The organism is Brevibacterium senegalense, assembly GCF_000285835.1.
Lineage (GTDB): Bacteria > Actinomycetota > Actinomycetes > Actinomycetales > Brevibacteriaceae > Brevibacterium > Brevibacterium senegalense.
This window is the reverse complement of the sequence record NZ_HE978603.1, coordinates 250,915-308,585: the sequence shown is the minus strand read 5'-3', so window position 1 is coordinate 308,585 and position 57,671 is coordinate 250,915. Positions and strand designations below refer to the sequence as shown.

The 57,671-nt window shown below is 66.7% G+C and carries 45 protein-coding genes, 1 tRNA gene and 2 pseudogenes (1 of these 48 running past the window's edge); 31 read left to right on the top strand and 17 right to left on the bottom strand.

What is annotated here, in order from left to right; translation table 11 throughout:
• The 13 genes and pseudogenes from HGBR_RS09120 to HGBR_RS09060 all read left to right on the top strand — a co-directional run.
• Positions 1-628 carry the end of a site-specific integrase gene (locus tag HGBR_RS09120; protein ID WP_083882821.1) on the top strand. 1,220 nt of this gene lie to the left of the window's left edge, so only the last 628 of its 1,848 coding nucleotides appear in the window; its start codon lies beyond the left edge, outside the window; its stop codon occupies positions 626-628.
• Positions 625-1,056 carry a hypothetical protein gene (locus HGBR_RS09115; RefSeq protein ID WP_019159032.1) on the top strand — a complete coding sequence of 144 codons (432 nt, stop codon included), beginning with the start codon at positions 625-627 and terminating at the stop codon, positions 1,054-1,056. The genes HGBR_RS09120 and HGBR_RS09115 overlap by 4 nt, the downstream gene beginning before the upstream one ends.
• The gene (locus tag HGBR_RS09110) at positions 1,056-4,358 is read left to right on the top strand and encodes a helicase-related protein (protein WP_019159031.1); all 3,303 of its coding nucleotides are present in this window, start codon (positions 1,056-1,058) and stop codon (positions 4,356-4,358) included. Before HGBR_RS09115 ends, HGBR_RS09110 begins: the two co-directional genes overlap by 1 nt.
• Positions 4,355-7,129, top strand: a complete 2,775-nt coding sequence (locus HGBR_RS09105; protein ID WP_019159030.1) for a class I SAM-dependent DNA methyltransferase — start codon at positions 4,355-4,357, stop codon at positions 7,127-7,129. Before HGBR_RS09110 ends, HGBR_RS09105 begins: the two co-directional genes overlap by 4 nt.
• Positions 7,126-8,403 (top strand): AlbA family DNA-binding domain-containing protein, encoded by a 1,278-nt coding sequence (locus HGBR_RS17285; protein WP_083882820.1) that lies wholly within the window; start codon positions 7,126-7,128, stop codon positions 8,401-8,403. The genes HGBR_RS09105 and HGBR_RS17285 overlap by 4 nt, the downstream gene beginning before the upstream one ends.
• Positions 8,404-8,495: 92 nt before the next feature.
• A pseudogene (locus tag HGBR_RS19490) lies at positions 8,496-10,040 on the top strand (site-specific DNA-methyltransferase); the annotation flags it as partial.
• 2 nt (positions 10,041-10,042) lie between these two features.
• Positions 10,043-13,050: pseudogene (locus HGBR_RS21195) on the top strand (restriction endonuclease).
• 251 nt (positions 13,051-13,301) lie between these two features.
• A complete protein-coding gene (locus HGBR_RS17270; protein ID WP_019159027.1) occupies positions 13,302-14,675 on the top strand; it encodes a purine-cytosine permease family protein in 1,374 nt (457 codons plus the stop codon).
• Positions 14,676-14,776: 101 nt separating this feature from the next.
• The gene (locus HGBR_RS09080) at positions 14,777-16,324 is read left to right on the top strand and encodes a hydantoinase/oxoprolinase N-terminal domain-containing protein (protein ID WP_019159026.1); all 1,548 of its coding nucleotides are present in this window, start codon (positions 14,777-14,779) and stop codon (positions 16,322-16,324) included.
• Between the two features lies 1 nt (position 16,325).
• On the top strand, positions 16,326-17,441 hold the full coding sequence (locus HGBR_RS09075) for an S-methyl thiohydantoin desulfurase family protein (RefSeq protein ID WP_019159025.1): 1,116 nt from the start codon (positions 16,326-16,328) through the stop codon (positions 17,439-17,441).
• On the top strand, positions 17,438-18,535 hold the full coding sequence (locus HGBR_RS09070; protein WP_019159024.1) for an S-methyl thiohydantoin desulfurase family protein: 1,098 nt from the start codon (positions 17,438-17,440) through the stop codon (positions 18,533-18,535). The genes HGBR_RS09075 and HGBR_RS09070 overlap by 4 nt, the downstream gene beginning before the upstream one ends.
• A 93-nt stretch (positions 18,536-18,628) precedes the next feature.
• Positions 18,629-19,663, top strand: coding sequence for an S-methyl thiohydantoin desulfurase domain-containing protein (locus tag HGBR_RS09065; RefSeq protein WP_040364873.1), 1,035 nt, complete (start codon positions 18,629-18,631; stop codon positions 19,661-19,663).
• A complete protein-coding gene (locus HGBR_RS09060) occupies positions 19,660-21,198 on the top strand; it encodes a PucR family transcriptional regulator (protein WP_019159022.1) in 1,539 nt (512 codons plus the stop codon). Before HGBR_RS09065 ends, HGBR_RS09060 begins: the two co-directional genes overlap by 4 nt.
• Before the next feature lie 91 nt (positions 21,199-21,289).
• On the opposite strand, the gene HGBR_RS09055 is transcribed toward HGBR_RS09060, so the two are convergent.
• Positions 21,290-22,303 carry a glycine betaine ABC transporter substrate-binding protein gene (locus HGBR_RS09055; protein WP_019159021.1) on the bottom strand — a complete coding sequence of 338 codons (1,014 nt, stop codon included), beginning with the start codon at positions 22,301-22,303 and terminating at the stop codon, positions 21,290-21,292.
• Between the two features lie 125 nt (positions 22,304-22,428).
• Between HGBR_RS09055 and HGBR_RS09050 the strand changes: the two genes are divergently transcribed.
• A complete protein-coding gene (locus HGBR_RS09050) occupies positions 22,429-23,994 on the top strand; it encodes a GntR family transcriptional regulator (protein WP_019159020.1) in 1,566 nt (521 codons plus the stop codon).
• 8 nt (positions 23,995-24,002) lie between these two features.
• Here the strand turns inward: HGBR_RS09050 and HGBR_RS09045 are convergent, their stop codons facing one another.
• The 3 genes from HGBR_RS09045 to HGBR_RS09040 all read right to left on the bottom strand — a co-directional run bounded on the left by HGBR_RS09045 (position 24,003) and on the right by HGBR_RS09040 (position 28,673).
• Positions 24,003-24,782 carry an enoyl-CoA hydratase-related protein gene (locus tag HGBR_RS09045; RefSeq protein WP_019159019.1) on the bottom strand — a complete coding sequence of 260 codons (780 nt, stop codon included), beginning with the start codon at positions 24,780-24,782 and terminating at the stop codon, positions 24,003-24,005.
• Between the two features lie 34 nt (positions 24,783-24,816).
• The gene (locus HGBR_RS19895; protein ID WP_147522405.1) at positions 24,817-27,207 is read right to left on the bottom strand and encodes a hypothetical protein; all 2,391 of its coding nucleotides are present in this window, start codon (positions 27,205-27,207) and stop codon (positions 24,817-24,819) included.
• A 170-nt stretch (positions 27,208-27,377) separates the two neighbouring features.
• On the bottom strand, positions 27,378-28,673 hold the full coding sequence (locus HGBR_RS09040; protein WP_245533305.1) for an SLC13 family permease: 1,296 nt from the start codon (positions 28,671-28,673) through the stop codon (positions 27,378-27,380).
• Here HGBR_RS09040 and HGBR_RS20315 point away from each other — a divergent pair, their 5' ends adjacent.
• Positions 28,674-28,958, top strand: coding sequence for a hypothetical protein (locus tag HGBR_RS20315; protein ID WP_019159017.1), 285 nt, complete (start codon positions 28,674-28,676; stop codon positions 28,956-28,958).
• Position 28,959: 1 nt separating this feature from the next.
• Here the strand turns inward: HGBR_RS20315 and HGBR_RS09030 are convergent, their stop codons facing one another.
• Positions 28,960-29,508 carry a MarR family winged helix-turn-helix transcriptional regulator gene (locus HGBR_RS09030; protein ID WP_019159016.1) on the bottom strand — a complete coding sequence of 183 codons (549 nt, stop codon included), beginning with the start codon at positions 29,506-29,508 and terminating at the stop codon, positions 28,960-28,962.
• A gap of 116 nt (positions 29,509-29,624) precedes the next feature.
• Here HGBR_RS09030 and HGBR_RS17265 point away from each other — a divergent pair, with 116 nt between their 5' ends.
• From HGBR_RS17265 to HGBR_RS09010, 4 genes are read left to right on the top strand one after another with little or no spacing between them, the layout of a single operon-like run.
• A complete protein-coding gene (locus HGBR_RS17265) occupies positions 29,625-30,539 on the top strand; it encodes a phytoene/squalene synthase family protein (protein WP_019159015.1) in 915 nt (304 codons plus the stop codon).
• 28 nt (positions 30,540-30,567) lie between these two features.
• A complete protein-coding gene (locus HGBR_RS09020) occupies positions 30,568-31,623 on the top strand; it encodes a polyprenyl synthetase family protein (RefSeq protein ID WP_019159014.1) in 1,056 nt (351 codons plus the stop codon).
• Positions 31,620-33,041 carry a cryptochrome/photolyase family protein gene (locus HGBR_RS09015; protein WP_019159013.1) on the top strand — a complete coding sequence of 474 codons (1,422 nt, stop codon included), beginning with the start codon at positions 31,620-31,622 and terminating at the stop codon, positions 33,039-33,041. Before HGBR_RS09020 ends, HGBR_RS09015 begins: the two co-directional genes overlap by 4 nt.
• Positions 33,038-33,844, top strand: a complete 807-nt coding sequence (locus HGBR_RS09010; RefSeq protein WP_245533304.1) for a tryptophan-rich sensory protein — start codon at positions 33,038-33,040, stop codon at positions 33,842-33,844. The genes HGBR_RS09015 and HGBR_RS09010 overlap by 4 nt, the downstream gene beginning before the upstream one ends.
• Positions 33,845-33,938: 94 nt before the next feature.
• Here the strand turns inward: HGBR_RS09010 and HGBR_RS09005 are convergent, their stop codons facing one another.
• Positions 33,939-34,493 (bottom strand): CGNR zinc finger domain-containing protein, encoded by a 555-nt coding sequence (locus tag HGBR_RS09005; RefSeq protein WP_019159011.1) that lies wholly within the window; start codon positions 34,491-34,493, stop codon positions 33,939-33,941.
• A gap of 130 nt (positions 34,494-34,623) precedes the next feature.
• Here HGBR_RS09005 and HGBR_RS09000 point away from each other — a divergent pair, with 130 nt between their 5' ends.
• The gene (locus tag HGBR_RS09000; protein WP_147522404.1) at positions 34,624-35,685 is read left to right on the top strand and encodes an EamA family transporter; all 1,062 of its coding nucleotides are present in this window, start codon (positions 34,624-34,626) and stop codon (positions 35,683-35,685) included.
• A 34-nt stretch (positions 35,686-35,719) separates the two neighbouring features.
• Here the strand turns inward: HGBR_RS09000 and HGBR_RS08995 are convergent, their stop codons facing one another.
• Both HGBR_RS08995 and HGBR_RS08990 read right to left on the bottom strand, forming a co-directional pair.
• A complete protein-coding gene (locus tag HGBR_RS08995; protein WP_019159009.1) occupies positions 35,720-36,433 on the bottom strand; it encodes a response regulator in 714 nt (237 codons plus the stop codon).
• Complete coding sequence (locus tag HGBR_RS08990) at positions 36,414-38,066, bottom strand: ATP-binding protein (RefSeq protein ID WP_019159008.1); 1,653 nt, start codon at positions 38,064-38,066, stop codon at positions 36,414-36,416. Before HGBR_RS08990 ends, HGBR_RS08995 begins: the two co-directional genes overlap by 20 nt.
• Positions 38,067-38,298: 232 nt before the next feature.
• On the opposite strand from HGBR_RS08990, the gene HGBR_RS08985 reads away from it, so the two are divergent.
• Positions 38,299-39,669: a 2-hydroxycarboxylate transporter family protein gene (locus HGBR_RS08985; RefSeq protein ID WP_019159007.1), complete on the top strand. Its 1,371-nt coding sequence runs from the start codon at positions 38,299-38,301 to the stop codon at positions 39,667-39,669.
• A 105-nt stretch (positions 39,670-39,774) separates the two neighbouring features.
• Here HGBR_RS08985 and HGBR_RS17260 read toward each other — a convergent pair whose 3' ends face one another.
• Positions 39,775-40,488 (bottom strand): GntR family transcriptional regulator, encoded by a 714-nt coding sequence (locus tag HGBR_RS17260; RefSeq protein ID WP_019159006.1) that lies wholly within the window; start codon positions 40,486-40,488, stop codon positions 39,775-39,777.
• Between the two features lie 128 nt (positions 40,489-40,616).
• On the opposite strand from HGBR_RS17260, the gene HGBR_RS17255 reads away from it, so the two are divergent.
• From HGBR_RS17255 to HGBR_RS17250, 3 genes are all read left to right on the top strand, one after another.
• The gene (locus HGBR_RS17255) at positions 40,617-41,915 is read left to right on the top strand and encodes a CaiB/BaiF CoA transferase family protein (protein WP_019159005.1); all 1,299 of its coding nucleotides are present in this window, start codon (positions 40,617-40,619) and stop codon (positions 41,913-41,915) included.
• 2 nt (positions 41,916-41,917) lie between these two features.
• Complete coding sequence (locus HGBR_RS08970; protein ID WP_051013373.1) at positions 41,918-42,733, top strand: enoyl-CoA hydratase; 816 nt, start codon at positions 41,918-41,920, stop codon at positions 42,731-42,733.
• Between the two features lie 205 nt (positions 42,734-42,938).
• Entirely contained in the window at positions 42,939-43,988 is a 1,050-nt protein-coding gene (locus tag HGBR_RS17250) for a threonine aldolase family protein (RefSeq protein WP_019159003.1), read from the top strand.
• Positions 43,989-44,016: 28 nt separating this feature from the next.
• On the opposite strand, the gene HGBR_RS17245 is transcribed toward HGBR_RS17250, so the two are convergent.
• Positions 44,017-44,331: a class I SAM-dependent methyltransferase gene (locus tag HGBR_RS17245; protein WP_019159002.1), complete on the bottom strand. Its 315-nt coding sequence runs from the start codon at positions 44,329-44,331 to the stop codon at positions 44,017-44,019.
• Between HGBR_RS17245 and HGBR_RS20375 the strand changes: the two genes are divergently transcribed.
• Complete coding sequence (locus HGBR_RS20375) at positions 44,312-44,665, top strand: hypothetical protein (RefSeq protein WP_019159001.1); 354 nt, start codon at positions 44,312-44,314, stop codon at positions 44,663-44,665. The two genes, HGBR_RS17245 and HGBR_RS20375, sit on opposite strands and share 20 nt — an antisense overlap.
• Before the next feature lie 159 nt (positions 44,666-44,824).
• On the opposite strand, the gene HGBR_RS08950 is transcribed toward HGBR_RS20375, so the two are convergent.
• From HGBR_RS08950 to HGBR_RS08930, 4 genes are all read right to left on the bottom strand, one after another.
• Complete coding sequence (locus HGBR_RS08950; RefSeq protein ID WP_019159000.1) at positions 44,825-45,583, bottom strand: LamB/YcsF family protein; 759 nt, start codon at positions 45,581-45,583, stop codon at positions 44,825-44,827.
• Positions 45,584-45,606: 23 nt separating this feature from the next.
• Positions 45,607-46,425, bottom strand: coding sequence for a TIGR03084 family metal-binding protein (locus HGBR_RS08945; RefSeq protein ID WP_019158999.1), 819 nt, complete (start codon positions 46,423-46,425; stop codon positions 45,607-45,609).
• A gap of 123 nt (positions 46,426-46,548) precedes the next feature.
• Positions 46,549-47,082 (bottom strand): flavin reductase family protein, encoded by a 534-nt coding sequence (locus HGBR_RS08940; RefSeq protein WP_019158998.1) that lies wholly within the window; start codon positions 47,080-47,082, stop codon positions 46,549-46,551.
• 369 nt (positions 47,083-47,451) lie between these two features.
• Positions 47,452-48,201: a DedA family protein gene (locus HGBR_RS08930; protein WP_019158996.1), complete on the bottom strand. Its 750-nt coding sequence runs from the start codon at positions 48,199-48,201 to the stop codon at positions 47,452-47,454.
• A 162-nt stretch (positions 48,202-48,363) separates the two neighbouring features.
• Between HGBR_RS08930 and HGBR_RS17240 the strand changes: the two genes are divergently transcribed.
• Together HGBR_RS17240 and HGBR_RS17235 are read left to right on the top strand one after the other, a co-directional pair.
• A complete protein-coding gene (locus HGBR_RS17240; protein WP_019158995.1) occupies positions 48,364-49,011 on the top strand; it encodes a TetR/AcrR family transcriptional regulator in 648 nt (215 codons plus the stop codon).
• 148 nt (positions 49,012-49,159) lie between these two features.
• On the top strand, positions 49,160-50,206 hold the full coding sequence (locus HGBR_RS17235) for a hypothetical protein (RefSeq protein ID WP_019158994.1): 1,047 nt from the start codon (positions 49,160-49,162) through the stop codon (positions 50,204-50,206).
• Between the two features lie 130 nt (positions 50,207-50,336).
• Here the strand turns inward: HGBR_RS17235 and HGBR_RS17230 are convergent, their stop codons facing one another.
• Complete coding sequence (locus HGBR_RS17230) at positions 50,337-51,614, bottom strand: dicarboxylate/amino acid:cation symporter (RefSeq protein ID WP_019158993.1); 1,278 nt, start codon at positions 51,612-51,614, stop codon at positions 50,337-50,339.
• A 34-nt stretch (positions 51,615-51,648) separates the two neighbouring features.
• Positions 51,649-52,257, bottom strand: coding sequence for an RraA family protein (locus tag HGBR_RS08910; RefSeq protein WP_019158992.1), 609 nt, complete (start codon positions 52,255-52,257; stop codon positions 51,649-51,651).
• Between the two features lie 140 nt (positions 52,258-52,397).
• Here HGBR_RS08910 and HGBR_RS08905 point away from each other — a divergent pair, with 140 nt between their 5' ends.
• From HGBR_RS08905 to HGBR_RS08890, 4 genes are all read left to right on the top strand, one after another.
• Positions 52,398-53,573 carry a pyridoxal phosphate-dependent aminotransferase gene (locus tag HGBR_RS08905; protein WP_019158991.1) on the top strand — a complete coding sequence of 392 codons (1,176 nt, stop codon included), beginning with the start codon at positions 52,398-52,400 and terminating at the stop codon, positions 53,571-53,573.
• An 82-nt stretch (positions 53,574-53,655) separates the two neighbouring features.
• Positions 53,656-53,728, top strand: a tRNA-Gly gene (locus tag HGBR_RS08900).
• Between the two features lie 142 nt (positions 53,729-53,870).
• Complete coding sequence (locus HGBR_RS08895; RefSeq protein ID WP_019158990.1) at positions 53,871-54,617, top strand: hypothetical protein; 747 nt, start codon at positions 53,871-53,873, stop codon at positions 54,615-54,617.
• 163 nt (positions 54,618-54,780) lie between these two features.
• Positions 54,781-56,139, top strand: a complete 1,359-nt coding sequence (locus tag HGBR_RS08890) for an MFS transporter (RefSeq protein WP_019158989.1) — start codon at positions 54,781-54,783, stop codon at positions 56,137-56,139.
• Between the two features lie 129 nt (positions 56,140-56,268).
• Here the strand turns inward: HGBR_RS08890 and HGBR_RS08885 are convergent, their stop codons facing one another.
• Positions 56,269-57,618, bottom strand: a complete 1,350-nt coding sequence (locus tag HGBR_RS08885; RefSeq protein ID WP_019158988.1) for an MFS transporter — start codon at positions 57,616-57,618, stop codon at positions 56,269-56,271.
• Between the last annotated feature and the right edge of the window lie 53 nt (positions 57,619-57,671).

Genomic DNA, 57,671 nt, shown 5'->3' with positions numbered 1-57,671 from the left:
CCGGACCCTGGCGTGGTTCATCTACCGCCGCCCCGGGGGCCGGGTCGCCCTCGGCGTCCAGTACGGGCACCTGCACGCGGCCACCACCGACGGGTACGGAGGCAGGGTCTCCACCGGGCTGCGAGACCTGTTCCCGATGGAAGAAGCCTTCGCCGTCAGCGACTCCCTGCACCGTGCCGTCGAACACCTCCAGGAACACCCGCACGTCAGCGGCCCCGCCGCTGCCCGCTACCGTGCCGCGGCCAGCGAGTACCGCGACCGATTCCAAGGCCTGACCCTGACCACCAAACAGGCCGCAGCCCTCATGGCGAACCCGGCCATGCGCGTCTACGACGCTCCCGAGCAGGCCCTGGCCTGCTGCTTCGACCCGCGAAAGGCACTGTGTCGCAAGGACACCGCCACTCGCGCGTCCGTCACCCCGGACCTGACCTCCTGCGACGACCGCTGCGCCAACATCGCCCGCACCGACGAGCACATCACCACTGTCCAGGCTGAACTGGTCACGCTGCAGGAGGAGCTCGCCGCGCCCACGACGCCCGAGCCGCTACGCCACCGCATCCGCGCCCAGATCGACCGGCGACAAGCCATCGTCTCGGCCCACGACCCGCCGGGTGGTGAGCAGCCATGACCGAGCACGGGCCAGAACGGCGCGTTATCCGCGAAGCGATTACCAGGCTGCTGGACGGTCGGCCGGTCCGCTCCGACGGCAAGCTGACCATCAAGTCCCTCGCTGAGGAGGCCGGAGTCAAACGGTGGATCCTCACGCACCGGCACCAGGACCTCCAGGTCGAGTTCCGCGACCGGGTCGCTGCTCACGGCACCGACCCCGAACCCGTCAGGGTGCTCAAGGAACGCGTCGAGACCCTGACGAGTGAGAACCGCCGCCTGCGTGAACAGCTTCGGACAACGAAGGGGACTATCGCGATGCTCGAGCAGCACATCGCGGTCGAGGCCCTCGAGGCCGCTCGCCCTTCGAAACCACCGATCGTGGCCGGCTCACCCCGGCTTCGTCCGGTACCTGACCAGACCGATCCGCCGACCGAGGGGAACCAGTAGTGCCCAACATCTTCGACAACCTGACCGACGCAACCCGCCTCGGCCCCGCGCTGCGGGACTCCATGGACGATTTCGACACCGTGGACGTGGCGACCGGGTACATCGACCTGCGCGGATGGTCGAACATGGCCGATGTCGTGGATACCAAGACTGTGAGCGAGGGCGGCCCCCCGGCCGCGCGGGTCCTGGTTGGCATGGTCGCCCCGGCCGACTCGCAGCAGCTTCTCGACATGCTCCAGGACGACGTTCAACCTCCTGAGTACGGGTCAGATGTTCATGACCGGGAGCGGGCGATCGCCCGCCGTGACCAGCTGGTCGCCCATCTACGCACGCAGCTGATGCGTGGCCTGGCGACGCGCGAGGGACAGCAGACGCTGCAGACCCTGAAGCGCCAGCTGGAGCAGGGCCTGGTGGCGATGAAGGTGTTCACCGAGAAGCCCCTGCATGGCAAGACGTACATCTTCCACGCACCCGACAAGAAGCACGGCTCGAGGTGGGGCTACGTGGGCTCCTCCAACCTCACCGGCGCTGGGCTCAACCGCAACCTCGAGCTGAACATCGATGTGCAGGACTCCGATGCCACCGACAAGCTCGCTGCCTGGTTCGAAGAGCGCTGGCAAGACTCGTTCTCTCTCGACATCACGGCCGAGATCATCGACCTGATCGCGAACTCGTGGGCGGACGAGGACCAGGCGACTCCGTTCGAGGTGTACCTCAAGGTCTGCCACTCGCTGTCCCAGGACGCCCGGGACGGGATGGGCTACGTGCTGCCGAAGTCGATGAGCGACCTGCTGCTGGACTACCAGGAGAGCGCCGTGCGGACCCTTTCGAGAAGGATCGTGCGCCGCGGCGGCACCATGCTCGGTGACGTCGTCGGTCTGGGCAAGACGCTGACAGCGGTGGCGACCGCACTGATGCTGCAGGCCGCCGAGGACTACTCCACCCTCGTGCTGTGCCCGAAGAACCTCCAGCCGATGTGGGAGAAGCACCTCGACGAGTACGACATCAACGGGCGAGTCGTGCCCTACTCCATGGCCGACAAGGTCCTGCCCGAGCTCAAGCGGTTCAACCTGGTCATCTGCGACGAATCGCACAACCTGCGGAGCAACTCCACCATCGCCTACGACGCGATCCACCAGTACATCCGCGCCAACAGCTCCAAGGTCCTCCTGCTGACCGCCACCCCATACAACCTGGCGTTCACCGACGTAGCCAACCAGATCGGCCTGTACATCGACGAGGACGACGACCTGGGCATCGTCCCGACCGAGGCGCTGCGCAAGGACCCGAACCTGCGGACCAAGGTCGACGGGAAGATCAACACCCTCACCGCGTTCCGCAAGTCCGAGGAGCCCGAAGACTGGAAACGCCTGATGAGCGACCACCTCGTGCGCCGCACGCGTTCCTTCATCAAGCGCACCGCCAAAAAGGAGACCGTCCCGGGCCCGGACGGAACCCCCGTCGAGCGGGAGTACCTGCAGTTCGCCAACGGGCAGAGGTTCCACTTCCCCACCCGCGTGTCCACCCCCGTCAGCCACCAGTTCGCCGAGGATGACCCCGCGGCGCTGATGGAGGACGAGACCACCCTGGACGCCGTCCGCGACCTGCTCCTCCCCCGGTACCGGCTCGCCGACTACGACAACCCCAAGGCTGCGCACACCGAGGAGGACACCAAGAACCTCGACGACATCCGCTCCGGCCGGGGCAACGTCAGCGGCTTTGTGCGGATCGGGCTGTTCAAGCGTCTGTCCTCCTCCGGGTACTCCTTCATCCTGTCTCTGCAGCGACAGCGGGCCCGCAACGAGCTGTTCATCCACGCGATCGACAACCAGCTGCGGATCCCGCTGGGGTCGTTCACCGACAAGCAGATCAACGTCACCGACGAGGACTTCGAGACCGACGGCAGCCTGCACGGCAGCATCGAGACCCGGTACAAGAGCCTCGTGGAGTCCCTGCCGGCCAAGACCAAGTGGGTCAACGCGACCGTTTTCAAGCCCACCCTGCGCCACGACCTGGTCAAGGACAACGAGACGATCACGTGGCTGCTGGAACGGTTCGGGGACTGGGATCCCACCCGGGACTCTAAGATCAACGTGCTGGTCGACCTGCTCACCAACGAGCACCCCGGGGAGAAGGTCCTGGTCTTCACCGAGTACAGCGACACCGCCGACTACATCGCCAAGGCACTGGCCGAAGCCGGCATCGAGAACGTGGGCCTAGCCACCGGCGACACGGACAACCCTGCCGAGCTCGCGCGCCGGTTCTCCCCGAACTCCAACCGGCTTCCCTCGGAAGACCCAAGCGTCCCGGTCCAGGTCGAGCAGCCCATCGACGTGCTCGTCGCTACCGACGTGCTCTCCGAGGGCCAGAACCTGCAGGACAGCCACATCATCGTGAACTACGACCTGCCCTGGGCCATCATCCGGATCATCCAGCGCGCCGGTCGTGTCGACCGCATCGGGCAGAAGTCCGACACCGTCAACCTCTACCTGATCACGCACGAGAACATCGAGGAGCAGATCCAGCTGAGGCAGCGCATCAAGTCACGGCTCGGTGCCTCTGCCGAGGCGTTCGGCTCGGACGAGAAGTTCTTCGGGGGCGACAAGGAGATCAAGATCCTCGATGACCTCTACAAGGGCAAGGTCAGCGAGGACGACAGCGACGATGAGGCCGAGGTCGACTCGGTCAGCGAAGCCTGGCTGGTCTGGTCCAACGCCCAGGACAAGCACCCACAGGTCACGGCCAAGGTGCTCAAACTGCAGGACATGGTCCACTCCACCCGCGACCAGTACATGGACGAGAGCCATGGTGGTGTCACCTGCTACATCTCCACGGGTTCTGGCGTCGACGCGTTCGCCACCGCGACGGTCACTGACCACGGTGTCCAAGAGCGGATCCTCACCCCGTTGGAGGCGTTGCGTATCTTCCGGGCCGAACCGACAACCCCTACCGCGCCGCTACGCCCGGACCACTTCGACCGGGAGACCGCCCTGGTCCAGGGGCCGTTGAAGACCGAGACGATCGCCGCGGGCAACCTCAAGGGTGTGCGCAAGTGGGCCTGGCTGCGCCTTGGAGGGACCGTCTTCGGGGACAAGGCCTCCGTCGCGCTGGACGCCCTGCACGCCCGGCCTCTGACCGAGCACGCAAACATGCGGCTGAGTCAGGCGAGGCGCAACAAGTACAGCCTGGACGACCTTGCCGACCTGATCAACCAGCTTCACGACGAGGACAGGCTCGTCATCGGGGCCACCGACACCGACACCATCAAGATCGTCTGCTCGCTAGGAGTGACCGACTCATGACCACCTCGCTGATCGAACGCGCCGAACAGCGTGACTACCAGAGGCTGTTCATCCAGGACCTGAACTGGTCCCGGCCCGACCAGCCACCGGTCACGGTCGAGCACGAGGGCCATGAGGTCACAGCCACCAACGTCTCCTCGCACAAGGGCCTGCGCGTCTGGGTCGTCAACGAGCAGCCCGACTCAAAACTCGAAGCCGCCCTCGACCAGCACCTGGCTAAGACCAGCACCGACCGCATCCTGATCTTCCACGACGACACCGAGCAGGTGTGGCGCTGGCCCGTGAGGCGAGCAGCCGGCAGCACCACCACAACAAGGCTGAGCCGGCACAGACACCGCAACGGGGACGCGGACCCCCGGTTCGCCGAGAAGCTCGACGTCATTCGTCTTCCCTACGACGTGATCCTGGACAGCAACGCCGTCCTGGCCAAGGTCCGTCAGGCTTTCGACGTCGAGGTAAAGAACGAGACCAAGCACGCCTCCAAACTCATGGCCCGTCTCTACGCAGCCATGGAGAAGGCCTACCCCAAGACCACACTCCGGACCGAGCGAGACCACGAGATCTCCGTCACCCTCGCCCGCATCCTCTTCCTCATGTTCGGCGACGACACCGACATGTGGGAACCCGACCTCTTCAGCACCTTCATCCGTGACCACACCCAGCCTGACGGCTCCGACATCGGAGCCCAGCTCAGCGCCCTGTTCACCTACCTCGACACCCCCGACGACCAACGTGACACCACGCCAGCTGGCCTCAGGGGATTCCGCTACGTCAACGGGCGCATCTTTACCGAGCGAGTCACCCTCCCCGTGCTCAACGCGGAGTTTCGTACCACCGTGCTGGAAGCATGCGACCGCGACTGGGCCAGTATCAGCCCTGCCATCTTCGGCTCTATGTTCCAGTCCGTCCGCGACGCAGAGACCCGCCGGCAGCTCGGGGAGCACTACACCTCCGAGGAGAACATCCTCAAGACCCTCAACCCACTCTTCCTGGACGACCTCCGCGCCGAGTTCGAGCACGTCCGAACGCTGGGCAAGTACGAGGCCGACCGGCTCCGCAAGCTCCGAGAGAAACTCGGCCGAATCAGGTACCTGGACCCCGCCTGCGGATGCGGAAACTTCATCATCGTCGCGTACCGCGAGCTACGCGACCTCGAGCTGGCGATCATGGAACGCCTCCAGGAGATCACCGGGGACAACCCGATGCTCCTGGCCAACGTGGGCCTGAAGGTCTCCTTGGACCGTTTCTACGGCATCGAGATCGACGAGTGGCCCGCCCGTATCGCCGAGACCGCGATGTTCCTTGTCGACAGGCAGTGCGACCTCAAACTCACCGCATCCCTCGGCCACGCCCCGGATCGGCTACCCATCCAGGAGCAGGCCACGATCGCCGTCGGTAACGCCTTGCGGAAGGACTGGGCCAACGTATGCCCCCCTGAGGGAGACGTGGTAATCGCCGGTAACCCGCCCTTTCTCGGGCATGCCACACGCACCGAGGAACAGGCCGAAGATCTACGCCAAGCTTGGGGGAAGGACGACATCAGCCGTCTCGACTACGTCACCGGGTGGCACGCCCAGGCACTGCGCTACTTCCATGGCCGCGACGGTCTCTTCGCGTTCGTCACCACGAACTCTGTGACGCAAGGCGACCCGGTCCCGCACCTGTTCGGGCCGATCTTCGACGCCGGCTGGAAGATCAAGTTCGCCCACCGCACCTTCCCGTGGACGTCCGAGGCGGTCGGGAAGGCAGCAGTTCACTGTGTCATCGTCGGCTTCACGAAAGATCTGGGAAGGGCCAAACCAAGACTGTTCGACTACGCCCTGGATGGCACAACGACCGAGCGTCAGGTCAGCACGATCAACGCCTACCTGGTCGAGGGCCCCAACGTCTTCATCACCAAGCGCTCCAAACCCCTTGTCCCAGATCTCCCCGAAGCTACGTTCGGAAACATGCCCCGCGACGACGGCAACCTCGTCGTCCTGCCCGACGAGTACGACGAGGTTCACAGCGACCCTGTTGCTCGCAAGTACCTGAGGCCCTTTATCGGCGCGGAGGAGTTGCTGCGCGGGAAGGAACGTTGGTGCCTGTGGCTCACAGACCTTGACCAAGATGACCTTGAGCGCAGCAGTATCCTCTCGGAGAGGGTGGAGGCGGTGCGCCAGTTCAGGTTGAAGAGCACGGCGTCCAGCACGCGCAAGATGGCTGAGACTCCACACCTGTTCGGTCAACGCCCGGCCCTCTACGAGAAGCCGTACCTCGTCATCCCCGGCGTTTCCAGCGAGCAGCGGGAGTACTACCCCGTGCGCAGGGTCGACCCCAGCACGATCACCAGCAACGCCGCGTTCACCGCTGGCGATCCAGACGGGATCCTCTTCCCTCTCATCTCCTCAGCGATGTTCATGGCCTGGCAGGCCACGGTCGGCGGAAGACTAGAGTCACGCCTCCGCTTCTCCAACACGATCGTCTGGAACAACCTCCCCATCCCTAAACTCGAACCCGACGCACGAGAGGCGATCATCCAAGGCGGCAAGGCCATCGAACTCGCCCGCGACGCCCACGAGGACCGGACGCTTGCCGAGCTGTACCGACCCGAGGCCATGCCCGCTGACCTACGAAGCGCCCATGACCGAGTCGACGTGCTTGTCGACGAAGCCTTCGGTGCGGTGAGTCGAAACCCAGGGTTGGTCGAACGGCAGCGGCTCCTGTTCGAGGCGTACGAGGTTCTCTCCGCTAGCGCGGCGACCTCCACGATTCGAGGCCACCGTCGATGAGCGCTTCGACCACTTCTTCAGTGTTCACCCCGCTCCATCGATGGCTAGGTCGAGACCCTGAGCCGCTCACCATCAACTTCCTCGATGCCGCCGTCGAAGCGAACCTCGAGGAGAAGGCAGACCTCGACTTCAAGCTCGATCCACCGTCGGCATCCGCTCTCGCGCAGTCCGATCTCGCGAAGGACCTCGCTGCGATGGCCAACTCCGGCGGCGGGATGCTGGTCTTCGGTATCCGCGACAACGGCTCACGCGCGGCCGAGGCCCCTGGTGTCTCGCCCGACTTCTCCGCGGATACCTATGTGCGCGATCTGCGTCGGGTAGCTCTCAACCGTGTATCGCCGCCGATCCTGAATCTCGCGGTGCATACATTCACAGACGGCAGGCGATACGGTCTGGCGGTCGTCGTGCCTACTACCAACGAGGCTCCGCACCTAATCTTCGTCGGAGACAGCTTCAGAGCGCCGTATCGCAACGGACCAGACACCGCCTGGATGACGGAACGCATGCTTGAGTCGGCCTACCGGGCACGATTCAATGCTCGAAGTGAGCGCAAGTCCGAGTTGCGAGAGATCCTTGGCCAGGCCATCAGGCCCGAGCCCGACGGTGCCCTGTGGATAGGGGCGATCGCCCGCCCGGTTGGAGAAGCGACCTACTCTCAACGACTTGCACGCGAGCAGGTGCAAGCAGTCCTGGACGGTGCTCTCAAACTCGCTGACTCGTGGGTCCACGTCAAGGTTCACCCTCTGGAGTGGCTGGATCGCTCAAACCCTCGTCCCGGCCTTCGCCGATGGGTGGCCGGCTTCGGCAGGAGCGGTGAGACGACGCGCTGGAGGGAGGCACAAGCTCAGATCTTCGACAGCGGCACCGTGGTCCTCGCTTCCGCGATGGGTAACGGTAGGGGCGGTGCCAACACCTTCTTCGGTCCTCATGAGGTCGCTTCTGATCGAGTAGAGACCTTCATCGCAGACTTTCTTGCGTTGGTTCGGCTGACCGCTGGTGAACTCGGCTTGTCCGCCTATGAGACGGCCATCGACTTTCGTCGGCAATCGGACATCCCGATCCTGCTGCGTATCCCGGATCGTCACCTGGGGGGCCACTATCTGGACCCCGAGTACGCCTCCCCGATCTATCAATTCGTCCCTGTAGAGGCGGTTGTCAACACAGGAACGGGAACTGATGCCTTCGTCGATCAGCTCCGTGAGGTGGCCCTAGACGTGGTCAACCAGGGCGGCGTTCAGTACCTGCACTCCATCGAGGGCTCAACACACCAGTGACAGTCAGGCCCCCGACGCCGAGCCTCGAGGTAGGAAGAGGGGTCGAGCAGCGCGAGTGCAACACATCCGAACGATAGAGGGAACCTCCGTACAACACGGGCAAAGACTTCGTCTACCCGGACAACTACAAAGAGGGCCTCGATACCTACCTCGAGTGGACGCGCCAGGTCAACGAGGAGGGTAAGAAGCTCTCGACCAACGCTGACACCGAGGGGCGCTACCATTCCAACTGGCTCAACATGATGTACCCGCGACTAAAGCTCGCGCGGAATCTGTTGACTGACGACGGCGTAATTTTCGTGTCTATTGACGAGAACGAAGTCGGCCATCTTCGTCAGATGCTCGATGAAGTGTTCGGGGAGTCGAGCTTTGTTGCGCAGCTCGCCGTTCTGAATAATCCCCGTGGCCGAGCGCAAGATAAGCACTTCGCAACAAACCACGAATATGCATTGGTTTACTCTAAGAGAGAATTGCCCGTAGGCGCGTTGTCGATAGCGAAGCCACGCGAGCAGCTGGAGTCTGAGTACCCTTACAAAGATGAGCGTGGAATGTACCGAACGCTGGGCCTGCGCAACTCGCACCGGGAGTTTGGTCGCTTCAATCGACCGAATCAGTACTATCCACTTTATGTCGACCCAGCGGGAAAGGTGTACACGGAAGGAGCTGCTGATCGCACTGAGGTCTTCCCGCTGTGGAACGACGGTTTCGAGGGCTGCTGGACATGGGGACGGCCCAAGGCAACTGCCGAGTCCGAGTCACTAGTTGGGCGTGAGGCTGGTTGTCGAATCCAAATTTTCGTGAAGGAGTATGCTGAAGGGGCGCGGCGAAAGTTGAAGTCGTTGCTCGCTGAGAAGGAGCATACGACCGATTCCGGTCAGCGTGCGTTTAATGACTTGTTTGGCGGTACGGGAAAGATTTTTCAGGCGCCAAAGTCACCTTTCTTACTCGCCGATTTCATCGAAGCTGGAAGTGGAGCTGGCGATATCATACTTGATTTTTTTGCGGGGTCAGGAAGCACGGCGCATGGGGCGTGGTTGGCGCAGCTCCGCGATAGAGGCGCTCGTCAGTGGATTGCGGTACAACTTCCTGAGCCGACACCCAACGGCTCCGTGGCACGAGACGCTGGGTTTGATACGGTTGCAGAAATCGCCCGCGCGCGTCTACGGCGAGCGGGAGAAGCGGTTTCCGCGGACCTGGCTTCTGAACAGTCACTTGATGCAGGATTCAGAGCGTTCGCGCTTACAGATACCAACTTCTCGAAGTGGAATGTGTCGAGCGACGTCGACCGCAATCAACTCGAGCAACATTTATTCGATCTTCGCGAGTCAAGCAGCGCAGACGAAGCTTCGACAGACGATCTCCTCACAGAGATCCTTCTTAAGCAGGGTTACTCGCTGACCGAACGGATCGCTCCAGTCGACGTGGCCGGCCTGGGCCTGCACTCGGTGGGCGACGGCATCGTGCTCGCCTATCTGGACGAGCGGGTAAAGCCGACGCTCGAGCAGCTGCAGGCAGTGGTGGACGCGGAACCTGTTCGACTTATCGTTCTCGAGGACGCATTCCAGGGTGACGACCAACTCAAAACCAACCTAGCTCAGCTCTGCAAGAGCAAGAGCATCGAACTTTGGACGGCTTGATCATGGGAGACAACACACCTAGCAGCGGATTCAAGTTCGACGCCAGTCAGCCCTACCAGCTCGACGCGATTAAGTCCGTCGTCGACCTGTTCGACCGGCAGCCGAAGGACGCTGAGAAGCTTGAGACGATGCTTCGCGGCCAGGTAGCCGCTCCCGCTGAGACGGAGAATGCGACGCTCGACCTCGACCTTTCGCGGGAGGTCGGTGCCGTTGGAAACCGTCTGGTGCTCGACCGCGACACGGTGCTGGCGAACCTGCAGCGCGTGCAGGACAAGAATGGCCTCGAGGTCGCCTCGAAGCTCTTTGACGACTCAGCGCTCGACTTCGATATCGAGATGGAGACGGGTACGGGTAAGACTTACGTGTACCTCCGCACAATCTTCGAGCTGGCCGAGCGGTACAACTTCACGAAGTTCGTCATCCTCGTGCCGAGTGTGGCGATCCGTGAGGGCGTGAACACCAGCATCCGCTTGATGCGCTCGCATTTCGAGAACCTGTATAAGAAGCGCAACATCACCTTCGACTCGTCGGTCTACAGCGGTAAGACGGCCGAGGAAGTGCAGTCGTTCGCGACGTCGACCAACGTCCAGATCATGGTCATGACGATCGACTCGATCCGTGGAAACGCGGCGACGCGCATCATCCACCAGACGCGCGACAAGCTGAACGGCCTCAAACCAATCGACTACCTAAAGGCGACGCATCCCGTCGTCATCATGGACGAGCCACAGAACATGGAATCCCTGCTCTCGCAGTCGGCGGTGAGCGAACTGGACCCGGTATTCACGCTGCGCTACAGCGCGACGCATAAGAAGCTCCGCAACGTCGTCTATCGGCTGGATCCGGTCGACGCGCACGATCTCGGTCTGGTGAAGCAAATCGTGGTGGCCGATGTGCAGCAGCAAGGCGCCGATGCGACGCCGTACATCAAGCTGGTCGAAGTCAAAAACGACAAGGGCTGGGTTGCCCGGCTGGAGCTGTCGTGTCGCAAGGCTGACGGCTCACTCGAACGCCGGGTGGTGACGGTCAAGCAGAACCAGAACCGGGAATTATCCGACGCTCGACTTACAGGCAACGCGCAGTACGACGGTTGGCGCGTCAACGAGATGAGTATCGAGCCCGCGTGCGTCGACCTGACGCTGCACGGCTACCTGTATCAGGGAGAGAGCATCGGAGGATCGTCGGGCGCGATCTACAAGGAGATGATCCGCGAGACGATCAAGGAGCACCTGCGCAAGGAGACCCAGTTGCGCCCCAAGGGCATCAAGGTCCTCAGCCTCTTCTTCATAGACAAGGTCGAGGGCTTTCTCGGCGACGGCTCGAACAACAACGATGCGAACGGTCAGTTTGTGCAGTGGTTCGACGAGCTGTTCCGCGAGGAGCGTGCCAAGTCGCCGCAGTCGCAGGAGTTGCTCCCGCAGGATCCGGCCGAGTTGCGTCGCGGCTACTTCTCTGTCCTCAAGGGCAAGAAGGGCGCCGCCGATACGTTCCAGGATACGTCCGGCACCACCAAGGCCGACGACGACGCTTACGAGCTGATCATGCAGGACAAGGAACGCCTGCTCGACGAGAACGAACCGACACGGTTCATCTTCAGCCACTCTGCCTTGCGCGAGGGCTGGGACAATCCGAACGTCTTCCAGATCTGTACCCTCCGCGAAATGGGCGCGGAGACGGAACGGCGCCAGACGCTCGGGCGTGGTCTACGTCTGCCGGTCGCGAAGAGCGAAGGCGGCTACGACGTGTTGCCGATCGTGGCATCGCGACGCTGACCGTGGTGGCGAACGAGTCGTACAAACATTACGCCGACGCGCTCCAGAAGGAATACAAGGATGCGGGTGTTGAGATCGGGCGTGTGCGCAAGGCGGAGTTCTCCCGGATCCCGCTGCTGGATGCCACGGGGATCACAACTGATGAGATGTTTGGATATGAGCGTTCTGTGGATGTTTGGAACTTCCTGGATGCAAAGGGCTTTATCGACGACGGTGCCGTGACTTCGAAGTTTCAGCCGAACGTAGCGGGGTTCACGCTCGACCTGCCTCAAGGTTATGCGCAATACGAGTCCGAGATCATTGAGTTGATGAGCCGCGCGAATATGGGAAAGTATATTAAGCCAATCGTAAACCGCCGTGGCCGCAGGTTTAACAAAGAGTTGTATGCTAACCCTGAGTTTGAGAAGTTTTGGGAGGCAATCAGCCAACGCACTACCTACAAGGTCAACGTCGACCGGCAGAGAATCATTGACAATTCCATCGAGGCGATCAAAGGCGCGCCAGCGATCGAGCCGTTGCGGATCGAGGTGACGCGCGCGGGTGTCAAGGTGCTGCGTGGCGGGGCGAAGGGGGGGCGAGATCGGTTCTCGGTCGGTGAATCTGAAGGGAAGCTACGACTTGCCTGACATCGTCAGTGAACTCCAGGAATCGACCTCATTGACGCGCAAGACGATCGTCGATATTCTCGTTGGCACAGAAAGGTTGGGGGAGTTCATTGACAATCCCAACGATTTCATCACCTTGGCGAAGCGGATCATGCAGACCGAGCTTGCGAAACTTGTGGTCGAAGGTGTCCAGTATGAGAAGATTGCGGGATCAGTCTATGAGTTCCGCGAGCTTCGCTCAGACGGAGAAGCGAAAAAAGAGCGCTTTCTTGATCAGATGTATAAGGTTGAGAACGACAGCAAATCGATTTTCGACTATGTGGTTTTGACTCGGAGCCTGAACGGCTGTTTGCTGAACTGCTGGACAGTCGTGAAGACATAAAGTTCTTCATGAAGTTGCCGGACAGGTTCAAAATCGATACTCCAGTTGGCCCGTATAACCCCGACTGGGCGATCGTCAAGCACGAGCAGGGCGAAGAACGTGTCTACATGATCCGCGAGACGAAGAGTGCGGACGACGAGAACAAACGCCGCCCGACAGAGAACGCGAAGATCATGGCCGCCAGTCAGCACTTCAAGGCGATCGGCGTTCCGGACTACGCGGTTGCGGTCCCGAGCAACTGGAGGCTTTAAGGCTCGACATTGGTGGCGCGGGGTGGTCGGAGACTTAAATGCTCAAATGGACGTGTGGGTAGCCGGGTAAAGATCGTCGGCAGCGTGGAGACCTGCACGTCTGTGCGAGGCGCACATCGGTCGGGCTAATCAGTGCATCATGACCATTTCGCGTGCACTGTGTCGCGCGCAACACTGTTCTGGTCCGAACCCACCGCAGCGCGGTTTCCGCGCCGGCTGCTCTGGGTCACATCGCTTGCAAAGGACCGCCGATGGCTGATGACGTACGTGCCAAGGAGCACGCTGATGATTTCGCGCTCGCGCGCGTGACACCCGACAAGCAGAAGCACTGGTTCGGCATCGCCGTCCAGCGCTTCGGCCAGGTCTCCGCCCTCTCCCAGTTCCTCCTGGGCGCGACGCTGGGCTATGCGATGACGGCCGGTGAGGCGTTCCTCGCCTTGATCCTGGGCTCCGTCCTGCTCGAGGTCATCATCGTCATCGTCGGCATCATCGGGCAGAAGGAGGGGCTCAACACCTCGCTCCTGGCCCGCTGGACCGGCTTCGGAGAGATCGGCGCCTCGCTTGTTGGCCTGGCGATCGGCATCAGCCTCATCGGCTGGTTCGGCATCCAGTCCGCGATCTCCGCAGAGTCGCTCAACACCCTCATGCCGGGTGTCATGCCGATGTGGCTGTGGAGCCTGCTCTTCGGCCTGGCCGTCACCGCGATCGTTGCGGTGGGCTTCGTGGGCATGCAGTGGCTGGCGAACATCACCGTCCCGCTGTTCCTCATCCTGGTGGGCTGGGCCGTCATCAGCGAGCTCACCCAGCACGACTTCATGGAGCTCATGACGATGCCCGCGCCTGGTCCCACCATGAGCATTGCTGCGGGAACCGCGATCGTGGCCGGCGGCCTCATCGTCGGTGCGATCATCACCTCTGACATGACCCGCTTCAACCGCTCCGCCGGCGACGTCGTCAAGCAGACCGTCGTGGGCGTGACCCTGGGCGAGGTCGTCATCGGCATGGCGGGCGTGCTGCTGTCGCACGCCGCACTCAGCGGCGACATCGTCGCGATCGTGACGTCGTCCGTGGGCTTCGTCGGCCTGTTGATCATCATCTCGGGCACCCTGAAGATCAACGACTGGAACCTCTACTCGTCGACTCTGGGCCTGGTGAACTTCTTCTCCACGGTGCTCCGCCGCGACCTCAACCGCGTCTCGGCCACCATCGTGCTGGGCGTCGTGGGTTCTGTGCTGGCCGCAGCTGGCATCCTGGGCCGCTTCACCGACTTCCTCACCGTCCTTGGCGTCGCCTTCCCCCCGATCGCGGGCATCATGGTCGCGGAGTACTTCATCGTCAAGCGCTGGCGGGCCGACCTCGACGAGTCCCGCGTCCGGGGGGTGCTACCCGTAGCCGCTCCCCGGTGGGTCCCCGCCACTCTCATCATCTGGTTCGTCTCCGCGGTGCTGGGCTACTTCGTCACCTGGGGCATCCCGCCGCTGCTGTCGCTGGCCACCTCGATGGTCCTCTACATCATCGCCGGCAAGCTGGGCTGGGTCCGCGGGCTGGGCCATGCGCCCACGCGGCTTCGCGCCGCCGCTGAGGCCACTGCTCCTGACGAGACAGTGGCGCCTCGCAGCGCGTGATCCCCGGCCGCTTGCGCGACAGTGACTCCGCCAGGCGACTCACACCTCAGCCCTCGACGGGCTCCACACCTCAGACACAACACTTCAGAGGAGCATTCAGCATGCACATCGGCATCGACGTGGGTGGCACCAACACGGACGCCGTTCTCATGGACGGCACCCGGACCCTCACCGGCATCAAGCACTCCACCACAGCAGACGTCACGACGGGGATCATCGAGGCGATCGAGGGCCTGCGGTCCGACCACCCGTTCGACGATGCGGACATCGAGTCCGTCATGATCGGCACGACGCACTTCATCAACGCACTCGTCCAGGCCAAGCGCCTGGCACCCACCGCCGCACTGCGCCTGGGACTGCCCGCCACCCGGGCGCTGCCCCCGCTGGTCGACTGGCCTCAGAACCTCTCCGAGGCTATCCAGGCGCAGGTCTACCTGGCCCACGGCGGCTACGAGTTCGACGGCCGCCCGATCTCCCCTCTCGATCCGGACGAGCTGCGCGAGCACGCCCGCGACATGGCGGCCCACGGCATCCGGTCCGTCGCGGTGTCCTCCGTCTTCAGCCCCGTCAACCACGACCTGGAGGTCGAGGCAGCCCGGATCATCTCGGAGGAACTGGGAGACGACGTCGCGATCTCGCTGTCCCACGAGATCGGCCGGATCGGCCTACTGGAGCGCGAGAACGCGACGATCATCAACGCCGCCCTGCGCGAGCTCGCCTCGGAGATCGTCGACGGCCTGGCCGCCGCCGTGCGCAAGCAGGGAATCGACGCTCCGATCTACCTGAGCCAGAACGACGGCACGCTCATGGACGAGGAGTACGTCCGCCGGTACCCGGTGGCCACCTTCGCCTCCGGCCCCACGAACTCCATGCGCGGCGCCGCACTCACCTCCGGCCTGGACACCTGCGCGGTTGTGGACGTGGGAGGCACCACCGCAGACATCGGTCTGCTCATTAACGGCTTCCCGCGTGAGACCGCGAACGAGGTCAAGGTCGCCGGGATCCGCACGAACTTCCGCATGCCCGACGTCCTGTCGATCGGGATCGGGGGCGGCAGCATCGTCGACGTGGAGACCGCGGAGGTGGGCCCGGAGTCCGTCGGCTACCGGCTCACGGAGGAGGCCCTGGTCTTCGGCGGCTCGACCCTCACCGCCACGGACATCGCGGTCGCGTCCGGTGCCGCGTCGATCGGCGACCCTTCGAAGGTCGCCCACCTGGACCCCGCCTTCGTGCAGCGCGTACTGAGCCGGATCGCAGAGCGGATCGCCGAGGCCGTCGACCGGATGCGCACATCTCCTGACCCCATTCCCGTCGTGGTGGTGGGTGGCGGCTCCATCCTGCTGCCGGACACCCTTCCCCTGTTCGGTGCGGTCACCCGGCCGGAGAACTATGCGGTCGCCAACGCGATCGGTGCCTCGATCGCCCAGGTGGGCGGTGAGATCGACAAGGTCTACGCATTCAGCGCCGGTGAGCGCGAGGCGAAGATCGCCGAGGTCCGCGCCGAGGCCGTCGACCTGGCCGTGGCGGCCGGTGCCAAGCCGTCGACCGTGTCCATCATCGACTTCGACGAGGTCCCCATCCCGTATCTGCCCGGCAACGCGACGCGCATCCGGGCGAAGGCCGTGGGCGACCTGGAAATGGGGGCCTGAGGTGAGCTGGACGATCACGGCAGACCTCATTCCTGACCTGGCGCGCGGGGCCGCTGTCCTGGGCACCGGCGGAGGCGGTGACCCCTACGTGGGCGCTCTGCTCGCGGCCCAGGCGCTGGCCGAGTACGGCCCCGTCGAGGTGGTGTCCGTCGACGAGGTGCCCGCAGACGCCGTCGTCGTCACCGCGGCGATGATGGGCGCGCCGACGGTCATGGTCGAGAAGCTGCCCGGAATCGAGGAGGTGGCGCGTCCCGTCCGGGAGCTGAGCGAGCACTACGGAGCTCCGATCACCCACATCGCGTGCGCGGAGGTGGGTGGGGTCAATTCGACGATCCCCGTCGTGGCCGCCGCAGCGCTGGGCCTGCCGCTCATCGACGGTGACGGCATGGGTCGTGCGTTCCCCGAGCTGCAGATGGTGCTGCCCACCCTGGACGGGATCGAGGCCTCACCGCTCGCCTATGCGGATGAGAAGGGCAACGTGGGGGTGCTGCGCGCAGTGGACAATCACTGGGTGGAGAGGATCGCCCGCGTCGCCGCAGTGGAGATGGGCTGCTCCATCATGATCTCCGGCTTCCAGATGTCCGGTGAGCAGGCCGCGCGTGCCCTGGTCCGGGATTCCCTGCGCACGTGCCTGCAGATCGGCCGGACGATCACTGCGGCTCAGGACGCGAAGACGGACCCCGTGCAGGCGACCGCGGACCTGCTGGGCGGTCGGACGCTGTTCAGCGGCAAGGTCGTCGACGTGGAGAGGAAGACGAACGCCGGCTTCGCCCGCGGAACAGCGCGACTGGAGGCGGCCTCGGCGGCGACGGACGGCACCGGCGAGCCGGACCGGCTGGAGCTGAGCTTCCAGAACGAGCACCTGGTCGCCCGCCTGGGTGACCAGGTCATGGCCACGACACCGGACCTCATCATCGTGCTCGACCACGACTCCGGGGAGCCGGTCACGACGGAGGCGCTGCGCTACGGCCAGCGTGTGTCCGTCCTCGCCGCGCCGGCGGACGAGCGCTGGCATTCGCCGGAGGGGATCGAACTGGTGGGACCCCGCTACTTCGGCTACGACCTGGATCCACACCGATTCGACGGGACCGTCCGACTGCAGGAGGCAGGCGCATGAGCTGGGAACTGAAGGCAGAGCACCTCGCCGATCTGGCGCGCGGCGCCACGCTGCTGGGCACCGGTGGCGGGGGAGACCCGTACATCGGTCGAATGCTGGTGGAGCGCGTGCTGGGCGACGGTTCGATCACGATCCTCGATCCGGATGAGGTCGCGGACGACATGTTCGTCATCCCCACCGCGCAGATGGGCGCGCCGACGGTCATGGTCGAGAAGATCCCTGCGGGGACCGAGCCCACGGCCGCCCTGCGGGCACTCGAGGAGCATCTGGGCCGCAGCGCGCAGGCGACCATGCCGATCGAATGCGGCGGCATCAACTCGATGATCCCCCTCATCGTCGCGGCGGAGACCGGTCTGCCCGTCGTCGACGCGGACGGGATGGGCCGGGCGTTCCCGGAGCTGTCCATGGAGACGTTCGCGGTCTACGGCGTGCACGGCTCCCCGCTGGCGCTGGCCGGTGAGCGGGGCGAGAAGGTCATCATCGATACGGCTGACGACGACCGGCAGATGGAGTGGCTGGCGCGCGCGATCACGATCCGCCTGGGCGGGGTGGGCCACATCGCTGAGTACGCGATGACCGGCGCGGACGTTCGCCGCACGGCGGTGCCGCGGACGCTGTCCATGGCCCTGGCACTGGGACGGACGATCCGCGAGGCGCGCGAGGAGCACCGGTCGCCGTTCGACGCGATCGCGGAGACACTGTCGACCACGCTGTACTCGCACATGAGGACCCTGTTCACGGGCAAGGTCATCGACGTCGAGCGACGGACCACGGACGGATTCGCGAAGGGACGCGCGACGATGGCGGCGGCAGACGACAGCACGCTCGTCATCGACTTCCAGAACGAGAATCTCACGGCACGTCGGGACGGAGAGCTCGTCGCGATCGTTCCGGACCTCATCTGCGTCGTCGACCACGAGTCCGCCGAGCCGATCACGACGGAAGGGCTTCGCTACGGCCAGCGCGTGAGTGTCCTGGGCATCTCGACGCCGGACCTCATGCGGACTCCTGAAGCGCTGGACGCGTTCGGCCCGCAGGCGTTCGGTCTGGACGAGGAGTTCGTGCCCGTCGAAGGTGCTGGCGCGGAGGTGTGACTCGCATGCCTGGGATGACCCCCGGACGCGGGGTGACTCCCGGGTGAGGGTTCGCCTCAGAGCGCGGGCGGTCCGTCGCTTACGCTTGGCCTCATGTCAGTGAGGCTTCACCGCGACGACCTGCCCGCGCTCGCGTGCGCCGCCCGAATGCAGGGATCCGGTGGCGGTGGATCGCCCCGCCTCATGGAGCTGCTGCTGCCGCGGGCCGTGGAGTGGCCGATCGACGTAGTCGACGTTGCTGAGGCCGATCCGCAGACCCCCTGCTGCGCCGTCGCATTCGCCGGTTCGACCATGGTCCTCACGGAGCGCTTCGTCGACAGGGATCCATTCGCGCGGCTCATCGACGCGGCTGAACGGTGGCTGGGCACGTCCATCCCGTCCGTCTGCGCGATGGAGGGTGGCGGGATCAACGCACTCGTCCCGCTGCTGTGCGAGGGACTCATGGTCGTGGACGCCGACCTCAGTGGGAGGGCAGTGCCCTCGCTCGACCAGATGTCGATCTTCGTCGATGAGCTGCCCGGGCTCATCACCGTCTGCGAGACCGGCGGGGGAGGGCTGGCGGTGCTGGAGACAGACCGGCCGGCCGACATCGAGGCACTCGTCCGTGCCTCGATGGTGCGCTCGGGCGGTGCCGGTGCCGTGCTTCTGGCCGGATTCACGGTGGGCGACCTGGCTGACCACGCGATCACTGGTCACACAGCTCGGGGCCTCGCGCTGGGGCGCGCGTTCCTCGAGTCTGCTGAGGCGACCGCAGCAGAGGCTGCGGACGCGATCGGGGCGCGGCTCATCGGCATCGGACGGGTGGCGGCGATCGACCACGACCGCGATGATCCGCACCTGTCGGTCTTCGACATCCGGACTGCTCAGGGCGAGGTGCTGCGGGTCGTCGCGCGTTCGGAGTTCCTCGCCGTCATCCTGGACGGAGCACCCGTCGCGACGGCACCGGACGCGATCATCGCGATCGACGTCTTGTCCCACGCGATCCTGGAGATCGCCGACCTCACCGTCAACGCGCACGTCGCTGTGCTCGTCATCGAGGCCGCACCCTGGTGGTGGGACCGGGCTGGCAGGGCCGAGGCCGTCCTGCCCTCGGCGTACGGTCTGACCGGTGTGGATGTGCGCGCATGAGCCGGGAGCTTGACTGCGCGGCGCTGTTGGCCCACCCGGCCAACGGCGGTCTGCTTCACGTCGCGGGCCCGGAGAACGCCCCGTGGGCCGGGGTGGACATCGATCCGGACCTGCATGGCAGGGGTCCTGCGCCGGATCGCATCCCGGGCGATTCGCCGGCGCCGCCGATCGCCGTGTTCACGACTGCCCTGCCGGACGCACCGTGGAAGCAGGATGCGCTCATTCGGCGGGCACGGGACCGCGGGTACCGCATCCTCGTGGTGCCCGGGGCCTCGGCGGCCTCGGCGGGTGCACGGGAACTCACCCGACGATTCGCCATGACAGTGCTGGCTGTCGAAGAACCGGCTCACTGCGCCCGCGCCTGCTGGCAGCTCGAGCAGTCGAGCGATGCGCTCGCCCTCGACTACGTGCGCTCCGTCGCCGCGGTCTTCCAGCATGAGGCGGCCGATCTCAGCGGACTGTTCCGCAACATCAGCTCGAGCATCGGTCATGCGGCAGCACTTGTCGACCGTTCTGGGACGCTTGTCGACACCGGTGAGGGTCTTCCCGACGGGTTCGTCGACAGTGTCGACTTCGACGCGTGGGTGACGCGAGTGAACAGTGACGAGGTTTCCGCCGTGACCGTGCGGGTCCAGACCCACGCTCGCACAGGCATCCGACTGGTGATCTACGACCGTGGGCTGGCCGACGTGCAGCTGCGCGCGCTGGAGACGATGGCGGAGGTCGTCATGCCCGCCGTCGCCGCCCGCATCACGCTCGACGAGCTTGCGGCTCTCACCGATGCGTCCGCCTCGTCGGAGCTCTTGCGCGAGTTCCTCGAGCTGCGCGGCGCCAGGAATCCGGAGGTCGAGCGCCGGATGGCCGAGCGCGCCTGGCGGACCGCGGGATACCAGCTGGGGTTCGCCTTCCGCGGCATCGGTCGGACGGATGCGCACAGCATGCTCCGGGCGGTGTCCCAGAAACTGGGCCCCAGTGAACTCGACACGCGAGTGACCATCCTGGGTCGGTCTGCCGTGGGGTGGGTGGTGCTGGGAGACGACCCGAGCGCTGAGCGCGTCGAGGCGACCGCTGCTGGTCTGCGCGCGATCCACGATGAGCTGCGCCGGTCGTGGGACGCGGCGATGGGAATCGGGTCGCTGCAGAGCGGTGAGTCGGGGTTGCGCACCACCGTGACCGAGGCCGTCGACGCGGCCAAGGTCGCAGTCAACCGTGCCTCGGCGGGCTACCGTGTGCGGGTCGACTCGCTGGGCCTCGATCAGCTGCTGCTCGCCTGGACGAGCAACGACACCTTCCTGCCCGCGGCCGAGTCGCTGCTGTCACCGCTCATGAACGATTCGCAGGACCTGCTGCAGACGCTGACGACCTATCTCGATCACGAGTCCGTCGTGAATGCGACTGCGGCCGCGATGGGGATCCATCGGAACACGGTGAGCATGCGGATCCACCGCGTGCAACAGCTGCTGGGTGTCGACTTCGCAGACCCCCGGACGCGGATGGCGCTGCACCTGGCCTGCCACGCGGTGCTGGGGGATTGACGACCCGTCCCGCATACGACAGCGCCCGGCCGGCGCGAGGTGCTCCGACCGGGCGCACACGAGGCCTCATGGCCTCAGCCCCAGCCGTCTGTCAGCTGAACTGATCCGTCAGCGTGCCCGCCGTCCAGTCCTCGAAGAACTCCGGGTTGTCTTCCGCCCATTCGGTGACGGCGGCCTCGGGGTTCTCGCCTCCGTAGTGCTCGTCCGAGTTCATGACGTACTGCAGGTCTGCCATCTGATCGTTCTTCATCGCGAAGTTGTGCAGGACCTTCGACGCAAAGGGGTTCTCCTCCGTGAAGCCGGTCCGGGAGAACTGGTAGAACAGCTCGTCCTCTCCGAACGCGTTCTGGTCGTCCTCGAGGTCCCGCAGCGGGAACGCCTCGTACGCCCAGTGCGGGTGCCACATCGTCACCGCGATGTTCTCCTCGTTCTCCACGGCCGACTGGACCGCGCCCAGCATCGCCGGAGTCGAGGACTCGATGAGCTCCCAGTCCTCCAGGCCGTAGGTGGGGATGACGCTGTCCTGGGTCAGGCGCATGAGACCGGCACCGGGCTCGATGCCAACGATCGTGGTGTCGTAGTCCTCGCCCATCTCCGCCAGGTCGGACAGGGACTGGGCGGGGGAGTCCTCGTTCACGGCGATCGTGTTGCGCGCCTCATTGAACCAGCAGCTCTGCGACTCCATCTTCTCGCCGTACTGATCGATGTAGTCCGCGTGCGTATTGGGCAGCATCGTGCTGGCGAGGATGTCGATGTCGCCTTCGGCCACACCGGTGAAGCCGGCGGCCGGCTCGAACGACTGGACCGTCACGTCGTAGCCGAATTCCGTCAGCATGTGCGCTGTCAGCCGTGCCGAGGCCACCGTGTCGTCCCATCCGTTGAACTCGACGAGCGTCAGGCTCATCTCCTCGTCACCGGGCTCCTGCCCCGTGAGATCCTCCGAGCCCTCGCCGGGAACACAGTCCGCCCACGACTGGTCGACCTCAGCGCCACCGGCCTCGTCCTGCGGGGCGTCGGCCTCCGTGGCACCGCAGGCGCTCAGGAAGAGAGTCGCGGCGGCCGCCGCTGCCAGCAGCGTCGACCGGGTTGCTCGGGTCGTGGTCATAGGGTTGTTCCCTTCGCTTCGACGATGGTGCGTGGGTCAACACCGTAGGGAAAGTCTGACCGTGACGTGAACTTTCGCGGAGAATCTCCACCATTGCTGAGTCAGTGAGTTACCCTGTTTCCGTAATGCATGGCACTGAGGATGACGGACTCCAACGGGCACTCGACTCGACGGACCGGACCGTCCGTCGCCGTGCCCGTTTCGTCGCCCACGCTCTGGCGAACGGCACCGCGGCGGCGGCCGCACAGCACCGCGTCTCGCAGCGGACCGTCTCCACGTGGGTCCGGCGATATCGCGAGAACGGCGCTCGGGCTTTCACCGCAGAGGCGGACCGTCGCCAGCGCAGGGCGGGCCTCGACCGCGACATCCGCCTGGCACCGCTCAGCAGCCCCAGCGCGAAGTGGTCGAGCCGTTCGATCGCCCAGGATCTGGGTGTCTCACAGTCCGCCGTCGCACGTGCGTGGCGGGCACCGTCGCCGCCGCGCAGGCTGCTGGACCGCCTCAGCACGTGGGCAGGCGACGGAAGCGTGTCGATCATCGGCGTCGTCGTCGCACCGGGCAGCTCGGTGGTGGTCCTCGCGCGCAGCGCGGCGCCGCGGGCACGGTCCTCGTCGAACCTCACGCAGATCACGCGGCGCATGCGAACCCTGCTGGCCGCCGACCTCACGCGTGACCGGATCGCCGACGATGCAGACAGCGAGGAGGTGGCCGGTGCCTTCTGGGACCGGCTCCTGGCCACGACCCACGACCCCGCGAATCTCCTGGTCGTCTCCTCCACACCGGTCGCGCTGGGAACCGCGGAGATCGAATCGCACGCATGTACGGACGAAGAACGCTGGCAGGGCATGCTCGATCCTCTCGTCGCCCTGTGCCACGAGGGGGAGGCCCGAGCCCTCGCCGACCTCGAAACCCGCATCCGCCGATGGCATCACCACGAGGACGGTGTCTTCGTCTGGCACTCGCACTCGGCAGAACCCATCGGTGCGGATGCGAAGGGCAGCTCCACACGACGGGAACCGGCGGGAGCGCAGCTGGCACCCGGCCTCAGTCTGGAGGACTCGATCATCGCGCTCATCCGTGAGGAGATCCTCGCGGGACGCTATGCCGGAGGCGACTTCGTGACGGAGCGCTTCCTGGCCGACCGCCTCGGGACGTCCCGCGGATGGATCCGCGATGCTCTGCGGACCCTGACGATGAATGGACTCGCGACGACACAGACGCTCCACGGCATGACGATCCCGATCCCCACCGTCGACGATGTCGTCGAACTCTACTCAGCACGCCGGGCATTGGGTGCCATCGCAGTCCGATCGGCCCTCGCGTGGACACCGGAGGGCCGCGCCGGAGTCGTGCGGACTCTGCAGGACCTCGAGACCGCCGCACAGGCGGACGACATGACGGCGGCCCACCAGATCGACCTGCAGTTCCAGGACGCGCTCGCCCGCTCCTCCTCCCTGCGGCGGATCCCTTCCATGGTCGAGGGACTGTCGCAACAGCTGCTCATGTTCGTCGCCGTCTTCGGCGTACGCTACGCATACCCGATCGCGGACATCGTCGAACGCGCCCAGGAGATCTTCCAAGCACTGGACGCAGGCGACGAGGCCGCAGCGCTAGACGCGTGGCGGCGGAAATGCGACAGTTCGGCCACCTACATGCTCCACCAGCTGCAGACCACGTTGCCGCGTCCGTGAGCGGCCGATCAGCGGCCACTCCACTGAGGGTCGCGCTTCTCGAGGAAGGCCGCGACGCCCTCGGCGCAGTCCTCGGAGGCCCACACGACCTCGGTGGCCTTCGTCGTCCGCTGCCAGCCCAGCTCCTCCGGCAGGCGCAGGACGTCGTTCATGACGGAGAGGCTCTCGGCCACTGAGGTGGGCGAGTTCTCGCAGACCTGGGCGGCCAGTTCCAGGGCGCCGTCCAGGGACCGGCCGTCGTCGGTCAGTTCGTTCACGAGTCCCAGTTCGTAGGCGCGCTGGGCCGTGAGCGGGCGGCCGGTCAGTGCCATCTGCTTCGCGACGGTCACGGGCAGGCTGTGCCAGGCCCGGAAGAGACCGCCGCAGGTGGGCAGGACGCCGCGTGCAGCCTCGGGCAGTCCGAACCGCGCCGAGCGGCCGGCGACGACCATGTCGCAGGCGAGGACGATCTCGAAGCCTCCGCCGCACGCCAGGCCGTCGACAGCCGCTATGAGCGGTGTGCGGCGCTCGCGCCGGATGACACCGTACTGCCCGCCGCGCTCCGTGGGCTCACCCGCGCGGTTCGCCAAATCCGTGCCGGCAGAGAACGCGACGTCCCCACCGGTGAGGATCCCGCACCACAGGTCCGGGTCGTCGTCCAGGAGGTTGAGCGCCTCATCGAGCGCGGCGGTCATCGCGGCGTCGACCGCGTTGCGCTTGGAGTCGCGTTGCATGCGGATGATGAGGATGTGGTCACGGCGCTCCAGGGAGACGCGGTCCTGAGCTTCTGCGGGCGGGGCACTCGTCACGAATCTGCTCCTTGAAATTTGATTCTGCGAGTGACTAGTTCGTGCCATCGGTCTGCAGGTGCGGCCCGATGTATCCGACCACCACACGCTGAGAAATGGCACTCGCATCGAAATAATGCAACCGCGGAGACTTGATGCCAATTTTTTCAAGTTTGAAGTGCGCTTGCATTTCGGCATAGCCGTTTTGCGAAATGCTCTGTGGCACTGGAAGTTGGCGCAGGTGTCCGTACTGCGTCATTGTGGATTCGCTTTCGCGGGATGCGTGCATCTTCTGCGAAACCTTAAAGTATCCGTTGGGTGCATTCGTCAAGTATGAATGCATGCTTCCCTCAAACTGTTCGTCGCGTTTTGCGCGCAGGTAATCAATGAGAGTGCGGAGAGCGCGGAGGGTCTGCGCAATTGCTCGCCCATTTGTGTCAATGTCATCGAGCTGCGCAACCTCCTTCGGGTTGCATGTGAGCGATATTCCAAATTCCTCGAAATCAGGGAAAGCATCAACTAGATTATTGAATGAATCAATTTCATCCAGTAGATCGTTAAGGGCTGTGACCTCCGAATATGCCTCTTCGTCGGAGGTGCCGGTGTTGCTGGTTCTTGCAGCTACAGCAAGTAGGCTGTTTTGTTGTGAGAGTTTCTCTAGGTCATCCTCCAGCTCGTCGATCAGGCTGTACAGTACTCGATTGTCTTCAGCCTTGGAGTCCCGTTCATTAGTCGTGACTGCGAGGCGTTCCGTGAGTTCGTTCAGGCGGGCCTCCACGTCAGTGCTTTGGCGCGCTTCGTACGCCTCGGCGAGTTTGATCGTGAGGTCATCAGTCAACATATTTGCATCAATGAGCTGTTTCAGTAGCGATGCATTCTGAATCTCCTCGTCATTGAGGACTTGAACGGCTTCCGTCGACGTGACTGGGGCTACAGCCTTGATGCGCTGCGATTCACTTCTGATCCGGTCTAAGTAGAACTCGCCCTTGACAAGGATTCGGTTTCGAGCCTCCGCAAGCGCCTTGTGAGCTTGTCGCAACTGCTCTGGTGCGGTGGCTAGCGCGCGCTCCCGTTTGGAGATGCGACCGAGTCTCGACGCGGTGTGAGTGGGATTGTCTTCCAGCAAGCGCGCCTGGCCGAGGATGCGGTGGCGCCTCCCTTCGAAGGGGGCGTCCTTGTCCAGGCCTGGGACATAGGTGCGGATCGCCCATGGCGAAGGCGCAAGCGCGTTGCCGAATGCGTCGGCTGCCATGCGAGTTGCGGCAGGGGTTAGTACAGCAAGGACTGCGTTTCCAGGCAGAAATTTCGCCCACTGCCGTTTCGCGTCATTGATCGTTCTTTGAAGTGTAGGGTCAAAAGTTGTGCCGATCACGAACACTGGAAGCGATCGTTTGGGAGAGTTGACGTAGTCGACAAGTGACGAAAGCTCTTCGACATCAATTTCAACTGGGCCAGCATGCCAGCCGTTGGGGGCTCCATCGACCGACCCGAAGTTCGCGATTCCGCGGATAAAGCGTGGTGGCTGCGCAAAGATTCCGTCGGGGCTGACAATGTCGACTTCCAGGTAGCAGTCAGTAGGAGATGTTGCGAGAATAATTCGTGTCGAAAAGTATCCCTCAGTGTTTTCGACAATCCTCAATTCGTCAAACCGAGCGGTTATTCTTTCGGTCTTGATGGTTTCCGCGAACAGCTTGTTGGCGGTGTCTTGGTGCGCCTGGGTTGTGCCAAATGGAAGAGGGATGCTCTTTTCGTCAAGCCAGTTCGATATTATTTGACGAAGCTTTCCTGCTTCTTTGGGTGTAAACCGCAGTATGGTGCGGTAGTTTCCATGATCGGACTCTTGAATCTGCGAGGTGAGATCTGTCTGCCTGTTGCTCTCGGGTCTGTCGGACGTCGTGGGCGGACGGGGCTCGGTGCGTGGCTTTTTCGCCAGCTTCGCCAGCTTCGCAAGCTGGTTTGGCGTTGGTATTGAATTCGAGCGACGGTTGCTGTAATCCGGATCGGTGGGCTCAAATTGTTTAGGCGAAGGCGCGTTGGAGGGCGAATCCACCGTGCGAACCCCGTTTGGTGCGGGAGGCCGCGCCTTCGTTTGCTGGCGGGGTTCCGGCGTCAGAGGCTTCGACTGTGCGTCGCGCTTGTCGGCAGGTCCTGGTCTCGGGTGGGCGGGTCGATGAGGGCGGTTCGGGCCGCGGTTTGCTTGTGCTTCTAGCTGACGAGCCAGCTGTTGGGCTGCGCTGATCGGTTGTTGAGGCGGCCGGCGGCGCAAGAACTGCTTCAAGATTCGTAGCTCGAGCACTGTGATGCTTTGGGTGTTCCTGGGCACTCTTACGAACTCGAACACCTCGGCCTGAAGCGACTTCAGCTGCGCGGCCGAGGTGGAGTAGGTAGTCTTGTTGATCCTGCTGATCAGTTCGAAAGCTTTGTCTCTGAGTGCGGAGTTGTTCACTGTCGAGCCTTTGTGCTGTGCGGTAGGTGCTGGGCCGGAGTCGCCGTGGCATGCGCCGTTGCTGATGGAAGCCGATTTGATTACATCACGCCGGTGCGGGCTCTGCAGCGCAACGGTGCCACCCCGCTAGTAGCGGGGTAGCACCGAAGTAGTTGGCTGACGGGCGTTTCTTACCAGCCGGGGACGACGAAGATGAGCCACGTGACGATCGGGGCGATGACGACCATCGAGAAGCCCCACACCATGAGCTGCTTGAACACCTGATCGCGCTGCTCCTCCGGCGAATTCGCCACGACCAGGGCACCGGACGTGGAGAACGGGCTGGAGTCGACGACGGAGGACGAGATCGCCAGGGCGATGATGAGTCCCACCTCGCTGACGGAGCCCGTCAGCAGGAACGGCACGGCCAGCGGGATGAGGGCGCCCAGAATGCCGGTCGTCGAGGCGAACGCGGACACGACCGCACCGATGAAGCAGATGATGAGTGCGGCCAGCAGCGGCGCCCCCATGCCGGCGACCTGGCCGCCCAGCCAATCGATCGTGCCCAGGCGCTCCATGAGGCTCACGTACGTGACGATGCCGCAGATCAGCAGGACGGTGGGCCAGGCGACCTTGCTGACCGCGCCCTTGCTCACCTTGGGGGACACCAGCGAGATGACGACGGCGATGCAGATGGCGGTGAAGCCCACATCCTGGCTGAACGGGGGCACGACGGCGATCGCCAGGACGACCAGACCCAGCAGGGTGATGATGCGGTTCGTGTCCAGGGTGGTGACCTGGTCCTCCGCGTCCTCGTCCTTCACCATCGTCGTCTGCACGGAGCGACGCGCGGCCCGGCGGGCCGGGTCGTTGCGCGGCTCGTCCGGCATCTTCGCACCCGCGGTCGTGCGGGGGCCGGACGCGTCCTCCAGGCCGTGGCCGGTGTCGCGCTTGCCCAGCAGGTCACGACCGCCGAACAGGAAGAAGCAGATGAGGCCCAGGATCACGTTGAAGAGGAACGACATGAGGAACAGCAGCACGGGGCTGCCGGGCAGGTCATTGCGCTCCACGACCTGGTTCGTGATCGTGCCGAAGATCGACAGCGGCGAGAATCCACCGGCGGTGCCGCCGTTGATGACCATGAGGCCCATGAGCAGCGGCCGGATGCCGTAGCGACGGGCGAAGCCCATGCTCATGGGGGCGATGATCGCGATCGCGGCCGGCACGACGGAGCCGAAGCCCGTGAGGATCGCGGTCACGATGAAGAACACCCAGGGGATGAGCGCGACTCGCCCACCCGCGACTCTCACGAGCGCGTGCACCATCCAGTCGACGGTGCCATTGTCCTTCGCCAGGGCGAAGAGGTACGTGACGCCCACGAGGATGAGGAACAGGTCTGCCGGGAACCCGGACAGGAGAGTGTCGACGTCCTCGCCCAGCACCAGGGTGCCGAAGAGGAAGGTCGCCATGAGTGCCAGCGCACCCATGTGGACGGATGTGAAGGTGGCGATGACGAACAGCGCCACCAGGACGAGTTCGGAGAGGACTCGTGCCGCACGCAGGCGAACGACCTGACCGACGTCCAGGGCGTCACGCTCGCGCAGCTGCTGACCGGGATGGAGCTGGGGCCGGAGCACTCCGCCCGCGCCCAGCGCCTGCCGGATGCGGGGATCGCCCAGTCCGCTCGCGTGGGTGATGCGGGCAACGGTGCACAGGCGGGCGCGGAGACCGCCGCGCGGGCGACACAGCCGGTGAGCGTGTCGATCGGCTAGTTCAATCTGTGTGCCCACGCGGGGCCCGGTGCTCGTGCGCCGGGCCGTCGTCGTGTGCGAGCGCGTCCGTCATCTGTGAGAGGAAGTCTGCGACGACGGCGCGGTCCGCCGGGCTCATCGCGGTGACGACCGCGTACATGCGGTCGTGCATGCGCCGCAGGGTCTGGCGCACTTCCCGGTCGCCGTATTCCGTCGCCTCGACTGCGATCGAGCGGCGGTCGTCCGGATGCGGTGTGCGCCGGGCATGGCCGTCCTCCACCAATCGATCGACGAGGTTGCTGACGGACGGCGTCGTGATGTCGAGCTTCGCGGCCAGGTCCTTCTGGCGGATGACGGTCCCCATGGCGCGCGCCTCCAACAGGCAGCGCAGCGCGAGGATGTCCTTCTCGCCCATCCCCATGTGGCGGCGGACGCGGGAGCGCATCGCTGACTCCGTCTCGCGGTAGCGGCGCAGCAGATTGAGGACGTCGACGGCGGACGCATCGCCGTCCTCAGCCTCGTACCAGTAACCGGAAGGACGGGGGGCTGCCGATCGACCATTCCTGCCCATCACGCATCCTCCTGCGCGTTGTCCGCGCCTCAGTTCTTTGTTAGCCTTCCTAACTATTGACCAATCGTACGAGACCGTCGCCGCTGCGGTCCACGATCCGACGCGACGGAGGACCCATGCGACGCTCCGATCTGCACACCCGCACCGCCCAGGGTGCGGCGGCCCGGGTCATGAGGGAGTACTCCACCAGTTTCTCCCTGGCCGCGCGTCTGCTGCCGCCCCCGGTGCGCACGCACATCACGAGCATCTACAGTCTGGTGCGCGTCGCGGATGAGGTCGTCGACGGCGCGTTCGAGGGCTCGACTCCGGCCCAGCGGATCGCAGAGCTCGATGCGCTGGAGGAGCGCGTCCGGGCTGCCGTGGAACGCGGATTCTCTGCGGACGCCTATGTCCACGCCTTCGGCTGGTCGGCGCGACGCGTGGGAATCGGGCCCGCGCAGTGGGAGCCGTTCTTCGACTCCATGCGTGCGGATGCGGACCCGCGGCCACACGGTGCCGCGAGCCTGCGGGAGTACATCCACGGATCCGCCGAGGTTGTGGGGGAGATGTGCCTGCTGGCGTTCCACGACGGCGCGCCCGTGCCTGCGGGACATCGTGCTGACGCGGTGGCAGGGGCGCGTGCCCTGGGATCCGCGTTCCAGACAGTCAACTTCCTGCGCGATCTGCGTGAGGACACGATCGGCCTGGGCCGGTCGTATCTCCCAGCGGCGTTCAATCTGGGACCGAAGACGGGCAGTACTGAACCGATGCAGGAGAACACGACGCTGACGGAGGAGCAGAAGGAGGCCGTCCTCGCGGACATCCGCGCCGACCTCCGCACCGCACAGCGCACGATCCCACTCCTGCCGCAGCCAGTGCGCCCCGCGGTGCGACTGGCGCACGACCTCTTCGCGGCGCTCGCGGACACCCTCGACGACACCGCTGCGAGCGAGCTCGCCCGCACCCGGGTCCGGGTCCCTTCCCGGCGCAAGCTCGTCCTGGCAGCGACCGCAGTCGGGCGGCGGGGCCTGCCGGGGATGGTGCGCGGATGATGCGCCGGCGCAGACGGGCGGAGACACCATGACGATCGACCTGCACGCGTCCGTGACGACCCGCATCGAGCAGGCACTCGAGGCGTTCTTCGCCCACCACGCGAGTGCCGCGGCCGCGAACGGGCCGGAGTTCGCGGACCTGTGGTGGCTCACCGCGGAGCACGCGCGCGGTGGCAAGCTGCTGCGTCCGCGCCTCTTCCTCGACACGGCCGAGGCGTTCGGTGCGAGCGCGGACAAGACTGCGGTGGACGGCCTGGCCGCGTCGCTCGAGCTCCTCCACTATGCCTTCCTGCTCCACGACGACGTCCTCGACGGCGACGTGGTGCGCCGGCACCGTCCCAATCTCATCGGCAGGGTCCGCGATCTCCATGCGGAGCCGTCGTCCGCTGCGGCGCTCCACTGGGGGACCAGCTCCGCGGTCCTCATGGGCGACCTCCTGCTGTCGGCCGTCGTGCTGCGCTGTGGGCGCCTCGCGCTGCCGGCGGACGCCCGCGGCCGCATCCTCGACCTCCTGGAGGAGGCGATCACGGAGACGGTCGCCGGCGAGCTCCTGGACGTGGGCCTGGCCGACGGCGCAGTGCCCGCGGCATTCGAGACGGTCATGCGGATGTCCGCGATGAAGACCGCAACCTACTCGTTCGCCCTGCCCCTGCGTCTGGCCGGTGCCCTCGCCCAGGTGGGGGCCTCGGCGGACCGGGCACTGGCACGCGCGGGCCGGGACCTGGGCTTCGCGTACCAGGTGCAGGACGACCTCCTCTCGATGGTCGGCAGCAGCGCCGCGCACGGAAAGGACGCCGTGTCGGATCTGCGCGAGGGCAAGGAGACGGTCCTCGTGTCGTTCCTGAGGACCACGCCGCAGTGGGATGAGGTCGCGGACGCGGTCGGTGATCCCGCGATCGGCCAAGCGGAGGCCGATCGTGTCCGCCGAGCGATCGAGGCCTCCGGTGCGCGGGAGTTCGCCCAGGACCTCGTGGCCGACCGGCTGCGGGAGGTCGTCCGCACCGTCGACGGGTCAGCGCTGCCGGAATCCGTGCGCCGGGTCGTGACCGCGTGCGCACAGCGGATCGACGGGAGGACGGCATGACCTGCGGCGCACCCGCAGCGGGCACCCGTGCGCTAACCCTCTGGTGGGTGCGGGACGATCTGCGGCTCGCGGACAACCCCGCACTCCTCGCCGCGGCCCGGGAGGGGTCCGTCGTCGCGCTGCACCTGGACGAGGACGTCCCGGGCGCCCGGAAGCCGGGAGCCGCGAGCCACTGGTGGCTGCACGGCTCCCTCACCGCGCTGGCGGCAGACCTCCGACAGCACGGGGTGCCACTGATCCTGGCCAGCGGCGACCCGCGCGCCGTCGTCCCGGACGCGGTCCGCCGTCTGGGCGCCTCCCGCGTCGTGTGGAACCGCCGCTACCACCGCCCGTTCCGCGTGGTCGATGCGCAGCTGAAGGACGGCCTGCGGCGGGACGGGGTCGACGTCGAGTCGTTCGCGGCGTTCCTCCTGCACGAGCCGTGGACGGTGTCGAAGGACGATGGCACCGGCTACCGGGTGTACTCGGCGTTCGCCCGGGCATGCCGCTCCCGCGAGGCACCGCGTCCGCCGCTCCCGCCACCGGCGGATCTGCGCGGCCCGGGACGGTCGAGCGCGACGGTGGGCGGCCTCGGCGTCACGGCGTGGCTCGACGAGCAGGCCTTCTCCGCGGCGCTCCGGAAGCGACGGTGGGAGCCCACCGCACCGGACTGGGCCGGGGGACTGCGCGCCACGTGGGTGCCGGGCGAAGCCGCCGCGCAGGCCCGGCTCGATGAGCTGGACGAGGTGCTCGACGACTACGCGGACGGCAGGGACCGTCCCGATCGGGGTGCGACGTCGCTGCTGTCCCCGCGGCTGCGCTTCGGCGAGCTCTCGCCGCACCAGGTGTGGCAGCGCAGCATCGAGTGCGCGGGCGAGGCGCAGTCGACCGCGGAGGCGGAGACCTACCGGAGCGAGCTGCTGTGGCGCGAGTTCGCCTGGCACCGCCGCGCGGTACTGCCGCACATGGAATCGGAGAACATCCGACCGCAGTTCGACGACTTCGAGTGGGACGACGATCCGGTCGCACGGCGTGCCTGGCAGCAGGGCCGCACCGGTGTCCCCCTGGTGGACGCCGGTATGCGGGAGCTGTGGGAAACGGGCTTCATGCATAACCGGGTGCGCATGGTGACGGCATCGTTCCTGGTGAAGAACCTCCAGCAGGACTGGAGGGTGGGGGAGCGGTGGTTCTGGGACACGCTTGTCGACGCGGATGAGGGATCGAACCCCTTCAACTGGCAGTGGGTGGCCGGCAGCGGCGACGACGCCGCGCCGTACTTCCGGATCTTCAACCCGTATCGGCAGGCCGAACGGTTCGACCCGCAGGGGATGTACGTGGATCGGTGGGTGCCGCGCGACGAGCAGCAGCGGGAGCCGATCGTTGACGTGGCGCAGTCGCGCAGGGCGGCGCTGGCGGAGTACCGCCGGGTGACGTCATGACAGCGCAGCACGTGGGAGAGGTCAGAATGCAGCAGCGGATGAGTGCCGTGACGGTGCCGGTCATCACCGTCCTCGCCGTGGCGGTGTCGATCGTCACGGCGTTCGTGGGCAGCGGCGCCGTGGGAGGGACCCCCATCTCGCAGGCTGCGGGTGGTGCCTTCTCCTCCGACGGCACGCCCCTGTCGCCGGCCGGACCCGCATTCAGCATCTGGAGCGTCATCTACCTGGGGCTCATCGGCTACGCGGTCTGGCAGCTCTTCCCCGCGCCCCGGCGGTCTGAACGGCACCGCGCGCTGCGTCCGTGGGCCATCGCCTCCGCGCTGCTGAACGCCGCGTGGATCTGGAGCGTGCAGCTGGGACTGGTCGCGGGCAGTGTCGTCGTCATCGTCGCCCTGCTGCTGGTGCTCATCCGGATGCTCCTGCTGCTGCACGCGTCACACGCATCGGGATGGGCGGACGCTCTGGTGACCGACGGCACCCTCGGCCTGTACCTGGGCTGGGTCAGCGTGGCGACCGTCGCCAACATCTCTGCGTGGATCTCCGGGTGGGTCACGGAGCCGTTCGCGGGCTGGGAACTCCTGGCCGTTGCCATTCTCATCGTGGCGGGCGGCATCGGCGTCGCTCTGGCCCTCCGGACGCACGGTCGGCTGGCGCCGGCCCTGTCGATGGCATGGGGTCTCGCGTGGATCGGGGCGGGCCGTGCGTCCGGGCAGTTCGAGTCCGCGATGCTGACCTGGACGGCAGGGGTCGCAGCCTGCGTCGTGCTCCTCGTGGCGGTGATCGCGCGCCGGCGTCGGCGGTGAGCGGACTGGTGCAGCGGGAGAGCGGTGAGCGGCCGAATCGAGCATCGAGGGGGCGCAGCGGTCGCGTTCAGGAACGTGAGCCGCTGCTGCACGCTCATCCGCGCTGAGACTGCTTGGCGCGGTAGGTCGCGACATGGACGCGGTTGGCGCAGTTGCGCAGGTCGCAGAATCGCTTCGATCTGTTCTTCGTCAGATCGGCGAGCGCCGCGGTGCAGTCGTCCGCCGCACACGTGCTGAGTCGTCCCAGATCGCCTGAGCGGATCAGGTCGGTCAGCACCAGTGCGATGTCAGAAGCGACGCGCTCGCCCAGAGGGGCGGTGTTTCCCGCGGCGTGCAGATGCCAATCCCATTCATCGTGACGCACGAGTTGCGGGAACGTGCGGATCTCTCGGAATGTCGAGTTGATGGCGTCGACCACCGCGGTCACATCACCGTCCAGAACGACTCGGAAGCGCTCGCGCAGAGTCGCGACGGCCGCGACATCGAACGCCGAGGCCTCCAATGACCCGGTGAAGTCGTGCAGGGTGACGAAGCGCTCCAGGTCCTCCGGCGCAGCGAGCCGATCGTCAGGGCTCTCCACCCCGGGCCCCGTGTTCAGCAGATCGACCAGCATGGACAGGTTCGCCTGAATATCGTGACTGAAGCGCATGACACTACGCTACCCCAGCGAGATCCGATGCTATGAGGCGGTAGCGCATGTCTTTCATCTCCAGGTAAGATTATAGACAGTGTCTATAGTTTGATAGCTGCTGTCTGGGTCGACTCGAAGGAATGGTTCCGTGCACGTTCGCGTGGTGGTTGGATTCGTGTTCATGCTGGCCTCAGCGCTCTTCTTCGCCGTGTCCGGCCCGGTGGCCAAGGCTCTCTATGAGATCGGCTGGACGCCCGGGTCGGTGGTGCTGACCAGGCTGAGCGGTGCAGCGCTGATCATGCTGATTCCCACCCTGATCGCCCTTCGCGGACGCTGGGGCGAGGTGCGACGCAGTTGGAGGTCGGTCGCTGCATACGGTGTGGTCTCGATGGCCGGGGTGCAGGCGTTCTTCTTCCTCGCAGTTGAGCATCTCAGCGTCGCCATCGCCGTGCTGCTGGAAGTGATGGGTGCCCCGTTGATCGTTGTTCTCTGGCTGTGGGCGCGCACGCGCCAGCGTCCCGGCGCGGTCACGGGCATCGGCGTCGTCATCTCGCTGATCGGTGTGCTGCTGGTGCTCGACTTCCAGAACTCGTCACTGAGCTGGTTCGGTGTCTTCATGGCTGTCGGCGCGGCGGCGTGCTTCGCGTTCTACTTCCTCACGGCGTCACAGCAAGCCATCGCGATACCACCCATCGCCTTCACCGGACTGGGTATGACTGCGGGCGCGCTCGCCGTGCTCGTCATCAATCTCAGTCACGTCATGCCTGCCCAGTTCGCCAACGCCAGCGTCGACTTCGCAAGCACGCGCATGTCCTGGTTCGTGCCCGCCGTCCTGCTGGTTGTGTTCACCGTGGGGGCGTACGTCTGCGGCTTCATCGGTCTGCGCTACCTCGGAGCCACCGTGGGGTCGTTCGTGAACCTCATCGAAGTGCCCGCCTCTGCAGTCGCCGCATTCATCCTCCTCGGCGAACTCCTCACCCGGCAGCAATTCTTGGGCGGAGGTGTCATCCTCGTCGGGATCGCACTCGTCAAATGGGGTGATCTGTTGGCACAGCGGCGACAGGAGCCTCCCACGAGAGTGCCCCTCCACGAGGACGACGCGGACACCACTCTCGTGACCGGCTCCGGGTCAACGGGATCGATGAGCACCGCAGACAACACGCAGGTGAACGCGGGAAAGACTGTTCCGCCACGATCCGCGTCGACCTGATTCCTCTCGTCGACGGGGCCGGACAAGCAGAGTCTCACCGCCAGCGGTACTCGTACTCCGGCCGGCCGGGGGTCCCGTGCCGCGGCTGCTTGACGACCTGCCGGGTCTCCGCCAGGTGTTCGAGGTAGCGACGCACGGTCACGCGGGAGAGGTCGAGGCGTTCGCCCATCTCCGCCGCCGACAGCGCCGTCTCGGCCTGCCGCATCGCGCTCGAGACGGTCTCGAGCGTCTCTTCGAGAAGTCCCTTGGGCAGACGCGTGCGGGGTGTGGCGCGCAGTGCGCTCATGGCGCGGTCGACCGAGTCCTGTGTCGCCAGGTCGCCGCTGCCGGCCAGGTCGAGGCGGAACTCCCGCTGGTTCTCCAGCTTCTCCCGGAACACCGCGAAGGTGAAGGGCTTGATGAGGTACTGCGAGATCCCGGAGGCCAGCGCGCTCTTGACGACCTGCAGCTGACGCACAGCGGTCACGGCGATGATGCCAACGTCGTGGCCGTGCTGGGTGATGCGCCGTGCGACGTCGAGCCCGTGCGAGTCCCGCAGGTTCATGTCGAGGAGCACGATGTCGACCGGTTGGTCCGCGGCGGCGCACTCCTCGAGCTTCGGCAGGACCTCGTGCCCGCTCTCGCAGCGGCCCACGACGATGAAACCGGGCACCCGGTGGACGTAGTCCGCGTGGGCCTCTGCGGTCATCGGGTCGTCCTCGACGATGAGGACCCGCATGGACGTCGGTTCAGCCTGTTCCGTGTGCATCCGTACCTCCGTCCGTGAGTGGCAGGGTGACGGTGAAGATGGCGCCGCCGTCGGACTCGACGCGCAGGTCGCCGCCCAGGCGCGCGACGGCCTGCCGCACGAGGACCAGCCCATACCCGCGGCCCAGCCGGTCCTGGGAGCCCGACTTCTCTGTCACCCCCAGATGGAAGATCGAGTCGACCGCATCGTCGTCGAACCCGTGCCCGGAATCCGCGATCGTCATGATGAGTTCGCCGTCCGCGGCCGTGAAGTCCGCCCAGACGCGTCTCTCGTCCGAGGCCGTGGCGGCGTCGAACGCGTTGTCCAGGAGGTTGCCGGCGACGGTCACGAGGTCCCGGGCGTCGAGGCTGCCGGGCGGAACCTGGCCGGAGGCGGTGAGGGTCAGCTCGATCCCGCGCTCATGGGCTTGGGCGGCCTTCCCGATCATGAGCGCGGTGATGAACGGCTCGTCGAGCGAATCGACGAAGGCGTCGGTGAGCCGTTGCGCGTCCTGGCGGTCCTGGACGGCGAAGGCCAGGGCCTCGGAGCCCCGCCCGCGCTCGATGAGACTGGCGAGCGTGTGCATCCGGTTCGCGTGCTCGTGCGTCTGTGCGCGCAGGGCCTCGGACAGGGTCCGCATCGTTTCGAGCTCGCCGGTCAGCTCCTGGATGTCCGTGTGGTCCCGGATCGTCGCCACCGCGCCCTCCACCGCGCTGTCCGGGGAACGGCCGTCGTCCGGGTGATCGGCCTTGCTCTGATTGAGGACCAGGACACGGTCACGGGTCAGGTGGACTTCGTCGAAGGCGTCCCGGCCGGAGGTCAGGAGCGTGCGCACGGAGTCCGGCAGCTCCACCTCGTCGAGGGGGACCGGCTGCCCGTCCGAGGCCGCGGGCAGTCCCAGCAGCGTGGCGGCCACGTCGTTGTAGAGGACGATCCGGCCGCCGCCGTCGACCAGGACGAGCCCCTCCCGCAGGGAGTGCAGCGCTGAGTTGTAGAACGCGAAGAGCCGTTTCAGGTGCTCCGGACCGTAGCCCAGCGTCGCACGGCGCAGGTAGCGGCTGAGCCACCAGGAGCCTGCGCCGCCCGCCAGGATGGCGACGCCGGCGATCACGACGATCTGCGGCAGGGAAGCCGCCTGTGCGACGGACAGCGTCTCGAGGGTGACGCCCACGGCGACCATCGCGACGACCGTGGATCCGTCGAAGACCGGCACGATCGCGCGGACGGAGGGACCCAGCGTGCCGGTGTACTGCTCGACCTGGCTGGTGCCGGTCAGTGCGGTGCCGATGCTTCCGATGTAGGGCTCGCCCAGCTGCGCGGGGTCCGGGTGCGTGAAGCGGGTCCGATCGCGGTCCATGATCGTGATGAAGTCGACGTCAGTCGTGTCCAGCAGGTTCGAGGCATAGGGCTGCAGACGTGCGGTGGGATCGGGAGTCTGGGCGGCCTCGGCGACGAACGGTGTGCGAGCGATGGTCTCCGCGATCGCCAGCACCCGGTCGGACGTGGCCTCGTACGAGGCGGTCACGGACCTGCTGTAGATGACGACGCTGAAGGCCAGGCAGAGGGCGACGATGAGTGCCAGCTGGAGGACGAAGAGACGGCGGGCCAGGGATCCGTCCCAGAACAGACGCCGCCGCTGTGCAGGCGCACGCATCGTCCACTCTCCTCGTCCAGTCGGTGACGTCCGCGGTGCGCTTCTCGTGACCCGCGCCTTCGCAGGTTCCCGCGACCAGTATGAACGCAACCGGGACATCGCGATCCTAGTCTGCGACTCTCGTTCCCGTCATCACTTCGGTGTCGCCCGGGTCACAGCAGACGCTGGGCCGGGGCCGCGCCGCCAGCCCAGCCCGCTCAGGGACGAGTGGAAACGAGAGAGGTCACCGACGATGGTCACCGCGAAAGACACGACAGCACCGACGACGAGGGTCACCCCGGTCGAGGAGATCGAAGGGGACCTGCACGACGGCCGTGGGAGGATCGGCACGATCGCCGGCATCCGCTGGCCCTACTACGTGCTCCTCCTGGCCGTCCTCATCGTCGCCGGCTACCTGGGAGCGCTGCCGGACGAGATGATCTCCGGGTTCGCCATCACGATGGTCCTGGGAGGCCTCCTGTGGTGGGTGGGCAGCATCATCCCGTTCATCCGGGACTACGGCGCGCCCACGGTCCTCTGCGTCGTCCTGCCTGCCGTCATCGCCGGCATGGGTCTGCTGCCGGACGCGCTGGTCGAAGCCGCGACGAACTTCACCAGCGGATACGGCTTCATCAACTTCTACATCTCCGCACTCATCGCCGGCAGCATCCTGGGCATGCCGCGGAAGCTGCTGATCTCCGCCGGTGCCCGCTACGGTGTGCCGCTGCTGGGCATGGTCGTGACCGTGCTCGCGAGTATCGGTGCGCTGTCCGCCCTGGTGGGTCGGGGCTTCTTCGACGGCATCTTCTTCATCGCCGCACCGATCATCGGCGGCGGAGTGGGAGCCGGTGCGGTGCCGATGTCGGAGATGTACGCGGCGCAGATGGGCGTGGACGCCGGGGATGCGCTGTCCCAGATCATCCCGGCCGTCATCATCGGCAACATCTTCACGATCATCATCGCAGGCGTCCTCAACGGCCTGGGCAAGAACGGCCGCCAGATGTTCACCGGCTTCAACGGTCAGGGCAATCTGCTCCGGGCGGCGGGCGACAAGGACGAGTACAAGATGCCGGAGCGCTCCACCGCGGCACGCTTCAACGTGCTGATCGTGGGCGTCATCTTCGCGGCGCTCCTCTACACATTGGGTCAGGTCATCGGGCACTTCGTCCCCGCGGTCCACCCCTACGCCTGGACGATTCTGGCCGCCGCACTCATCAAGATCTTCGGCCTGCTCCCGCAGACGTACGAGGACGCGGCATCCGGCTGGTTCTCCTTCGTCGCCGCGGCGTGGACGCCGGCACTGCTGGTGGGCATCAGCTTCGCGTACATCGACGTGAGCGCGGTGCTGGCGCTCATCTCCGACCCGATGTACCTGGTCCTGGTGCTCTGCACGGTCCTCATCGCCGCGCTGGCGGCCGGAGCGTTCGGCTACCTCGTCAAGATGTACTTCATCGAGTCGACGATCTGCGTGGGACTGGGCATGACGGATATGGGCGGTACCGGCGACGTTGCGGTGCTGTCCGCCGCCAACCGGTTCGAACTCATGCCGTTCATGCAGATCTCCAGCCGGTTGGGCGGGGCTCTGGTGCTCCTCATTCTGTCGTTCCTGCTGCCGTTCGTCTGAGGGGATCGGCAGCCACGATGGTCACGGGGGCTGTCCACGAGTGCGGTCGTGGACAGCCCCCGTGTCGTGCGGTGATGCTGGACGACTGGTTCGACCCGGCGTCGTCTACCTCTCGTGCGTCCGCTCTAATGCGTCCTGAGCGAACGCGTCATGGCCGTGGTCGGTGATCGCCTGCAGGGCTCGTGTGAGATCGCCGGAGAGGACCGCGTCCCGCAGGATGCGGTGGCGCTCGACGTTCTGCTCCGGGGTCTCCTGCTCCTGGCGGGTGCGCAGGTTCAGGGACATGCACAGCTTCACCTGCATCGTGAGCAGGTCGTAGGCGGCCATGATCCGTGAGTTGCCGCTCAGGGCGACGAGTGCGGAATGGAAGCGGTGGCTCGCCTCGAGGCGGTCGTGGGGATCGTCCGCGGCCGTGAACGCGCGGTCCAGTCGCGTGAGTGAATCGTCGAGCGGTGTCGAGTCGATCGCCGCCACGTCGTCTGTGTACCGGTAGAGGTGCTCGATCGCCATGCGCTCGAGGCCTTCGCGGAAGGTGAGGATCTCGAAGACATCGCGCGGAGTCAGGGGAGTGACGCTCACGCCGGCCCGAGGCCTGCGGACGACGAGTCCCGCGCCCTCGAGGATCCGCAGCCCCTCGCGCACCGGGGCGCGAGAGACGCCCAGACGTGTGCAGAGCTGCTCCTCGATGAGCCGATCGCCCGGACGCAGCTCGCCACGGAAGACGAGATCACTGATCCGCTGCGCCGCGAGCTCTGCGAGGCTGGGGCTCTCGATGAGCGCGTCAGCGGCCTGCATGCCGGGCGTCGTCGTCGGTGACATGGGGGTCCTCATCTCTCACGTGTTCGACTATTGTAGACAATCGACGGACGAGCCGGGTGCGACGGACGAACCACTGCAGTCGGTCCGTGCCGCACAGGCAGAGTGACGCACACACGAAGAGGTGGACGATGACGCAGGACTCGACCGAGCAGAACTCGACTCAGCAGGACGGAAGCGGGCAGGGCGGGGCGGCCGCGGCCTCGGCGGCGGTGTCAGCAGACCAGCGGACCGCAGGGCCGCTGGCCGGGGTGACCGTGCTGGAAGTGGGCGTTTTCATCGCCGGCCCCTACGCGACGATGCAGCTGGCGGACATGGGGGCGCGGGTCATCAAGATCGAGACGCCCGGGTCGGGGGACTCGCTGCGGGCGTCCGGTCCGTTCCTGGAGGGGCACTCGAGCCCGTTCCTGCGGCTCAACCGCAACAAGGAGTCCATCGTCCTGGACCTCAAGTCCGACGAGGGGAAGGCGGCACTGCGCGCACTCCTGGCGGAGGCGGACGTGTTCGTCGAGAACCTGCGGCCGGGTTCGCTCACGAAGATGGGCTTCGGCTATGACGACCTCAAGGACGAGTTCCCCGGCCTGGTGTACGCATCCGCGTCCGGCTGGGGGCAGGACGGGCCGCTGTCACCGCTGGCCGGACTCGACATCATGGCGCAGGCGCGGTCCGGCCTCATGAGCATCACCGGGTTCCCGGACCAGCCGCCGGCGAAGGTGGGCGTGCCGATCTCCGACCTCACGACGGCCCTGTACATGGCGCTGGGGATCGTGTCCGCGCTGCACGAGCGGAAGGACTCCGGGCGCGGGCAGTACCTGGACGTGTCCCTCTTCGAGTCCGCCGTGTCGCTGGCTGTGTGGGAGGCGGGCAGCTACTTCGGCGCCGGCGTGGTGAGCCGGCCCAACGGGTCCGCGCACCAGGCGCAGGCGCCCTACCAGGCGGTGCTGGCGAAGGACGGCCACGTGACGATCGGTGCGAACGCGCAGGCGACGTGGAAGCGGTTCTGCCAGGCGTTCGACTTCGCGGACCTGGAGGACCACCCGAAGTACGCGGAGCCGTCCCTGCGGATGGAGAACAGGGAGGCTCTCATCGCGGTCATCGAGGACCGACTGCGGGACACGACCGTGGACGAGGTGCTCGAGGAGATGAACCGCGTGGGCGTGCCCGCCGCCCCCATCAACGACTACGAGCAGGTCTTCACTGACGCGCACCTGCATGCGCGCGAGTACTTCTGGCAGGCGCCGCACCCGGAGCTGGGCGAGATCGCGCAGCTGGGCAACCCGATGCGGTTCTCGCGGTCGAGCATGACACGGGGGAACGCGGGGCCTGCGCTGGGGCAGGACACCGAGCGGGTGCTCGCGGAGATCGCGGGGAAGAGTGACGGGGCCGCGGGTGGCGCTGCGCGTGCTGATGAGACGAAGGCGGAGGGCTGACGATGAGTGAGACGACTGGTGGTGCAGTGGCGGACGGTCAGGCGGATGGGTCGGCGGAGCAGCTGCTGACGGAGGTGCGTGGCCGTGCTCTGCACGTCACGTTCAACCGGCCTGAGGCTCGCAACGCAATGACGTTCGCGATGTACCAGGGACTGGCGGACGCGTGCGCGCGTGTGGATGCGGATCCGGACCTGCGCGTGCTGGTACTGCGCGGTGCCGGCGGCCGCGCGTTCGTCGCGGGCACGGACATCGCCCAGTTCCGCGGGTTCACGGGCGCGGACGGTGTCGAGTACGAGAAGACGATCGACGAGATCCTGGGCGCGCTCGCCGCTGTTCAGAAACCCGTCATCGCGGTCATCGACGGCCACTGCGTGGGCGGTGGGCTGGGGATCGCCAGCTGCGCGGACATCCGGATCGCGTCGGAGCGGGCATCGTTCTCCGTCCCGATCGCGAAGACGCTGGGCAACACCTTGTCCGTCAACACGCTGCGACGGCTGGTGCGGGCATTCGGGGAACCGCGGACAACGTCGATGCTGCTCATGGCCCGCAGAGTTGATGCGCAGGAGGCGCTGCTGAGCGGGTTCCTCACGGAGGTCGCCGAGGACCTGGACGAGGCGGCAGAACGGGTCATCGAGCAGGTGGCCGGCGGGGCGCCGCTGACGCAGTGGTCGATCAAGGAGAACCTGCGGCGGCTCAATGCTGCCGGGGGAGAGGTGGACGACTCGGACGTGGTGTCCACCGTCTACGGCAGCGAGGACTTCGCGGGAGCCGTCGAAGCGTTCCTCACGAAGGGCTCCCGGGAGTGGACGGGGACGTGACGGTAGTGACGTGCGGGTAGGAGCGAGTGCGGGCTGCTGTCGCGCTCGCGCATCTACTTCGCACTTCTCTCGCGCGTGCGCCTCTACTTCGCACTTCTCTCGCGCGTGCGCCTCTACCTCGCACTTTTCTCGCCTTGTGCGTGCGAGCATTCCTGTACTTCGCGAGAACTGGTGACCGTGTCCATGATCAGTGAGGAGGAGATCGATGCCTGACATCCTCGATCTGCGCAGTGACACTGCGATCCAGCCCACCGCGGCGATGGTTGACAGCCTGCGCGGGCTGCGCTTCGCGGACGACCTCCTCCAGGAGGACGGCCCGACGAACGCACTCCTGGCACATGTGAGCAGTGAGTTCGGTATGGAGTCGGCGGCGTTGACGCCCTCCGGCACGATGTCGAACCAGATTGCGGTCGCCGTGGTGTCCAGGCCCGGCACCGAAGTGGTCGTGGGCGATGCGTCGCACATCTACAACCTGGAGGGTGGTGGACTCGCGGCGAACTCCGGTGTGCAGGTGCGTGCCGTGGGTGCGGACGCCGGCGACTACCGACTGGAGGAGATCGAAGCGGCGCTGAGGACGTCAGCGCTGCAGGTCTCTCCGACCTCCGCGATCCTCCTCGAATCCACCTACGACCTCAATGCGGGCCATGTGACTTCGCTCGAGAACCTCGCCGCGATCCGTGGACTGGCGGATCGCGCCGGCGCGTTCGTCTACATGGACGGGGCGCGGGTCTTCAACGCGGCGGTCGCACGGGACGTACCGCTGACGGAGATCGCCCGGCATGTGGATGCTGTCCAGATCTGTCTCAACAAGGGACTGGGTGGACCCTTGGGGTCCGTCCTGGTGGGAACGGCGGAGTTCATCGAGGAGGCTCGACTTGTGCGCCAGCGTCTGGGTGGCGGCATGCGGCATACCGGCTTCATCGCGGCACCGGGACTTCTGGGATTCGAAGACTGGCGTGCGAGGATGACGCAGGATCACGCGCATGCGACGGTCCTGGAGGAGGCGTTGAAAGAGCTGTCTGCGGTGCGAGTGGTGAACGCGCCGGTCGAGACGAACATCGTCAGGTTCGAGGTCCAGGGGACGGATGGTCAGGTCGCCGATCTGGAAGCGCGGCTCGCGCGAGCCGGCGTGCGTGTGAAGCCGGTGGGGCATCATCGCTTCCGTGCCGTCACCCATTCGACGCTCTCGCGGAACGACATTGAGTTCTGTGCGTCGACACTGGTCGACGCGATCACGGCGGCGACCGAACAGTGACCGCGTGGGGACGAGTCGTCGCCAGCGTTCACGCAGGACGGGCGCAGAGTCCCGGCAAGAGCGTCGCCATTCGCGTCCGCAGCCAGTCGATCGCGCCAGCGAGGTGGTCGCGCAGTGCGGTCTCGAAGACACCGTCGAACATCGAGTAGGCGGCCTTCGCATCGACCAGGGGGCTTCTCTCGCTCAAGTCCGCGTCGCGGGTGACGATGCGCCAGATCATGTCCTCGAGGCCCCGGTCGATGTCGTAGACGTCCTCGCGCAGCTCGCTCGTCATCGTTGCCCGGCCCAAGGGGGTCATGCTCTCCAACCGGAGCATCGAGACGATGACAGCCCTGACCCTCATGTCCTATCCGTTCACCGGGCGATCGGTGTATCTGGCGATGGCTCCGCTCACGCATGCGGCCGGTGTCCTTCCGCGCGAGCGTGTGGCGCACCTGGTCGTAGCGGATCTCGAGGCACCGGCTGATCCCGTCAAGAACGAGACCGCGGCAGTCTTCGACCTCACTGACCAGTCGACGATCGCCCCGCTGCTGAGCGGATGCGACGGCGTCACCCACCTGGCGGGAATCCCGGTCGACGACGCGAGCACGATCCTGGGAGACGATGTGCGCCCACCCGCAGACGTGCCGCAGGCCGGTGACATGGCCAGTGCGGCGTTCACCCTGCGGTTCCTGTGAGCCGGAGCTGGGGCCTCAGGTGTTCAGCCGGCCGGTCTGGACCCCCTCAGGGTCGCGCAGTTCCAAGAACGTGAGGTCGTCGAAGCCGGCGACCTGCCATTCGTCCGTCGACAGCAGGCCAGTGGATTCCAGGCTGCCGGCCGCGAACGGCGCACGGGCTCAGACGAAGCTGCGGATCATCACACCGGCTGTCTCGAGGGCGGCCCGGATCGAGCGCGCCATCTCGATGGCGCCCGGGGTGTCGCTGTGGACGCAGATGCTCTCCGCACCCAACTCCACGTGCGTGCCGTCCTGCGCGACGAGCACACCCTCCTCGACGAATCGGAGCATGTTCTCGATGATCTGCTGGCCGTCGTGCAGGACCGCGCCCTCCTGCGAGCGGGGGACGAGACGGCCATCCGGCAGGTAGGCCCGGTCCGCGAAAGCCTCCAGCACGACACGCAGCCCCACCGCGGACGCGTGCTCGACCGCAGTGGAACCCGGCATGAGGAGCAGCGCGAGTGACGCGTCGAAGGTCGCGACAGCGTCGATGACGGCCCGGGCCTGCGTGTCATCGTGCATGATCGCGTGCCCCAACGCACCGTGCGGCTTCACGTACGTGACGTCTGTGCCCTGCGTCCGTGCGATGCCGCGGAGTGCACCCAACTGGTAGAGGGTCTCCGCGTACAGGTCCTCGTAGGAGTACGCGATGAATCGTCGTCCGAACCCGGGCAGGTCACGGTAGCCCACGTGCGCGCCCACCGCGATCCCGCGTTCCGCCGCGAGAGCAGTGACCCGGTGCATCGTGCGGGCGTCCCCGCCATGGAAGCCGCAGGCGACGTTCACACTGGTGACGGAGTCGAGGATCCGAGCGTCGTCGCCCATCACCCACGAACCGAACGATTCGGCCGCGTCACTGTTCATATCGATGACCTTCATGCGGTCATCGTGTCACGACGCACTCAGGCGTGTGCGGTGAACTGCCCCGGATGTCTGCCCGATCCCGGGTCGCCCGCGAAGGCCTGCGCGATGAACATCCACTCCGCCGCAGTCTCGCCCTGCGTCTGGATCGCCGTGTCGTCGACGTGCCGCCGCTGCGTGACGATGAGGCAGAAGTCGTCGATGGGGCCCGTGATCCGGTCGGTCGCCTCCTGCGGACCCATGTCCCACAGTCCGCCGTTGGGCGTCTCCAGCTCGACGCGAACCTGTGCCTGGGGGACCGGCAGTCCGCGGACCGCGTAGCTGTTGGCGAAGGCGAGGCAGCCCAACCGTGCCACGTGGGGGAGCGCCGGCGAGGGGTGGGGCTTGATGCTGAGCGAATCGCGGATGTCCTGGCCGTGCGCCCACACCTCCATGATCCGTGCCGTCACCTTCGACGCGAGGCTCATGTCGGGTCCGAACCACGGGACGCGCACCTGCGGGTCCGCTTCGATGACCGCATTGATGAAGTCGCTGGCCTCCCGCGTCCACCAGGACGCAGCATCCGCGCCGCTGCGGGACAGGTTGGCCGGACCGATGCTGTCGACATACTGCGACAGGTCGTCGATCGAGGACTTCACGTGGGCGAACCGCTCCGGTTCCGCCACAGACAGGCGCGCCAGGAAGTCGAAGTGCGCCAGGTGGGTGATCTGGTCGTGGATCGTCCACCCCTCTGCGGGCGTGGGGCGCGACCACTGAGCTTCGTCCAGTGAGGTGAGGATCGCGTGGAGGTTGATCTGCTCCTGTTCGAGGTCTTCTGCGAGCGATCGCACGACCTCGTGCTTGGTCCGTGTGGGCATCATGGCCGGGGTGTACTCCTCAGAGGCGGATCAGTGTGAGCGCCGTTGCCCACACCTCTATCCTGCCAAATCCCGGTCGCACTCGCTCACCCGAACGCAGAGCGGGATCGTTCTCCCAGCTCCTCGTCAGCCGGTGATCTGGCTGTTGGTGCTGAGGGAGTGCCAGGCGCGGTGGTGGTAGACGAGTGGTGGTTGTGCGTCGCGGGTGGGGTCGGAGTGGTGTCCGCCGATCTCGTCGCCTTCGACCATGAAGAGGGTGGCGCCGGTGGCGGGGAGGTGGCCTGTGATGCGGCCGCGGATCCAGGCGGCGGCGTCGCGGAAGACGACGTCGCCGGTGGGGAGTCGGTCCCAGAGGCTGGTGTCGGCGAAGCGGTCGATGCCGCTGGTGGAGCCGAGTTTGGCCAGGTGGAGCTGGTGTGCGCTCAGCAGGTGGACGACGACGTGGGTGGAGCGCAGGAGTGCGGGGGTGCTGGAGGAGCGGACTGAGGCGGAGAAGGCGATGGTGGGTGGGTTGGCGTCGACGGAGCAGACGGAGGTGGCTGTCATGGCGACGGGTCCGTCGCCGGGGTCTGCGGTGACGAGTGCGACGCCTGCGGGGTGGTGGCGGAAGGCGGTGACGAAGCGGTCGGTCAGTGTGGTCTGATCCAATGCTGCGGTCATGCTGGACTCCAATCCTCAGATCATGGCATCTGCTGTGACGCGGGCCATGGCCTCACGCTAAGGACCGCTCCACCGCTCCGCCCCGCAGACTGCAACCAACGATCACAAAAGGTCACAGTGCGACACATGGGTCCGATCGTCAGTGCAGACGACCGGAGCGGGTGATTGCTTGTCGCGCTGACCGCACTGAGTGATGCGCGAGAGGCCTACCCGACGGGAGGCGCCGCCCAATCGGCGAGGAGCTCGTCGTGCGACTCGACCCATTCACGTGCGATGTCATCGGGATCGACGCCGTCGTCACTGCGCGCGATGAAGGTATTCATGTCCTCGGTGGAGAAACTGAGGTTCCGTCAGGCTGCTCGCCCCACCTCAGTCGGCCTCCGCCTTCTGCTGCTTGCGGTACTCGCGGTAGAACGACATGACGAAGATGCCCACGATGATCGCGAGCGTGAGCCACAGTGCGTAGCGGTCGATGACCGTGAGGACGTCGACGGCGGCCTCGCCCAGCTGGTAGCCCAGCGTCGTCCAGATGACCGTGAAGACTAGACAGCCCAGGATGTCCGCGGTGAGGAACAGCCACAGCCGCATCCGCGACCAGCCGGCCACCAGGTACACGAGTGTGCCCGGCACACCGGGACACCGTCCCAGCAGCGTCATGCAGAACAGCGCCCAGTCGGGGATGTTCTTGAGCCTCTGGATGCGGCGCAGCTGGCGCTCGTCCTGGGCGAACAGGCGCAGGATCCCGTCGCCCCACCGGCGGCCAGCCAGCCAGAACGCCCAGTCCAGCTTCGCCATGCCCACGACGCCCGCGAGCACCACCAGCCAGAGGGGGATCTCGCCGATTCGCGCGTACGCCGCAGCTGCCACGACCGCGGTCTTCGCCCCGTTGATGAACTCCTGCAGGACCGGTGCGTTCACCAGCATCCACGGGCGGACCGGCAGGAGCGCCAGGTAGACGAGGGGGACGCCGAAGATGACGAACAGCAGCGCCTTGTCGGTGCGCGTGGCCTTCCCCTGCCACGGCTTGAGCTTGGAGAACGGATTCTCCTCCGGCTGCGCGTCCGCCTCCTCCTCCGCATCATCCGGAGCGTGTTCGTCCAGGGGGCGGTCGTCGCTCATCGAGTGGCTCCTGCGAGGTGGGCGGATCGCGTCCCGTCACGGGTCCGCGGCGATCACTACGGTACCGGAGGTCGTGTGCCGCACTCAGGTGTCCGACTCTCGGGCGGCCGCCACTCAGTAGCATGGGAGGCCGACAGCAGGGCAGACGGGAAGGACGAGGGCGTGGCGGAACGGCCGGGCAGGCGCAGGATCGACGCGGAGCGCAACAGGTCCCGCATCCTGGCTGCGGCCGGTGCGCTGTTTCGGGACGACGAGGCCGCGACCATGCCCGCGATCGCCCAGCGCGCCCAGCTGTCCGTCGCCACCGCTTACCGCTTCTTCCCCAGTCTGAGCGAGCTGCGCGCGGAGTACCTGCGTCTCGTCATCGCAGAACTGGCCGACTACAGCGCCCGCTCGACCGCCACGGGCGCGGACCTGTTCGCGGATGTGCTGGGGGAGTGGCTGCGCCTGCAGAGCTCCTACGGCGACGCGCTCATCCACCTGCGCTCCCGCGAGGGATACCTCACGCGCCTGCGCTCCGGTGACCCCGTCATCACGACCGTCCGCAGTGCCTGGGAGCAACCGATCTCGCACCTGCTCCACGACCTGGGGCTGGACTCGCTCGACATCGAGGACGCCCTCTACCTCCACAACATCCTCTTCGACCCCCGCGAACTGCGCGATCTGCGCGTGCAGCGCGGCTGGTCGGATGCCACGATCGCGGCCCGCGTCACCCGCTCCTACCGCGCCCTGCTGCGGTCCTGGGCCCAGCCGACGGACGACGACGCACCCGAGGCCGCAACCCCCTCCTCTGCCACCCCACCCAGGTGAGGGGGCCGGCGGAGGGGCTGTGGCCTCGGCGGAGCGTTCACTGCAGTGTCTCCCGCTCGCAATCTCTGCGACGCCCGCAGACCTCCGGGCCGTAGTCCGGGGACGTACCGTCGTCCGCATGGTTCGTCACCGCACTCGCGTCTCCTCCGTGGCCGCAGCGACTCTCAGCGTCATGCTCGTCAGCGCGTGCTCGACGGGAGGTGACCCGTCCCCTGAGTCCACCACTGCCGGCGCTCCAACGGATCTCGACGTTGCGGTCGCGACGAATGAGCCATGGGGCACCTACCACCTGGACGACGTCCTGCCCACGGCACAGGACCGCGACATGGAGCTCACCCTCGTCATCCCCGATGAGGCCCCGGCGGACGACGCGCTCGACGAGGACTCGCCGGTCCCCACGCTGACGCTGTCGCAGGCGCAGGAGGAGGACTTCGACCTGCTGGTGGTCAACGGTGCGACGGAATGGCCGGGCGAGGTCGCGCGGTCCATGGACGACGTCCCGCTCATGGCCAGCTCCACCGCCTACATGAACCCGGAGCGCGGCGAGGCTGCGGACCAGCTGGGCGACCGCATCGCCGCCGTGACCGCGCCGTCTCCTGCTGCTGCGGAGACCTTCGCCTCCCACATGGGCATCGACGAGGACGAGGTCCAGGTCGTCGGGATGCCGGAGCTGGACGAACTGCCCGCATGGCAGCCGACCGACCGCACCGTCGCCGTCCTCACCAGCGTCACGCACCCGGATGAGACCGGTGCGGCAGCACCGGGCACTGAGCTGCTCCTGGACATCTCCGAACAGCTCGATTCCCAGGGCTGGGACGTCACCGTGGGCCTGCACCCGCGCGAGGACCCGCAGCTGTGGGACGACTACGCGATCGACGAGGAGGGGTCGGTGCATGCGGCATCCACGGCCTCGGCGGTGGTGGGGATCCCGGGATCCGTCTTCCCGGAGATCGCCGCGCTGGGAGTCCCGATCGTGGGCGTCGAGGACGACGGCCTCGACGTGCCGGACTACCTCACGGACCTCGCCGTGGGCGTCTCCGACCCAGATGAGGGGGTCGAGGCGGTGGAAGAGGCGGCGGAGGAGGGCGCTCCCCATGACGCCGAGGCCGTGGACGCCGCCACAGGTCCCGTGGGCGGTGCCGCCGGACGGCTCGTCGACGCGTGGGAGGCGGGCGCTGCGCAGCCGCAGCCCTGAGCCGTGGCTCGACCCCGGAGAGATCAACCGCGAGCACGATGGCCGAGGCGTCTATCTTCTGGACCCCTCAGGTCACTACCTCGAGCTGATCACCCGGCCCTATCTCTGACCCCGGGTCGGCGCCGCTTCCTCAGTCCTGTGCCGAAGCCTCCGCCTGCGCGGACCCGCCGTCCAGCGCCGTCGCCGGGGCGTTGAACACCTTCCGGTCCAGGTCCTTCGTCTGCGCGGCAACGGTCGCGGTGCCCGTCAGGTCACCGGTGATGTTGAGGCCTGTGTGGGCGACGTCGATGACCGGCCAGATCGCCGCCAGCAGCGGGATGAGGTCCAGCGGCAGACCCAGCGCCTCGAACAGGACGGCGGACATGACGATGCCCGCTCCGCGGACACCGGCGGCACCGATCGACAGCGCCAGGCCCAGCAGGATGATCTGCGCGACCAGGCCCACGGTGATGGGCATGCCGAAGGCATCCGCGGCGAAGATCGAGATGACGCCCAACGCCACCGCGAACCCGTCCATGTTGGCCGTCGCTCCGAAGGGGATGGTGAAGCCGTAGATCTTCCGGGGCACACCCAGGTTGTCCTGCGCGACGCGCATGGAGACGGGGATCGTCGCCGCACTGCTGGACGTCGTCATCGCGAAGACCGTCGACGGCCATGCGTTGCGGTAGAACTTCAGCGGGTTGAGCCGCGCGAACACCGCCAGGATGAGCGGGTAGACGACGACGGCGACCACGACGGCGCCCACGACGTCCGCGACGACGAACTTCGCCGCGGCCCCCAGCATCTCCGTGCCGGTCGTGCCCACGAGCACCGCCAGCAGCGCGAACACACCGTACGGGGACACGTGGATGATCATGGTCGTGAGCTTCAGCATGATCTCTGTGCCCTCGCGGACCAGGGAGAAGGCGCGCGGCAGTCGCTCCTCGCCGATCAGCATCATCGTGACCGCGAAGAGGATCGTGCCGATGATGACGGGGATCATGTCCATCTCCGACATGGCGAGGAAGAAATTGTCCGGGACCCAGCCCAGGAGCTGGTCGGTGACGTTGTACTCCTCAGCAGCGACGTCCTCGGCCTCGAGGGAGGCCAGGTCGAGTCCCAGTCCCGGCCGCAGCAGCAGGGCCATGCCCACCCCGGCAGCAGAGGCGGCCAGCGAGGTGAGGGTCAGGTAGGCGAAGAACCGTGCGCCCACGCTGCCCAGCTCGCGCACCGACTGCATCTGCAGGACGCCGGACAGCAGCGTCGCGATGACGAGCGGCACGACGAGGAACTTGAGCAGCCGCAGGAAGATCTGGCCGATCGGGTCGAGGTACGCGGCGTGCTCCTGCAGCAGGATGCCGGCGAGGATGCCCAGCGCCGCGCCGATGAGGACCTGCGTGTGCAGCTTCTGGCGGAACCACCACTTCATGAGTCGTCTCCTTGTGTCTGGGGTGATGAGGGGGTCAGCGGAGACCCAGCAGGTCGACGGTGAGGGCTCCCTGGGCGATCTGCTCGACCCAGCCTGATTCCTTGTCCTCGCGTGCCTGTGCGGCGGCGAGCACATTCTCGATGCGGTCCTGCGGCACGGCGACGACACCGTCGCGATCGCCCACGATGAGGTCGCCGGTGCGGATCGTCACGCCGTCGATGGTGACGACGCCGCCGATGATGCCGTCGTCGTCCTTCGCCGTGCCCTTGATGGACAGGGCCTTCGCGAAGACGGGGAAGCCCAGCTCGATGATCGTGTCCGCGTCGCGCACCGCGCCGTTGACGACGACGCCGGCGACGCTCTTCTGCTGTGCGGCGGCCGTGAGCACGTCTCCCCAGACGCCGGCCTCCTTCCAGCCGAAGGCATCGACGACGAGGACGTCTCCGGGCTGCGCCTCGAGCAGGGCCAGGTGCAGGGCGCGGTTGTCGCCGGGGCGGGTCAGGACGGTCAGTGCGCGGCCGGCCAGGCGGCGGGTGGGGTCGAGCGGCTTGACCTCGTGGGACAGCGCACCGATCTTGCCCTGGGCCTCGTGGATCGTCGCGGATCCCAGCGCGGCGGCGGTGTCGAGAGTGGTCTGGTCCATCGTGACCTCCTGTGATGGCGCGTGCAGCGCGGCTATAAGTGAGAGTAGAGTCGCAGATAAGAGAGTACTCTATGTCACGTGGGCTGTGTCACCCCCTGTGCGGCCCGCATCGACTGCGCACGAACGAACCAAGGAGCAGCGTGAACCCGGCGATCTCACCCGCACTGCAGCGGATCCGACAGACCTCCTCGCGCCCCGCGGGCGTCCAGCCGCCGGCCGGCACGATCAACCTGTCGATGGGGGAGCCGGACTTCGCCGCGCCCGCCCCCGTCGTCGACGCCCTCCACCGGGCGCTCCTGGACGGGCACACCCACTACGGCGATCTGGGCGGTGACCCTCAGCTGCGGGCACTCGTGGCGGAGCAGGCGACCGCGGTGCGGAACGCGGCCGAGGCCTCGGCGGGCCTGCCTGCGTCCGCCGCCGTGACAGCGGGGCAGGTCTCGATCGGACACGGCGCGACCGGCGTCCTGGCCGCGGCGATCCTGGCCCTCGTGGGGCCGGGCGACCGCGTCGTCCTGCCGGAACCCACGTACTCCCTCTACAGCGACCTCGTCGAGATGGTGGGCGGCGAGGTCGTGTGGGTTCCGCTCGATGCGGACCTGCACGTGGACGTCGAGGCGACCTTGGCCGCGTGCGTGCGTGCGCGGATGCTCATCCTCTGCAACCCCGGCAACCCGACCGGGGCGGTGTTCCCTGCGGCCGCGCTCGCCGCGCTGGGCGAGGGGCTGGCCGGCACGGACACCGTGGTCGTGAGCGACGAGGCCTACGGTGCGTTCACCTACGGCAGCGCCTTCACCTCCGCGCTGGCGGTTCCGCAGCTGACAGAGCGGCTCATTCAGGTCGACACCCTGTCGAAGACGTACGCGCTCACCGGCTTCCGTCTGGGGTGGTCCGTGGCGCCGGAGCCGATCGCGCAGGCGGTCTCGCAGGTGGGGCGCACGATCGCCGGTGCACCCAACGCGGCTGTGCAGAAGGCGGCCATCGCGGCGCTGAGCGCGGGGGAGTCGCTGTATGCGGACATGCGACAGGTGTATGCCGCCCGGCGGGAGATCGTCGTGGAGGAGCTGGGTGCGATCCCGGGCGTCGAGTTCGCGGCACCCGAGGGCGCGTTCTACGCGTTCTTCCGCCACGGCGTCGATCTGCCGTCCGCGGAGGTGCGTACGGCGCTGGCCGATCGCGGCGTGCTGCTGCGGGCCGGCAGCGAGTACGGACCCTCGGGTGAGGGGTACCTGCGGATGTCCTTCGCGGCCTCGGACGATGACATCCGTGAGGGGATCCGCCGGATCGGGCAGGGGCTCGCCGAGCTGCGCGGGTGAGGCGACCCCGAGGGGGAGTGTCACCGTGGCGTGGACCACGTCGTCGCGTCCCCGCGGGGACGGGGTATAGTGATCCACGTTCGCGGATGTAGCTCAGTTGGCAGAGCGTCTGCTTCCCAAGCAGAAGGTCGCGGGTTCGATCCCCGTCATCCGCTCTGGAATGACAGACCCCCAGGTGACCGGCCTGGGGGTCTGTCTTGTTCCGGTCAGTCCGGCTGACCCGCTCGGCTTAGAACCGCTCGACTCTGACCCGCTCGACCCGTGCCCCACCCCGCCCCGCCCGCGCAGGAGGACCCCATGACACTCGAGACGACCACCGCTGCCGCTCGCGCCCACGCCCGCAGCCGCAAGGAGCTCCAGCCGGACGTCAGCGCCCACTCCCTCCTGGTCGTGCGCGACGGTCGCGTGTTCGCGCAGCTGCGCTCCAGTGACGTGGGCGCTGTCCTGGACGCCGCCGGCATCGCCGCCACAGGCTTCCGCGCGGACGCACTGACCGTCGTGCTCGAGGGCGTCATGCCGCTCGTCGACACCAACCCCGTCACGGGTCAGCCGTGGGAGAGCGGCGAGGCTGAGGACGCGTGGCGCCGCCACGACGGCGCCGCCCACGGCTGGGTGACGGAGACCCAGATCCTCGCGACAGCGCTGCGGACGGGCGAGTCCGGGGAGGAGGCATGGGCGCTGCGCGTCGAGGACGACGGCGTTCGATGGGGCGAGAACACCCTCTCGCTGTCCGCCACCGGCCTCACGGAGGAGCTGGCCGCGCGGCTGGCGAACCCGATCGCTGATCCGGCGCGCGTCCCCGATCCGGGCGACCTGCTGACCCCCGGCTTCGCCGGTGACGCGGAGACCGGCCCGTTCCTGCCGGAGGCCGAGGGCGCCCTGCGCCTGGACGCCGGCTGCACGCTCATGTTGGGCAACCGTCTGGGCGAGGCCGGGGACATCCTGCTCTTCGCGGACAGCGAGGACCGCGCGTTCGATCTCCAGGACCAGGGCGTGCCGGGTGAGTGGATCGAACTGCCGGCCGGGGCCTCGGGCAACGACTGAGTCACGGCGGCTGACTCCCGCCGGACGGCGCAACCGGGCTGACTCGCACCGGACGCGCCCCTCCGCGTCTCACCCAGGGGACGCTTCGTGGACGGCCGTGCGAAACGTGTGAGAATCCGTGCTCGTCGGTCCCAGACCGGTACGGACGAGCCTAGGAGCCACCATGACCACCACGACGACGCCCGGATCGCCGGAGCCCGCGTCCCCGTCCGCCGCCCAGGCCGGCCGGACCCCCACCTCGCCGCGCGAGATGCGCACGATCGCCGGTGCCAGCGCGATCGGCACGGGCATCGAGCTGTACGACTTCCTCATCTTCGGTCTGGCCGCAGGCCTGGTGTTCCCGCAGCTGTTCTTCCCGGAGTCGGACCCGCTGGTGGGCTCGCTGCTGTCGTTCATGACCTTCGGTGCGGGCTTCCTGTCCCGCCCGCTGGGCGGCATAGTGTTCGGCCACTTCGGCGACCGGTTCTCCCGGAAGACGATGCTCGTCATCTCGCTGGTCGCCACCGGCGCGTGCACCGTCGCGATGGGCCTTCTGCCCACCTACGCGACGGTGGGCGTGATGGCACCGGCACTGCTCGTGGCGCTGCGCGTCCTGCAGGGCTTCTTCATGGGCGGCGAGCAGTCCGGCGCGTTCCTCATGGTGACGGAGCACGCGCCCCGCGGCCGCAAGGCCTTCTACGGCGCGTTCGTGACCGCAGGCTCGCCGATCGGCAGCATCCTGGGCATCGGCGTCTTCAACATCGTCGCCGTCGCGACCGGCCCCGCGTTCGTCGAATGGGGCTGGCGGATCCCGTTCCTCGCCTCCGCCGTCCTCATCGCGGTGGGCATCTGGGTGCGCTTGGGCATCGCCGAGTCACCCGTGTTCCGCACGATCGCCGCCCGTGACACGGTCAAGAAGCTGCCGCTGGCCTCCGTGCTGGCGACCGCACTGCCGCTGCTGCTGGGCGGCGTGCTGGTGAACCTGGGCTTCAACCTGTTCATCTTCATCGTCAACTCGTTCAGCATGTCCTACGGCACCGAGCATCTGGGCATGGACCGCAACGTCATCCTCATGAGTGGCATGGCCGGCTCCGTGGGCATGCTCATCTCCGTGTTCGTCGCCGGCTGGCTGGCCGACCGTGTGGGCCTCATCAAGGTGATGCTGGCCGGTGCGCTCTTCCAGGTGGTCTGGGCGTTCCCGTACTTCCTGCTGTTCGACACGCGCAATGCCGGACTCATCTACGTCGCGGTCATCGTCGCCTACATCGGCCTCAGCTTCGTGTTCGGCCCCATGGCCGCGTACTACGTGAGTCTCTTCAAGCCCGAGCACCGCTACTCCGGCGTCGCCCTCTCGTACAACCTGGGCGCCGTTCTGGGCGGCGGGCTGTCACCGTCGATCGCCACGTGGCTCATGGGCACGTTCGACGGCAGCAGCACCGCCATCTCCGCCTACATCGCGATCGGCGGCATCCTGTCCGCGATCGGCCTGCTCATCACGGCACCGCAGGTGCGCCGCGCCTCGACCGCCACACTGGGCGACTGACCGCGGCGGTCCCGCCGGACCGCACACGAACGACCGCCGAGGCCGCAGCTGGGACCCAGCTGCGGCCTCGGCGGCGGTGAGGGATGGGGGCGGCCTCCGCGAGGCTCGGGGATCAGTTCGTCCAGGCGGTCAGCGCGACCTCCCGCGCGCGGCGTCCAGCCGGTAGCGGGACTGGAACGCCATGGCCACGGCCATGAGCACGGCGGGCACCACGGTGAAGCCCACGACGAGCGCAGAGATCGCGGAATCGGGCTGGACAGCGGCCTCGCCCGCGGTGCTCGAGACGAACCCGCCCAGCACCAGGGCCGCGGAGTAGAGGTAGGGGCCGATCGCGGTGCCCAGGGCCTCGGTCGCGGTCCACACTCCCGTGTAGCCGCCGGCCTGTGTCTCACCGGCGGCGTCCGCGGCGGCCACCGCGTCGGGAACCATCGAGAACGCGAACAGCTGCAGGCCTGCGAACGCGATGCCCATCGCCGCGACCACGGCAACGGATGCTCCCACCCCCATGCGGGAGGTGAGCAGCAGCAGGACGGATCCCACGACGAAGACTCCCTGCGAGATGAGCAGGCCCCGCTGCTTCCCGATCCGCCGGGAGACGACCATCCACAGGGGGCCGGCGACCACGGCGGGTGCGAGGAACGATCCCATGAAGAGAGCGGTGATGCCGGCATCCTCGTAGACGTACCGGGCGAAGTACGGCAGCGCCGCCATGAAGAGGTGCGTCGTCGTGCCCGTGAAGAGGTAGGACAGCACGAGCATCCGGAAGTCGCGATCCGCCCACGCGACCTTCACATCCGCCATCACGGAGTGCCCGCTGCGGTCTGCGGGCAGGCGGAATCCGCAGGAGTCCGTGAGCGCCCGGACGCCGCGGATCGCCACGAGAGCGGAGACGACCATGACGATGCACAGCAGCGACGCCATGACCGTGTAGTCACCGCGCGCCCCGCCCGTGACGAGGGCCGGCGCCGCCACTCCGGCCCCCAGCAGCCCGATGGTGAGGAACAGCATCCGGAACATGAACACGCGGGTGCGCTCGTCGTAGCCGATCTCGAGGTCGGACGGGGTCGTGAGGTAGGGGACCTGGAACATCGCGAAGAGGAGGTTGCCGACGATGAACCATGCCGCCACCCACAGTGCGGCCGGCGTGCCGTCCAGGCCAGCAGGAACAGTGAACATCGCGACCATCGCCCCGCCCAGCAGGACGCCTCCGAGCATCATGCGCCGGCGGTGCCCCGTCCGCCGGGCCTGCCGATCGGAGTGGGACCCGACCAGCGGGTGGACGACGACGTCGATGATCTTCGGCACGAGCAGCGCGAGCCCGGCGACGGCCGCGGCGACGCCCAGCACGTCGGTGAGGAAGTAGAGGAGCAGGAGCCCCGGCACCGTCACCCAGACGCCCATCCCCAGTGATCCGGTGGCGAACGCGGACAGCGATCCGGCGGACGCGCGGGGCGCAGCGACGGCCTGTGCCGCGGTCATCGTGTGACCTCGCCGTCCCGCGTCGCGCCGGCCGGGGCGGGGCTGGCCGCTGC

Bases quoted from the DNA above. Each gene is read 5' to 3' on its own strand.
- HGBR_RS08930 (WP_019158996.1), bottom strand. From the start codon at position 48,201: ATGAGCGACGACCGCCCCCTGGACGAACACGCTCCGGATGATGCGGAG.
- HGBR_RS08910 (WP_019158992.1), bottom strand. From the start codon at position 52,257: ATGGACCAGACCACTCTCGACACCGCCGCCGCGCTGGGATCCGCGACG.
- HGBR_RS09030 (WP_019159016.1), bottom strand. From the start codon at position 29,508: ATGGGCAGGAATGGTCGATCGGCAGCCCCCCGTCCTTCCGGTTACTGG.
- HGBR_RS08990 (WP_019159008.1), bottom strand. From the start codon at position 38,066: ATGCGTGCGCCTGCACAGCGGCGGCGTCTGTTCTGGGACGGATCCCTG.
- HGBR_RS17260 (WP_019159006.1), bottom strand. From the start codon at position 40,488: ATGTCACCGACGACGACGCCCGGCATGCAGGCCGCTGACGCGCTCATC.
- HGBR_RS09050 (WP_019159020.1), top strand. From the start codon at position 22,429: ATGCATGGCACTGAGGATGACGGACTCCAACGGGCACTCGACTCGACG.
- HGBR_RS09055 (WP_019159021.1), bottom strand. From the start codon at position 22,303: ATGACCACGACCCGAGCAACCCGGTCGACGCTGCTGGCAGCGGCGGCC.
- HGBR_RS08985 (WP_019159007.1), top strand. From the start codon at position 38,299: ATGGTCACCGCGAAAGACACGACAGCACCGACGACGAGGGTCACCCCG.
- HGBR_RS08885 (WP_019158988.1), bottom strand. From the start codon at position 57,618: ATGACCGCGGCACAGGCCGTCGCTGCGCCCCGCGCGTCCGCCGGATCG.
- HGBR_RS09010 (WP_245533304.1), top strand. From the start codon at position 33,038: ATGACAGCGCAGCACGTGGGAGAGGTCAGAATGCAGCAGCGGATGAGT.
- HGBR_RS09065 (WP_040364873.1), top strand. From the start codon at position 18,629: ATGTCAGTGAGGCTTCACCGCGACGACCTGCCCGCGCTCGCGTGCGCC.
- HGBR_RS09015 (WP_019159013.1), top strand. From the start codon at position 31,620: ATGACCTGCGGCGCACCCGCAGCGGGCACCCGTGCGCTAACCCTCTGG.
- HGBR_RS09115 (WP_019159032.1), top strand. From the start codon at position 625: ATGACCGAGCACGGGCCAGAACGGCGCGTTATCCGCGAAGCGATTACC.
- HGBR_RS17230 (WP_019158993.1), bottom strand. From the start codon at position 51,614: ATGAAGTGGTGGTTCCGCCAGAAGCTGCACACGCAGGTCCTCATCGGC.
- HGBR_RS08940 (WP_019158998.1), bottom strand. From the start codon at position 47,082: ATGACCGCAGCATTGGATCAGACCACACTGACCGACCGCTTCGTCACC.
- HGBR_RS08950 (WP_019159000.1), bottom strand. From the start codon at position 45,583: ATGAAGGTCATCGATATGAACAGTGACGCGGCCGAATCGTTCGGTTCG.
- HGBR_RS17285 (WP_083882820.1), top strand. From the start codon at position 7,126: ATGAGCGCTTCGACCACTTCTTCAGTGTTCACCCCGCTCCATCGATGG.
- HGBR_RS17245 (WP_019159002.1), bottom strand. From the start codon at position 44,331: ATGAGGGTCAGGGCTGTCATCGTCTCGATGCTCCGGTTGGAGAGCATG.
- HGBR_RS08945 (WP_019158999.1), bottom strand. From the start codon at position 46,425: ATGATGCCCACACGGACCAAGCACGAGGTCGTGCGATCGCTCGCAGAA.
- HGBR_RS09060 (WP_019159022.1), top strand. From the start codon at position 19,660: ATGAGCCGGGAGCTTGACTGCGCGGCGCTGTTGGCCCACCCGGCCAAC.
- HGBR_RS17250 (WP_019159003.1), top strand. From the start codon at position 42,939: ATGCCTGACATCCTCGATCTGCGCAGTGACACTGCGATCCAGCCCACC.
- HGBR_RS09070 (WP_019159024.1), top strand. From the start codon at position 17,438: ATGAGCTGGGAACTGAAGGCAGAGCACCTCGCCGATCTGGCGCGCGGC.
- HGBR_RS09105 (WP_019159030.1), top strand. From the start codon at position 4,355: ATGACCACCTCGCTGATCGAACGCGCCGAACAGCGTGACTACCAGAGG.
- HGBR_RS08895 (WP_019158990.1), top strand. From the start codon at position 53,871: ATGACACTCGAGACGACCACCGCTGCCGCTCGCGCCCACGCCCGCAGC.
- HGBR_RS20375 (WP_019159001.1), top strand. From the start codon at position 44,312: ATGACAGCCCTGACCCTCATGTCCTATCCGTTCACCGGGCGATCGGTG.
- HGBR_RS08995 (WP_019159009.1), bottom strand. From the start codon at position 36,433: ATGCACACGGAACAGGCTGAACCGACGTCCATGCGGGTCCTCATCGTC.
- HGBR_RS08970 (WP_051013373.1), top strand. From the start codon at position 41,918: ATGAGTGAGACGACTGGTGGTGCAGTGGCGGACGGTCAGGCGGATGGG.
- HGBR_RS17265 (WP_019159015.1), top strand. From the start codon at position 29,625: ATGCGACGCTCCGATCTGCACACCCGCACCGCCCAGGGTGCGGCGGCC.
- HGBR_RS09020 (WP_019159014.1), top strand. From the start codon at position 30,568: ATGACGATCGACCTGCACGCGTCCGTGACGACCCGCATCGAGCAGGCA.
- HGBR_RS17255 (WP_019159005.1), top strand. From the start codon at position 40,617: ATGACGCAGGACTCGACCGAGCAGAACTCGACTCAGCAGGACGGAAGC.
- HGBR_RS09040 (WP_245533305.1), bottom strand. From the start codon at position 28,673: ATGGGTGCGCTGGCACTCATGGCGACCTTCCTCTTCGGCACCCTGGTG.
- HGBR_RS17270 (WP_019159027.1), top strand. From the start codon at position 13,302: ATGGCTGATGACGTACGTGCCAAGGAGCACGCTGATGATTTCGCGCTC.
- HGBR_RS09005 (WP_019159011.1), bottom strand. From the start codon at position 34,493: ATGCGCTTCAGTCACGATATTCAGGCGAACCTGTCCATGCTGGTCGAT.
- HGBR_RS09080 (WP_019159026.1), top strand. From the start codon at position 14,777: ATGCACATCGGCATCGACGTGGGTGGCACCAACACGGACGCCGTTCTC.
- HGBR_RS08890 (WP_019158989.1), top strand. From the start codon at position 54,781: ATGACCACCACGACGACGCCCGGATCGCCGGAGCCCGCGTCCCCGTCC.